41 protein-coding genes (1 of these 41 cut by a window edge) are annotated in these 49,274 nt (G+C 57.1%); 14 read left to right on the forward strand and 27 right to left on the reverse strand.

Going from position 1 to position 49,274, the window contains the following annotated elements:
- Positions 1-871, reverse strand: partial view of an aminofutalosine synthase MqnE gene (gene mqnE / locus BLQ12_RS18460; protein ID WP_092212807.1) — the 5' portion only. It extends 212 nt beyond the left edge of the window; the window shows 871 of its 1,083 coding nt (coding positions 1-871); its start codon is at positions 869-871; its stop codon lies off the left edge, out of view.
- A 292-nt stretch (positions 872-1,163) separates the two neighbouring features.
- On the opposite strand from mqnE, the gene BLQ12_RS18465 reads away from it, so the two are divergent.
- Positions 1,164-1,559 carry a hotdog domain-containing protein gene (locus tag BLQ12_RS18465; RefSeq protein ID WP_092212809.1) on the forward strand — a complete coding sequence of 132 codons (396 nt, stop codon included), beginning with the start codon at positions 1,164-1,166 and terminating at the stop codon, positions 1,557-1,559.
- Positions 1,560-1,681: 122 nt separating this feature from the next.
- Here the strand turns inward: BLQ12_RS18465 and BLQ12_RS18470 are convergent, their stop codons facing one another.
- From BLQ12_RS18470 to BLQ12_RS18480, 3 genes are all read right to left on the reverse strand, one after another.
- Positions 1,682-2,938 carry a DUF1936 domain-containing protein gene (locus tag BLQ12_RS18470; protein WP_092212811.1) on the reverse strand — a complete coding sequence of 419 codons (1,257 nt, stop codon included), beginning with the start codon at positions 2,936-2,938 and terminating at the stop codon, positions 1,682-1,684.
- A 95-nt stretch (positions 2,939-3,033) separates the two neighbouring features.
- Positions 3,034-3,384 carry a hypothetical protein gene (locus BLQ12_RS18475; RefSeq protein WP_092212813.1) on the reverse strand — a complete coding sequence of 117 codons (351 nt, stop codon included), beginning with the start codon at positions 3,382-3,384 and terminating at the stop codon, positions 3,034-3,036.
- 12 nt (positions 3,385-3,396) lie between these two features.
- Positions 3,397-4,134, reverse strand: a complete 738-nt coding sequence (locus BLQ12_RS18480) for a ParA family protein (RefSeq protein WP_092212815.1) — start codon at positions 4,132-4,134, stop codon at positions 3,397-3,399.
- Between the two features lie 766 nt (positions 4,135-4,900).
- Here BLQ12_RS18480 and BLQ12_RS18485 point away from each other — a divergent pair.
- The 4 genes from BLQ12_RS18485 to BLQ12_RS18500 all read left to right on the forward strand — a co-directional run bounded on the left by BLQ12_RS18485 (position 4,901) and on the right by BLQ12_RS18500 (position 10,424).
- The gene (locus BLQ12_RS18485) at positions 4,901-7,027 is read left to right on the forward strand and encodes an SUMF1/EgtB/PvdO family nonheme iron enzyme (RefSeq protein WP_175469924.1); all 2,127 of its coding nucleotides are present in this window, start codon (positions 4,901-4,903) and stop codon (positions 7,025-7,027) included.
- An 84-nt stretch (positions 7,028-7,111) separates the two neighbouring features.
- Entirely contained in the window at positions 7,112-8,227 is a 1,116-nt protein-coding gene (locus BLQ12_RS18490; protein WP_175469925.1) for a M24 family metallopeptidase, read from the forward strand.
- An 88-nt stretch (positions 8,228-8,315) separates the two neighbouring features.
- On the forward strand, positions 8,316-9,215 hold the full coding sequence (gene xerD / locus BLQ12_RS18495) for a site-specific tyrosine recombinase XerD (protein ID WP_092212821.1): 900 nt from the start codon (positions 8,316-8,318) through the stop codon (positions 9,213-9,215).
- Positions 9,216-9,932: 717 nt separating this feature from the next.
- The gene (locus BLQ12_RS18500; protein WP_092212823.1) at positions 9,933-10,424 is read left to right on the forward strand and encodes an SHOCT domain-containing protein; all 492 of its coding nucleotides are present in this window, start codon (positions 9,933-9,935) and stop codon (positions 10,422-10,424) included.
- 87 nt (positions 10,425-10,511) lie between these two features.
- Here the strand turns inward: BLQ12_RS18500 and galE are convergent, their stop codons facing one another.
- Both galE and BLQ12_RS18510 read right to left on the reverse strand, forming a co-directional pair.
- Entirely contained in the window at positions 10,512-11,525 is a 1,014-nt protein-coding gene (gene galE / locus BLQ12_RS18505; protein ID WP_092212825.1) for a UDP-glucose 4-epimerase GalE, read from the reverse strand.
- Between the two features lie 64 nt (positions 11,526-11,589).
- On the reverse strand, positions 11,590-12,339 hold the full coding sequence (locus BLQ12_RS18510) for a tyrosine-protein phosphatase (RefSeq protein WP_139164028.1): 750 nt from the start codon (positions 12,337-12,339) through the stop codon (positions 11,590-11,592).
- Between the two features lie 466 nt (positions 12,340-12,805).
- On the opposite strand from BLQ12_RS18510, the gene BLQ12_RS18520 reads away from it, so the two are divergent.
- The 4 genes from BLQ12_RS18520 to BLQ12_RS18535 all read left to right on the forward strand — a co-directional run bounded on the left by BLQ12_RS18520 (position 12,806) and on the right by BLQ12_RS18535 (position 17,173).
- On the forward strand, positions 12,806-13,585 hold the full coding sequence (locus tag BLQ12_RS18520; RefSeq protein ID WP_092212831.1) for an enoyl-CoA hydratase/isomerase family protein: 780 nt from the start codon (positions 12,806-12,808) through the stop codon (positions 13,583-13,585).
- Positions 13,586-14,042: 457 nt separating this feature from the next.
- Positions 14,043-15,344: a phenylacetate--CoA ligase family protein gene (locus BLQ12_RS18525; RefSeq protein ID WP_092212833.1), complete on the forward strand. Its 1,302-nt coding sequence runs from the start codon at positions 14,043-14,045 to the stop codon at positions 15,342-15,344.
- A 137-nt stretch (positions 15,345-15,481) separates the two neighbouring features.
- Entirely contained in the window at positions 15,482-15,910 is a 429-nt protein-coding gene (locus BLQ12_RS18530; RefSeq protein ID WP_092212835.1) for an ACT domain-containing protein, read from the forward strand.
- 144 nt (positions 15,911-16,054) lie between these two features.
- Entirely contained in the window at positions 16,055-17,173 is a 1,119-nt protein-coding gene (locus BLQ12_RS18535; RefSeq protein ID WP_092212837.1) for a DUF2786 domain-containing protein, read from the forward strand.
- 165 nt (positions 17,174-17,338) lie between these two features.
- On the opposite strand, the gene BLQ12_RS18540 is transcribed toward BLQ12_RS18535, so the two are convergent.
- From BLQ12_RS18540 to argC, 11 genes are all read right to left on the reverse strand, one after another.
- Positions 17,339-17,674, reverse strand: a complete 336-nt coding sequence (locus BLQ12_RS18540; protein WP_092212839.1) for a histidine triad nucleotide-binding protein — start codon at positions 17,672-17,674, stop codon at positions 17,339-17,341.
- A gap of 296 nt (positions 17,675-17,970) precedes the next feature.
- Entirely contained in the window at positions 17,971-18,666 is a 696-nt protein-coding gene (gene aat / locus BLQ12_RS18545; protein WP_092212841.1) for a leucyl/phenylalanyl-tRNA--protein transferase, read from the reverse strand.
- A gap of 11 nt (positions 18,667-18,677) precedes the next feature.
- On the reverse strand, positions 18,678-20,921 hold the full coding sequence (gene clpA / locus BLQ12_RS18550; protein ID WP_092212843.1) for an ATP-dependent Clp protease ATP-binding subunit ClpA: 2,244 nt from the start codon (positions 20,919-20,921) through the stop codon (positions 18,678-18,680).
- The gene (gene clpS / locus BLQ12_RS18555; protein ID WP_175469926.1) at positions 20,918-21,238 is read right to left on the reverse strand and encodes an ATP-dependent Clp protease adapter ClpS; all 321 of its coding nucleotides are present in this window, start codon (positions 21,236-21,238) and stop codon (positions 20,918-20,920) included. The genes clpA and clpS overlap by 4 nt, the downstream gene beginning before the upstream one ends.
- A 174-nt stretch (positions 21,239-21,412) precedes the next feature.
- Positions 21,413-23,938, reverse strand: coding sequence for a preprotein translocase subunit SecA (gene secA / locus BLQ12_RS18560; RefSeq protein WP_092212844.1), 2,526 nt, complete (start codon positions 23,936-23,938; stop codon positions 21,413-21,415).
- A 286-nt stretch (positions 23,939-24,224) separates the two neighbouring features.
- A complete protein-coding gene (locus BLQ12_RS18565) occupies positions 24,225-25,151 on the reverse strand; it encodes a M23 family metallopeptidase (RefSeq protein ID WP_092212846.1) in 927 nt (308 codons plus the stop codon).
- 318 nt (positions 25,152-25,469) lie between these two features.
- A complete protein-coding gene (locus BLQ12_RS18570) occupies positions 25,470-26,756 on the reverse strand; it encodes a TRAP transporter large permease (protein ID WP_092212848.1) in 1,287 nt (428 codons plus the stop codon).
- Positions 26,746-27,258 (reverse strand): TRAP transporter small permease, encoded by a 513-nt coding sequence (locus BLQ12_RS18575; RefSeq protein ID WP_092212850.1) that lies wholly within the window; start codon positions 27,256-27,258, stop codon positions 26,746-26,748. The genes BLQ12_RS18570 and BLQ12_RS18575 overlap by 11 nt, the downstream gene beginning before the upstream one ends.
- Positions 27,259-27,365: 107 nt before the next feature.
- Positions 27,366-28,514, reverse strand: coding sequence for a TRAP transporter substrate-binding protein (locus tag BLQ12_RS18580; RefSeq protein ID WP_254782081.1), 1,149 nt, complete (start codon positions 28,512-28,514; stop codon positions 27,366-27,368).
- Positions 28,515-28,671: 157 nt separating this feature from the next.
- Positions 28,672-29,262 (reverse strand): TetR/AcrR family transcriptional regulator, encoded by a 591-nt coding sequence (locus BLQ12_RS18585; protein WP_092212852.1) that lies wholly within the window; start codon positions 29,260-29,262, stop codon positions 28,672-28,674.
- 157 nt (positions 29,263-29,419) lie between these two features.
- Positions 29,420-30,439: an N-acetyl-gamma-glutamyl-phosphate reductase gene (gene argC, locus BLQ12_RS18590; RefSeq protein WP_092212854.1), complete on the reverse strand. Its 1,020-nt coding sequence runs from the start codon at positions 30,437-30,439 to the stop codon at positions 29,420-29,422.
- Between the two features lie 674 nt (positions 30,440-31,113).
- Here argC and BLQ12_RS18595 point away from each other — a divergent pair.
- The 3 genes from BLQ12_RS18595 (at position 31,114) to BLQ12_RS18605 (ending at position 33,121) form a co-directional block, all read left to right on the forward strand.
- Positions 31,114-31,470, forward strand: coding sequence for a hypothetical protein (locus BLQ12_RS18595; RefSeq protein ID WP_092212856.1), 357 nt, complete (start codon positions 31,114-31,116; stop codon positions 31,468-31,470).
- Positions 31,471-31,705: 235 nt separating this feature from the next.
- Entirely contained in the window at positions 31,706-31,963 is a 258-nt protein-coding gene (locus BLQ12_RS18600; protein WP_139164029.1) for a hypothetical protein, read from the forward strand.
- Between the two features lie 87 nt (positions 31,964-32,050).
- Positions 32,051-33,121, forward strand: a complete 1,071-nt coding sequence (locus BLQ12_RS18605) for a CapA family protein (RefSeq protein ID WP_092212860.1) — start codon at positions 32,051-32,053, stop codon at positions 33,119-33,121.
- Positions 33,122-33,376: 255 nt separating this feature from the next.
- On the opposite strand, the gene BLQ12_RS18610 is transcribed toward BLQ12_RS18605, so the two are convergent.
- From BLQ12_RS18610 to BLQ12_RS18635, 6 genes are all read right to left on the reverse strand, one after another.
- Positions 33,377-33,754, reverse strand: coding sequence for a NifB/NifX family molybdenum-iron cluster-binding protein (locus tag BLQ12_RS18610; protein ID WP_092212862.1), 378 nt, complete (start codon positions 33,752-33,754; stop codon positions 33,377-33,379).
- Between the two features lie 429 nt (positions 33,755-34,183).
- Positions 34,184-38,578 (reverse strand): AAA family ATPase, encoded by a 4,395-nt coding sequence (locus tag BLQ12_RS18615; RefSeq protein WP_139164030.1) that lies wholly within the window; start codon positions 38,576-38,578, stop codon positions 34,184-34,186.
- Positions 38,544-39,143 carry a protein kinase domain-containing protein gene (locus tag BLQ12_RS18620; RefSeq protein WP_092212866.1) on the reverse strand — a complete coding sequence of 200 codons (600 nt, stop codon included), beginning with the start codon at positions 39,141-39,143 and terminating at the stop codon, positions 38,544-38,546. The genes BLQ12_RS18615 and BLQ12_RS18620 overlap by 35 nt, the downstream gene beginning before the upstream one ends.
- A 379-nt stretch (positions 39,144-39,522) precedes the next feature.
- Positions 39,523-40,479, reverse strand: coding sequence for a tRNA dihydrouridine synthase (locus tag BLQ12_RS18625; RefSeq protein ID WP_175469927.1), 957 nt, complete (start codon positions 40,477-40,479; stop codon positions 39,523-39,525).
- A gap of 113 nt (positions 40,480-40,592) precedes the next feature.
- A complete protein-coding gene (locus tag BLQ12_RS18630; RefSeq protein WP_092212870.1) occupies positions 40,593-41,450 on the reverse strand; it encodes a rhomboid family intramembrane serine protease in 858 nt (285 codons plus the stop codon).
- A 261-nt stretch (positions 41,451-41,711) separates the two neighbouring features.
- A complete protein-coding gene (locus tag BLQ12_RS18635) occupies positions 41,712-42,029 on the reverse strand; it encodes a DUF6951 family protein (RefSeq protein WP_092212872.1) in 318 nt (105 codons plus the stop codon).
- Between the two features lie 504 nt (positions 42,030-42,533).
- Between BLQ12_RS18635 and BLQ12_RS18640 the strand changes: the two genes are divergently transcribed.
- Both BLQ12_RS18640 and BLQ12_RS18645 read left to right on the forward strand, forming a co-directional pair.
- Positions 42,534-43,874 carry a sodium-dependent transporter gene (locus tag BLQ12_RS18640; RefSeq protein WP_092212874.1) on the forward strand — a complete coding sequence of 447 codons (1,341 nt, stop codon included), beginning with the start codon at positions 42,534-42,536 and terminating at the stop codon, positions 43,872-43,874.
- A gap of 54 nt (positions 43,875-43,928) precedes the next feature.
- Positions 43,929-45,431, forward strand: coding sequence for a sodium:solute symporter family protein (locus BLQ12_RS18645; protein ID WP_092212876.1), 1,503 nt, complete (start codon positions 43,929-43,931; stop codon positions 45,429-45,431).
- 65 nt (positions 45,432-45,496) lie between these two features.
- Here BLQ12_RS18645 and BLQ12_RS18650 read toward each other — a convergent pair whose 3' ends face one another.
- The 4 genes from BLQ12_RS18650 to nifB all read right to left on the reverse strand — a co-directional run bounded on the left by BLQ12_RS18650 (position 45,497) and on the right by nifB (position 48,900).
- The gene (locus BLQ12_RS18650; protein ID WP_175469928.1) at positions 45,497-46,243 is read right to left on the reverse strand and encodes a flavodoxin family protein; all 747 of its coding nucleotides are present in this window, start codon (positions 46,241-46,243) and stop codon (positions 45,497-45,499) included.
- 187 nt (positions 46,244-46,430) lie between these two features.
- Positions 46,431-46,913, reverse strand: a complete 483-nt coding sequence (locus BLQ12_RS18655) for a GNAT family N-acetyltransferase (RefSeq protein ID WP_092212880.1) — start codon at positions 46,911-46,913, stop codon at positions 46,431-46,433.
- A 4-nt stretch (positions 46,914-46,917) separates the two neighbouring features.
- A complete protein-coding gene (locus BLQ12_RS18660) occupies positions 46,918-47,238 on the reverse strand; it encodes a (2Fe-2S) ferredoxin domain-containing protein (RefSeq protein ID WP_092212882.1) in 321 nt (106 codons plus the stop codon).
- 342 nt (positions 47,239-47,580) lie between these two features.
- Positions 47,581-48,900, reverse strand: a complete 1,320-nt coding sequence (gene nifB, locus BLQ12_RS18665) for a nitrogenase cofactor biosynthesis protein NifB (protein WP_175469929.1) — start codon at positions 48,898-48,900, stop codon at positions 47,581-47,583.
- Positions 48,901-49,274 lie beyond the last annotated feature (374 nt).

A 49,274-nucleotide genomic window follows, 5' to 3' on the forward strand; every position in this document is an offset into this window, starting at 1 on the left:
CCTTGATGTGATCGAAGTTGTCGAGCATCAGGCGCGAAACGGCCACGTTCTTCAGGTCATCCACGCCACCGGTGGGCGGAATGTGAGAGAGCTTGGTGTTCTTGGAGTGAAAGGCCAGGGGAATAAACGAAGAAAACCCGCCGGTGCGGTCCTGGAGGTCCCTCAAGGTAATCAGATGGCTGACGCGTTCCTCAAGGGTCTCGATGTGGCCGTAGAGCATGGTGGCGTTGGTGGGAATGCCTGCGGCGTGCACCGTCTCCATGACCTCCAGCCACCGGTCCCTGCCGATCTTTTTAGGGAACAGCTCATCGTGGACCCGCTCGCTCATGACCTCTGCCCCGCCCCCCGGCATCATGGCAAGGCCCGCGTCTTTCAGCTCAGCCACGGTCTCGGCAAGGGAGAGGCCGGACAGGCGTGAAAGGTAATCGATCTCCACCGCCGTAAAGGCCTTGATGGTGGCCTCAGGCCTTACCTCGGCCATGGCCTTGAGAAGGCCTGTAAAGTAATCGAAGTCCAGGTTCTCGTTTAAGCCCCCCACCATGTGGATCTCGCGCACGGGCTCGTCCATGCGTTCCATGAGCCGCGCCTTGACCTCTTCCACGCTCCAGGTATAGGCGTTGCCCGTCCCCTCGTCCGTTGCAAAGGCGCAGAAGGTGCACCGGTTGGAGCAGACATTGGTGTAGTTCACATGCTGGTTGTATACATAATAGGCGATGTTGCCGTGGCGCTTCCTGCGCACGAAATCCGCCATGCGCCCTACCCCGGACAGATCGGGAGATGCGTATAAAGCCATCCCGTCTTCAAAGGTCAACCTCTGCCCTGCCTTCACCTTGTCCCATACGGACGCCAACGCTGAATCAATAAATTCCATAATCCCCTCTTCCACGAGGTCTCAGAAGGGCCGAGGTGCCACAAGCCCCTGTTTCGGTTTGCATCTTCGGGTATGACCACCCGGTCAGTGACCACGTGGTCATATATACAGGTGTTTTTCCCCCGTGGCAAGAAAGATGCGCCACAGAAACCCGCTGAGCGCGGTTTGTCGCCTTGACCCGCCGGAAAAACCGAACTAAACATGGAGGACTGTCGCCATACTCACCACAGGGCGCGCGATTGCAAATCTGCGTTTTTAATCCCTGTTGCACGCACCAACCAAAGGAGCCACCATGAAATGCAACACCCATCTTAAAATAAACAACGACCTGTGCGGAACCGTCACCACCCTTGAAGAGGGGCGTTGCGTCGTCACCCTCACCACCACCCCCGAGATGGGTGCCGATGCGCAGGAGCTCGTGCATGGAGGGTTTGTCTTTGGCATGGCGGATTATGCGGCCATGTGCGCCGTCAACGATCCCTATGTGGTTTTAGGAGGGGCCGAGACCAGCTTTTTAAAACCGGTCCGTGTTGGAGATAGCCTCACGGCAGAGGCCATGGTGAACGAGACCAAAGGCAGGAAACGCATCGTGCCCGTCACCATCCGCAGGGGTCAGGAGGAGGTGTTTAAAGGGACGTTTACCTGCTTTGTCCTTGAAACGCATGTGCTGGGGGAAAACAAAGGGTAGAAAGGAAGGATGGTTAAAAAACAATGCATGCAGGGAACTAAGCGCCCTGCATGCATAAGTTTCATGGTTGGCATGAACGGTGTGCGAGGGTCATGGCAACCCTGGCACCTGGAGAGGACCCCCTATTTCTTTTTCCGCACCACGCGGCGGACTTTGCGCACGCGACGGGTCCCCGACGGGGCGGCCTTTTTCTCCTGGGGAGGCTCCAGACCCTGCTGCTTGAAGGAACACACGGACCGGGGACACGCAAGGCCGTCGCCCTCGTCGTTTTCCACGAGAAACGGGTTTTTGCAGATGGGACAGGCAAAGGGATAAGGCCGCTTCCAGGTCACGAAACCGCAGGAGCGGTTGTCGCACCGGTAAAAGGTCTTGCCGTGGTCCGTTGAGCGGGTCTCCAGTTTCCCGACATTGCAGACCGGGCACCCAAGGGACAGGTTTTCTTCAAACCTGGCAATGGCAGCGGCGATATCATCCTCACTGTCGCCATGGGTCAGGCGCTCGGCCGTTTCTTTCTCAGGGTGTCCGTCCCCGGGATCAGCCGATCCTTTTCGACTGCGTTCTTCTTCAAGGCGTTTTTTCTCAAGAAGAAGCTCGTTCTTCTGGCGCTCCAGCTCCATCTTTTCCCGCTGGATGGCCAAAAATGCTTCCCGCTGGATCTCTTCCTGGGAGGGTTTTGGGGCCGCAGGCTCGGGCTTGGGTACCTCCGGGGCGTCTTCTGGGCCCTCCTGACGGTCAGCGTGATCATCCGGTGAGACCACAAGGGTCCTCAGGGCCCCTTTGGTGGCCAGGGGAGTCACCTCCTGAACATTGAGGGCCTGCCCTCTCTCTTCGGTCAGACGTTTTCGAATGGAGGCGATTCGCTTCAGGAACCGCTCACGCCGGGCTTCGGCTTCGGCAGGATCTTCCCTGTGCGGCGAATCATCGTCATCGGCTCCACGGTCCATAAGGGTCTGGTCCACCTGATTCAAGGCCTTATCAAGGTCGTTGCGTCCATCCAGAAGTTCCTGGAGGATCTGCACAAGAAAGGCAGGCAGAACAATCCCGGGCATCTTCGGATAGGCGGCATCCAGCCCGGCCATCAGGCACCGGGCCATCTCTCCCACTTCCGGGGCGTCCTCGGAACCTGCAAGGAGCCCTTCCTGGCGCAGCAACCCCACCACTTCGGAGGTCCGACCTTCGGTTACAAGGCCAAGCTCCACCGCCTCTTCCACCACATCCTGAAGGGAAAACCCGGAGCCCTCTTCCGCATGGACCAGCACAAGAAGCGCAAAGGCATCGATGCTGGGGCCGATGCGCTGCCACACCGGGGTGTACCCCTCCACGCCCGTCAACCGTGTCTGGACATGGAATTCAAAGGTATCTTTTAAACCGACATTCATCAATCACACTCACTGTCTTAGCTGACGGCATCATGGACGGCGGCCTCCCTGCGGTTGAAAAGGGATCAGCCTCTGCGCCACGTGCCTGTTGCGGTTTATTCGGTATCCGGGGAGGCATCGTCCGGGGAGACCACTCCGGCCACCACATCCACACAGCGGCCATCCCGACCGATCATCAGAGATAGGGTAATGCGAGCCTGAAAATCCATCTGGTAGGCGATACGGTCTTCTTTAACCGTGAGGTGACCCTCCTTGAACTCAATGTCATCCTGAAGCGAGAGCCCGTACTTCTCTTCCAGCAGCTTTTCGATAACGTCCCAGTCAAGGCTGCCGGTGACAATGTCCATCAGATCCCGTTCGCCCTTTTGAAAGGCGTCATCGGGAACCAGTTTGTTCTCTTTTTCTTCTTCGGCCATGGTCTTGCCATCCAAATCGGCCTGATACATCGCATTTCTCCATCATGGGACTGTCGCCGCCTCCGTCATCTCCCGTGCCAGATCCAAACATGCTTGGGCCCCGGGGGACATCACATCCACCAGGGCAGCGGGAGTTTCGGTTGCCATCCCTTTCCGAACGGCGTCGCAATCAGGCAGTCGACCGACGAATTGCATGCCGGCTTCATCCGGGACCGGATCTGAAGGCCCCAGTGTCACAAACCCTATCCCTTTCAGGTCCGGGTTCAAATACTTTAATACTTCATCGACACAATGCCCGGCCTCCTTGAGCTGAGAGTTGCGATCCCAGCCCGGATGAAGGGGGACCAGGGCCATGTCCGATGCCGCAAGGGCACTTTTCACAAAAAAACCGTTCCCTGAAGGGGTATCAATGATTACGCGACCATACCCTTCTCCGGGTTTGCGAAGACTCAAGCCCAGGACCTTCTCTTTTTCAGGATTGAAGGCCAAAAATTTTTCCGCCTCTTTTTCACCCGAGAGTGCCGGTATCACGTCAAGGTACGGGGTACACCCGGGGACAATGGCCCCCCTCAGCCCCACAAACCCACTGAGGACATCGGCAACACCCCAGGCAGGTTTTTTGTGTTTTCCCATCAGTATGCGCGACCCCGCACCGGATGAGGTACAGTCCACATAAAGGGTTCGAATTTCAAGGAGAGCAAAGGAAAAGGCCAGGTTCACGGCCAGGGTCGTCTTGCCGGAATCGCCCAGTGGATTCAGGAGTGCGATGGTGTGATGCATGGCACAGGCCTCTTCATTTTAGATGCGGGGGCACAAAAAAATAAATAATTAACAGGCATTACCCACGTAGACATAGCACACCCGGGCGGCAATGTGAACCGGCATCGCTACCAGGGTGAACGCATTTGTTTTTAGCCTCCGGCGGCCCTGCCGGGGGCTAAACTTTTAAAAAGTTTAATAAACAGGCTTTAAAAAACAGATTCAGACCAATCAAAATCAATAGCGAATGTGATTTTTCCTGAGGAACGAAGGGGAAAGCGCATTCGCAACCTGCTTTCGAGGTTGCACACCTTGCCGCCGGAATTATTCCGGTTAAAGTCAAGCGAACCCCAAACGCCCTTCATCGTGTTTCCAGAATGATGAAATGGTCCTCTCCTGCGAAAACAGTTGCCACATGTCACACATCACGCGAATGCCCCGAGAGCGCTTGCAGAATGGATGCCTCCATGCATTCGCCATAGGGTTTCAAGGTGCCCCCACCTTGCCGCCGGAGGCATTGCTTTTGTTTTTCCTGAGCCCTCTTGGCCCTGTGGTTCATCCGACATTAAACATAGAAGGCACCGCCCTTGGATATTACCCTCAATGCGTTCGCCCTGGCATCGCTACCATCCCCAAGGATTCCAAACGTCATAAAACCATGAAGTCCCCCTCTGCACGCCGCGGCCTCCCCGGTATTGTGACCCATGCCCGATTGGGTTATGGTGCGTTTCAGGGAACCATTTGCGGGCACAGGACACAAACCGGGAGCATTGCCGAGACGCGCCACATGAATTCAGACTCTTTTCACAACGCCACATTCACCCCCGAAGCCATGGACGAGGTCATCGAACACCTCGGCTACTCCAGGCACTCCCGAAACATGGCGTACCTCAAGGCCCTCCTCGCCCATGCCGGCACAGAGGAAGGGTACGGCTCCCAGCCCATGGACTCAGACCGCCTTGTCCAAGCCATCTGGAATACCGAAGATCCCGGGCAGCTTCGGTCCAGGCGCAAGAACCTCAGCACCATCCGCTCCTCCGTAAACAGGGATTTATCCCGCCTTTATAAAGACGGAAACAACCCGGAAGGCGTCACCATTTCACCGGAACACGCCCTGGTTGTATCCCAGGAGGCCAAGGAAGCCCTGTACGCGCCCTTTGCAAACCACTTTACCAACGCAAACAGCCCGGAAATCGAAAAGGCCAGCGCCCTGCTGGACGCCCTGGCCGAGATGGCCGAAAAGGGCGGCCCCCTGCTCGACAGCACGGAAGGCCTCGCGGAAAAGCTGAAACGTGCGGTAAAAGCCTTGGAAAAAGGCGGCGCGTTACCCGAGCTTGAAGAAAAAGAGGCCCCTGAAGAGGTCTCCGATGAGGAGATCGAAGAAGTTGAGGAAGCCGAGGACGAGGAGACCGAGATCCTCGATGAAGAGGATGAGCTTGAAGAACTCCCCGAAGAAGAGTTTGAAGAGGTCGAGGAGGATGAAGGCGAAGAACTCGACATCCTCGATGAAGAAGATGAGCTGGAGGAGATCCCCGACGAGGAGTTCGAAGAGGTCGAGGAGGACGAAGACGAAGAACTCGACATCCTCGATGAAGAAGATGAGCTTGAGGAGATCCCTGACGAGGAGTTCGAAGAGGTCGAGGAGGACGAAGATAAAGAGCTCGACATCCTGGATGAAGGGGATGAACTTGAGGAGATCCCTGACGAGGAGTTCGAAGAGGTCGAGGAGGACGAAGATGAAGAGCTTGACATCCTGGATGAAGAGGATGACCTCGAAGAGATCCCCGAAGACGACATCGAAGAAATGGAGGAAGCAGAAGATGACGAGCTCGACATCGTAGATGAAGACGAGGACCTCGAAGAGATCCCCGAAGACGACATCGAAGAGGTGGAGGAAGCCGAGGATGATGAGCTCGACATCGTAGATGAAGACGAGGACCTCGAAGAGATCCCCGAAGACGACATCGAAGAGGTGGAGGAGGCAGAAGACGACGAGCTCGACATCATAGATGATGACGAGGACCTTGAAGAAATCTCCGACGATGACATCGAAGAGGTGGAGGACGTGGAGGATGAGGACCTCGAAGACACCTCACCATGGGCCGCCGATGAAGATCCCGACGCCATGCAGGAACGCGCCGACCGGTTTGATGCGCTGCTCAACGAATCCGAACGGTATTACAACCGCTATATCCACATCCCCACCGGGCGCTACCCCGCCTTGGACCCGGTAACCGGCGAAGAGACCCTTGCTGACTTAGAGGAGTTCCTTGCGGGTAAATACCCTGTCACCAACGCCCTTTTTGAAGTGTTCATCGGTCGCACCGGCTACAAGACAACTGCGGAAGAGCGGGGCTTCGGCGCGGTGTACGAACCGCGCCTGACCCGGCAGTCCCGAGGCAAGGGCATCAGCCTCTCCACAAGCAAAGGGCTGCGCCTCATTCGCGGGGCCAACTGGTACAAGCCCTCCGGGGCACGGTCATCGGTACACACCAGCGCCCACCACCCGGTGGTCCAGGTGAGCTACGAAGACGCCATGGCCTTTGCGTCGTGGTCCGGCAAACGGCTCCCGACCCTGGCTCAGTGGCTTGCCACAGGGGGACGCACAGCCACCCCCTACCCCTGGGGAGATGCCTGGGGCAGTCACCTCTGCAACACCGAAGAGGTGGGGGCCGGCGGCACCCTTCCCGTGGACACCTTCCCCAAGGGCGCCAGCCCCTTCGACGTCTACGACCTCATGGGCAACACCATGGAGTGGGTCAGCGACCTGCTCCCTGAAAAAGGGGGAGAGCCTGTCAAGACGGCCGTGGGAGGCAGCTTCCTGTCCGACCGAACCTTGACGCGCCAGCAGTTACAGATCTTAGACACCCGGTTTTCATCCAATGTCCTGGGCTTTCGCTGTGTCGGATGGTAGATCTCGACACAGGGCTTCCGGCAATGGTATGGTTACACGAACTATATCAGCGACACCTAAGTGAATGATGCGAAGGAGACACCTGTGAACGACATCTATCGGAAACGACTCGATACACTTCAAGACACTTTGAGCCGCAACGGCTTTGACGCCTGCCTCATCATGCAGGAAGAAAATAGAAGGTACTTAAGCGGCTTCACCGGAGAGGACAACAGCGTGGACGAATCCGCCGGTGCCCTTCTCATCGGGCCCAAGGGGCTCATCCTGGCCACCGACTCCCGCTTTGAACTCCATGCCATCCATGAGGCTCCTCTTTTTGACGTCCATGTGTACAAAACCGGCCTGGACAAAGACCTCCCCGAGCTCCTTGACCGTGTGGGTGCCAGCCGTGTCGCCTTTGAAGAGACCCGGGTCTCCGTGGGTCGGTTCAACGCCTTTGCCGCCGCCCTGAAAAAAAGCGGGTCCACAGCAGAGCTGGTGGCCCACGAAGACATGACCGCTCCCATGCGTGCCATAAAAAGCGCCGATGAAATACAGACCATGCGGGAGGCCCTGGCCATCGCAGAGGCCGCGTTTTCGGCCGTAAAAGCCAACCTGACCCCGGGCCTTACTGAAAAAGCCATCGCCTGGGAGATGGAAAAAGAGATGAGAAGCCGCGGTGCCGATGGCCTTTCGTTTCCAACCATTGTCGCCTCAGGCCCCAACGCCGCCCTTCCCCACGCCGTCCCCGGAGATCGGAAGGTGGCCCCTGGAGAACCCCTGCTCATCGATTGGGGATCCCGGTACAACGGATACTGCAGCGACTCCACCCGCACGGTTGTCCTGGGGAGCCCCTGCGATACCTTTAAACGCGTCTTCGATACCCTCTTTGAGGCCCAGGCCCGAGCCATCGACGCCATCTGCGACGGTGCCAGCGGCAAAACCGTGGACGCCGTGGCCCGAGGGTTCATTGAACAGACCTTCCCCGACGGCTTCGGCCATGGCCTGGGACACGGCGTTGGCCTTGAGATCCATGAGGCACCCCGCCTGAGCTATCTCAAGGATCACACCCTCAAAGCAGGGATGGTGGTCACCGTGGAACCCGGCATCTACCTCCCCGAATGGGGGGGCATCCGCCTGGAAAACATGGTCCTTGTTACGGAAAACGGAGCCGAGGTCCTCAACACCCTGGACTACCGAGACCACATCGTAGCGATTTAAAATCAGGCCTGCCGGGGCCAGGAGATCATCCTCCCCTGCCCCGGCACCCATCACCTATAACCTGACGTCCCTATTATCTGATTTTTCCATGCCCCCTCTCCTCAACCAACACATCGACCAATTCATCACCCACCTTCGTGTGGAGCGAGGCCTGGCGGACCTGAGTGTCGAGGCCTATGCATCGGACCTGTCCCGATACGCAGATTTCCTGGAAGAAAACGGCATGCAGGAGGCCACCGAGGACGACACCTACGCCATCTTAAAACACATGATCGGCTTACGGGGTGAGGGCCTGGGCGCCCGTTCCAGGGCGCGGCACCTAGTGTCCATCCGCTCCTTTTATCGGTTCCTTGCCGAGGAGAAGGTCCTTGCCAGCGATCCGTCGAGCCTCATCGAGTTTCCCAAAACAGGCCTCAAACTGCCCGACACCCTCTCGATCCCGGAGGTTGAAAAGCTCCTGGACGCCCCGGAGACCACAACGGCCCGCGGCATGCGGGACGCCGCCATGATCGAGCTGCTCTACGCGGCAGGGCTCAGGGTCTCGGAGCTCATTCATCTCACCCTCAACGACATCAACCTGGAGGCCGGTTTTGTGCGCGTCTTCGGCAAAGGGGCCAAAGAACGCGTTGTGCCCATGGGGCAATACGCCATGGACAAACTGCGGACCTATCTCACGACGGCCCGCCCCCTGCTTTTGAAACACCACACAAGCAGCACCCTGTTCGTGGCCCGTGCCGGCAAGCCCATGACCCGTCAGGGATTCTGGAAGCTGCTGAACAAGTACACCGCACTGGCAGGCCTGACGGGCCGCATCAGCCCACACACCCTGCGCCACTCCTTTGCGACACACCTTCTTATGGGGGGCGCCGACCTGCGCGTGGTGCAGGTCATGCTCGGGCACACAGACATCTCCACCACGCAAATTTACACCCATATCACCGGAGACCACCTCCGGACCATGCACCGAACCTGTCACCCGAGAGGGTAAGCAACTGTTCAGCTTTAAAATACAGCCTCCGGCGGCAAGGTGGGGGCACCTTGAAGCCCTATGGCGAATACATGGAGTCAGTCGTTTCACATACGCTTTCAGGGCATTCGCGTGATGTGTGACATCTGGCACCCGTTTTTGCTGGAGAGGCCCATTCCATACTTCAGGAAACACGATAGCAGGTATTTGGAATTCGTTTGACTTTAACCGGAATAACTCCGGCGGCAAGGTGTGCCACCTCCTTGAAAGCTGGTTCCAAATGCGCTTTCCCCTTCGTTCCTCAGAAAAAATCACATCCGCCTTTAAAGTAGAATTCATTCAAAAAGATTTTTTAAAACCTGTTTGTTAAACTTTTTAAAAGTTTAGCCCCCGGCAGGGCCGCCGGAGGCATAAGCTGAATAGTTACGAGGGTAAAAACCTTTACAGACGGTGACCGCGCCTTTATGATTAAAACATGGTTTTGTTGATCAGGGTCAACACCATCGCAGCTGCAACGTCCCTGCCTTGCTTTTCCTGCGATACCTTCACCCCGGGGTGTCCCCGCATCTGGCCCGACGCAAGCCCTTGTACCCGGGATGTTTTCACACAATCCCCCCGGCAACTTTTTTATCAATGGGTCCGGGTGATTCGCCCGAAGGTCCCCCGCGTTGTTGATGCGCAATCAAACAGGACGGCGGACAAGGCACGAATCGTTCGGCAAGCAATAGATGTGATCGCATGAAAAGCAATAAACGCACCGACTCGCCAGGGGTCATGAAAAGCCTCTTTATGGTCTACCTGATTCTGGGCGGCCACATTCTCCTCATCGTAGCCCTCTGCTTTTTTGTCCTCTTCTTCCGAGGCCTCGTCAATTACCTGCCCTGGATTTTCCTGGGAGGGGTCAGCCTCATCGGGCTGACGGCCTATTTCATTTACAAGCGCATGAAGACCGAAGGCAAAGCGCTCCGGGAGATCCTCGCCCTGCCCATGCTCCAAGGCAAGACCGTGGAGATCAGTGTGCTCGGAGGGCTCGCATCCGTTCGGGTTGAGGACCCGAATGCTCAGCAGCCCCTGTCCATCGACGCGGGTCCCCGTGCCCAGGCGCCCCCCATCCATGCCCTTCCCCCGTCCAGCCATGTGACCGAGCTTCTGGAGCTGGCCCACCTGCTGGACAACAACCTCATCACCCTGGATGAGTACAACAAGGCCAAAAAGAAAATCATCAACTGAGCCTCTCCTTTTCACGCAAAATAAAACCCCGACCCACACGGTGTGTGAATCGGGGTTTTTTATGGTCTTTTGCGTACTATGACGTCCTTATCCAGGGTACCCGTCGGGGTTTTCCGACTGCCATTTCCAGGCATCCCGGCACATGGCCTCCACCCCTTTTTCAGCGCGCCAGCCAATCTCATTCCAGGCTTTGTCCGGAGAGGCGTAACAGACCGCGATATCCCCCGGGCGCCTTGGGGCCACCACGTAAGGCACCGGCCGCCCAGAGGCTTCTTCAAAGGCACCCACCATATCCAGCACGCTGTACCCCTGACCTGTGCCCAGGTTGTACACATGGAGCCCCGGGGCCTCGTCGGTATGTTTCAAGGCACACAAATGCCCTTTGGCCAGGTCCACCACATGGATAAAATCCCTGACCCCGGTGCCGTCATGGGTGGGGTAATCGCTGCCGAAGACGCTCAGGCGTTCCAGTTTCCCCACGGCAACCTGGGCGATATACGGCATCAGGTTGTTTGGGATGCCGTTGGGGTCTTCGCCGATACGGCCGCTCTCATGGGCCCCCACGGGATTGAAGTATCGAAGGAGCACCACGCGCCAGGAGCTGTCCGCCACCAGCAGGTCTTCCAGCATTTCTTCAACGATCAGTTTGGACCGGCCATACGGGTTGGTGGCGCTTCGGGGGAAACTCTCGTCCATAGGGACGGTTTCCGGCTCTCCGTACACCGTCGCAGAAGAAGAAAAAATAATGTTTTTTACCCCGGCCCGATCCATGGCGTGGAGCAGGTTCAGTGTGCCGGTGAGATTGTTCTGGTAATAAGCCAGGGGCATCTCTACCGATTCCCCCACGGCCTTGAGCCCGGCAAAGTGAATCACGGCATCAAATCGGTGGGAGGCAAACAGCGAGTCCAGCACGGCTTCGTCCAGCAGGTCCCCCTTGACAAAGGCCAGGGATTTACCCGTCAGGGCTTCAACCCGCCTCAAGGACTCTTCGGAGCTGTTCGACAAGTTGTCCACCACCGTGACCTGGTGGCCGGATTCAAGGAGTTCGAGACAGGTATGGCTGCCGATGTACCCGGCACCGCCTGTGATCAGTACATGCATAATCCATCCTCAAGGCCCCTTGCAACAACCCGGGGCAATTCTATAAGATTTGTAAAGGCCAGCCCTAAAATGCCTGGGCATCGACAGGTGCTCGGGTTTCCCAGGGACAGTCCGTGACCACGGCCAGGGGATTTTCCCTCACCAGCCTCAAGGCGTTCTCGCGGCCGATTATTTTCGACGCTGCTTTAACCCCGGCTTCCATGCCCGGGGTCCGGTAGTCATGGTCATGGGCATCCGATGCCATGATATCCACCGCCCTTTTTTTAAGGAGGTAACGGGCGCAGGAGGCGATCTCCCGGCCAAAGGTTCCGGCGACACTGTCTGCGGTCACCTGCACCAGGGAGCCGGTCTCTTCCACCATCTCAAACAGGCGGTTCGGATCCCTGATAATGCTCGGGTTCCGCTCGGGATGGGCAATGATGGGATGAAATCCCCGGTCCCTGTAGGCCCTTAAAATGGGAACCGCCACCCGCGGCAGGTGGCTGCTGGGAAATTCCACCAGAAGGTACCTGGACCCGTTGATGGCAAAATCCGCCAGATTGTCCGGCATGAAGCCAGCCACCACCTCTGCGCCGGGGACCAGGGTAACACCGATGCCTTTTTCTTGAAACCTTCGGTTCAGATCGTCAATGAGCGGGCGGTAGAGGCGGGCGTCCAGAAGGTCAACGCCTGCATGGAAGGTGGCGGCGATGCAGGAGGTCCCCTCTTTTTCCGCCTGGGCGGCCATGATCATGGTTTCGTCCATATCATCGGAGCCGTCATCCACTCCGGGTAGTATATGGCAATGTATATCCGTCCAACGGGTATGCTGCATAAGTAAAAATCCTCGTGTTTCAATATGTCACCGGGTGGCATCAGGGCTTTGGGATCCGGGTGCGTTCAGAATAATCCACCGCTGAAAAGCGGTTTACAAGGCATATGCGGTGCGATCAGGCATTGCGGTCAAGGGGCGCTGTCGTTTTTCAAGGCAGGCCGTTGTTCTCCGGTGCGGAATCTGTCATGTTTTCAGTTTAACCACAACTCATGATTACGGCAATATATTTTCTCCATGGTGCAGGCCTTTCGCGGATATGAGCAATGCTCCGGACGCCTTTTCCACCGGTGGTATCGCAATATTTCTCTTTTCATACCTGAGAGTTTCCCTTATAGTCATACGTTGTTCAGGGTAAAGAATAGATGTCATGCCCACCGGATGCGTCCTGATTAAAAACACTGTATCCTTACCGGCGCGTGACTGAAACATAGTGATGCTAATCATTCTATATCTTCGGAGGTTCTTCATGTCTTACGAAACCATTCTTGTGAATGCTGAAAAAAATGTCGCCACCATCACCTTCAACCGGCCCAAGGCCCTGAATGCCCTGAACGACAAGCTCCTCACCGAACTCTCCGCCGCCCTCGACGAAATCGCAGCCCAGAAAGACATCCATGTGCTTGTCCTGACCGGTTCCGGAAACAAAGCCTTTGTGGCAGGTGCCGACATCACCGAGCTCGCCACCCTTGACGCCGCCCAGGGCAAAGCCTGCTCTGAAAAAGGCCACAAGGCCATCGGAAAACTCCAGGAGCTGGAGATTCCCGTCATCGCCGCCGTCAACGGATTTGCCCTGGGCGGGGGCAGTGAAATGGCCCTGGCCTCCGACTTCATCTACGCCTCGGAAGCGGCCAAGTTCGGCCTTCCGGAGATCACCCTCGGCCTTATCCCCGGCTACGGTGGTACCCAGAGACTTCCCCGTGCGGTGGGTGCCAACATCGCCAAGGAGATGATCCTCACCGGCAAAATGATCTCCGCAGCCGAAGCCAAGGAGATCGGCATGGTCAACAAGGTGGTGGCCCCCGACGCCCTTATGGACGAGGTCATGAAGACCGCCGAAGCCATTGCCGCCAAGGGCAGGGTCCCTGTCCGTGCCGCCAAGAAAGCTGTCAACGAAGGCTTGAACGTGGATCTCCCTTCCGGCTGCGCCATCGAGATAGACGCCTTCGCCGCCTGTGTATCGGGAAGCGATGCCAAAGAGGGCACCAGCGCCTTCCTTGAAAAGAGAAAGCCTGTATTCAACGCGTAGTTTCGCAGCCATGCGGGGCACGCAAACCCCGACGTTGAACCGTGTTCCTGCACCACGCACGCCCGGCGGCTGAATTCAAGACCGCCGGGCATCCATTTGAATCCCTTCGTTTTTTCCGCCCCTTCAGCCTTCCCCATGCAGCGGAGAACATCTGCTGCCTTTTGCCTCCGGCCATTCCACCCGTCCTTTAAGAAATACCCTCCAGACCGTTGTATGTATTCATATTTCGGCCATTTGATTTTACATTTGGAAAGTTTTTTTAAGTGACATTTGCAGGTGAATCATTTATGACCTGTTAACTGTAATGACATGATTGACACACACGACCGTGACCCCACGGAACCCCACCCCCGCACCAGGGCCCGCAAGGGTATTCTTAAAGGCCCTGTGATGTGATCCGGTTTTCGGAAGCCACGGTTACCACCCATACACCCCCCGTCTGGAGAGGACAGTTCGCATGATTTACGATATTGATTTTGAAACGATGCCGAGGGAAGCCTTGGAAGCGATTCAGCTCAGGCGACTTCAAACCACCCTTGAGAATGTCTACGCAAAGGTTCCCTTTTACCAGAAGCTATTTAAAGAGGCGGGCATCATCCCCGCGGACATCCGCTCCCTCAAAGATCTTTCCAAGCTTCCGTTTACCACCAAGCAGGACCTCCGGGACAACTATCCCTACGGGATGTTTGCCGTTCCCATGGAGAGCGTGGTGCGTATCCACGCCTCCTCCGGCACCACCGGCGCCCCCACCGTGGTGGGCTACACCCGACGGGACATCGACAACTGGTCCGATCTTATGGCCCGCGCCCTCTGCGCAGGCGGTGCCACCCGCGGCGACATCATCCACAACGCATACGGATACGGTCTTTTCACCGGCGGGTTGGGTGTCCACTACGGCGCGGAAAAACTGGGGGCCTCCGTCATCCCCGTCTCCGGCGGCAACACCAAGCGCCAGATCGTCATCATGAAGGACTTCGGCCCCACCATCCTCACGGCCACCCCCTCCTACACCCTGCACCTGGCCGAAGTGGCCAAAGAGATGGGCTTCTCCTTTTCCGACCTCAACTTCAAGTTCGGCATCTTCGGTGCCGAGCCCTGGAGTGAAAACATGAGACAGGAGCTGGAAGAGACCCTTGGTATCGATGCCGTGGATATTTACGGACTCAGTGAAGTCATGGGACCCGGGGTTGCCATCGAGTGCCACGAGGCGAAAAACGGCCTCCATATTTTCGAGGACCACTTCATCCCGGAGATCATCGATCCGGTCACCGAAGAACCCCTGCCCTACGGCGAAACAGGGGAGCTGGTCTTCACCTCCATCACCAAGGAGGCCTTCCCCATCATCCGCTACCGCACCCGGGACATCACCTCCCTCCATCCCGAGCCCTGCGTCTGCGGCCGAACCCACATCCGCATGAAGCGCGTCAGCGGTCGAACCGACGACATGCTCATCATCCGAGGGGTCAACGTCTTCCCCTCACAGATCGAGAGCGTCCTCATGAAGAGTTCCGATACCACCCCCCACTATCAGCTGGTGGTGGATCGCGAGAACACCCTCGACACCCTCACGGTCAAAGTGGAGGTCAGCGAAAACCTCTTTGCCGACGAGATCAGGATGCTCCAGACCACCGAGAAAAAAATCGCCAAAGATATCAAAGAATATCTCGGCGTCTCTGCCAAAGTGATGCTGGTGGAACCGAAATCCATTGCCAGAAGTGAAGGAAAAGCGGTAAGAGTTATTGACAACCGGAAGCGATAGGCCGAGACTGACAGAGATACCCAGAGGCCAACAGGGTCTGTGGCTCGGGTCTATAAGTCTATCCCGAACGTAAACGGTTGATCAACGAAGCCATCACGTATTTAATTCATCACGATGCTCATGAAAGGAGGCCTTTGATGCGCGTTGAACAAATATCCATTTTCTTAGAGAACACAGGCGGGCGTATTGCCGAAGTGACCACGATTCTTTCTGCCGCCGCTGTGAATATCCGCGCACTGTCCCTTGCGGATACCACAGATTTCGGTGTACTCAGGCTGATTGTCGACGACAACGAGACCGCAGAAAAAGTCCTGAAAGAGAACGGGTTTTCCGTTGGAAAAACCAGTGTGGCGGCCGTGGCTGTCGAAGACAAGCCCGGAGGCCTCAACCGAATCCTGATTCTCCTTGCCGACGCCGACATCAACGTGGAATACATGTACGCCCTGCAGCAGAGCGGAGACCACGCCGTCATGATTTTCCGTTTCGACAACATTGACGAAGCCGTCAAGGTTCTTGAAAAAGAGGGGATCCGCGTCTACAAAGCAAGTGAAGTCGCGTCGTTGTAAGAAAAATAAGATGCGGCCCGGCCTTTGAGTGTCAACGCCAGACGCCGCACCGGTTGCTTTAAGGCAACCATAGATATGATGCATTAAAAAAAGCGGAACCCTCCAACGGGTTCCGCTTTTTCTCTTTTTGGAGCCCCTGCCCCCATGGCCGAAACACATACCGCCACCCTCTCTGCAGAACTCGAACACAGACTGCTCCACGGTCTCCACCTGGAGTGGAACTCCGCCAGGGATGGCAACCCGGACCCGCGCATCCGCAGCCTCACCCCACCGATGTTTGCCGTAAACGACGCAAAGGGGACCCTTGCCCACTGGAACGAAAAGCGGAGGGAAATCTCCTTCAGCCGCCATTTTCTTTCCCACCACCCCTGGGATGCTGTCCGGGAAGTGCTGCTGCATGAAATGGCTCACCAGGTGGCCCATGAGGTTCTGAAGGCCCACGGGGAGCCTCCCCACGGGCCAGCCTTCAGAAGCGCCTGCGATCTCCTCGGAGCCAACCCCAAAGCCTCCGGCAGTTACCCGAGTTTAAGGGACAGGCTGGCCACGGGCAGCACCTCCCCGCAAGATGCCCTGACCCAACGCATCCATAAGCTCTTTGCCCTGGCCCAAAGCAGCAACCCCCACGAGTCCGAGGCAGCCCTTGCCAAGGCCCAGGGGCTCATGGAGAAATACCGCATCGATACCCTTGAAACCGGCGACCCCCAGGATGAGTACACCACCCTCTTTTTAGGCCGCCCCGCCCTGCGTCACCACCGGGAGTTTTACGCCCTGGCCAACCTCTTGACCGAACACTACTTCGTCCGCTGCGTCTGGGCCATGGCCTGCGTGGTGGACAAAGGAAAAATGGGACGGGCCTTGGAAGTCAGCGGGGCACGCTCCCATGTCCTCACCGCAGAGTATGCCTATCGTTTTATTTTGGATTTCATCGATCGGTCCTGGGCAGACCTTCAAAAAGAGCGGGGACAAAAACTCGGGCGGTCGCGAAAAAGCGATTACGCGGAAGGGGTTGTGGCGGGATTTTCACAGAAATTGCAGGGAGAAAAAAAGAAACGCCCTACCTCTCTCCTCCCCGAGGTGGTCAAAGACCCGGTGCTTGACGCCTATATCGGAAGGCGCTACCCGAGGCTTGCCACCCGGACCCGGCGCGTCCGGAACATCGACGCCGAGCTTATCAGCAAAGGCAAGAAAGCAGGCCGGCGCATGTCCATCCAGCCGGGGGTCGACGAAAAAAGGGCACCCAAAGGCGCCCTTCCTAGCGAATAAACAACAGCTGTTCAGTTCCTGAAAAAAAAGCCTGCCTTTGATCCAAGGCTGGACTGAAACTGTTATTTTAAAATCTGTTTGTTAAACCCGTCTTTCATAAGATCAGGCAAAAGTTTAGCCCCCGGCAGGGCTGCCGGAGGCATAAGCTGAAGAGGTAACGGAAGATCAGGAGCGGTCAAACCCTCCGACGAGGTGCAGGTGGAGGTGAAACACCTCCTGGCCGCCGCCCTTTTCCACGTTAAAAAAGACCCGGTAGCCGGACTGATCGGTGCCCTCTTTTGCGGCCAGCCCCTTGGCAACGGTCATCATCCGCCCCAGAAGCGCCTCGTCGCACGCCTCGATATCGTTGATGCTCCGGATGTGCTTGCGGGGAATGATGAGAAGATGCACCGGGGCTTTGGGGTTGATGTCCCGAATGGCGATCATGTCCTCGTCTTCGTAGATAAACTCAGAGGGGATCTCTTTGCCGATAATTTTACAGAAAATACAGTCAGCAGCCACAGCCACTCCTTTCGTTTTCTAAGTCATCTGTATCGCAGAAATAATAAAAAAAACAGCAACTATTCAGCTCAAACAAGCCTCCGGCGGCCCTGCCGGGGGCCAAACGTTTAAAAAGTTTGACAAACAGGTCTTCAGCAAGCCTTTCCAGGCTCCGCCGAAATAATTTCCACTTTTTCACATTCGAAACGTTTTTTGCGAAGCTTTTTTTCAAAAAAGCGACCCGCCGGAGGCAAGCTGAATAGTTACAAAAAACGGAGCCACGACACCTCTTGCGCCGCCGGCTCCGCTGTCGCGTCTCATCGCTCGTGAAATATCTCGGCCCAGGACCCGGAAAGATCCTCAGCTGTCAGGGCCTCGTCCAGCTCCGTTAAAAACCGGTCCCTGGAGATCTCTTCGGCCCCGAACCGCAGGAGATGGTCGGTGGTCACCTGGCAGTCAATGAACCGAAAGCCCTCCGCCTGCAAAAATTGTACGAGCCTGACAAAGCAGACCTTGGAGGCGTCTGATTTCCGGGAGAACATGGACTCCCCGAAAAAACCGCGCCCCAGGGAGACCCCGTAGAGCCCCCCCACCAAGTCATCTCCGTCCCACGCCTCCACGGAGTGGGCGTACCCCTCTTTGTGAAGGGCCAGGTAGGCCTCCTTCATCTCGGGAACGATCCAGGTGCCCTCCTCTTCCCCCCGGGGCACCGTGGCACAGTTTGAGATCACCTCGGCAAAGGCCCGGTCCATGGTGACCCGGTACGCCCCCCGCTTCAAGGTCTTGCGCAGGGAGCGGTTCACCACCAGCTTTTCAGGGTAAAGGACCAGCCTGGGATCGGGGGACCACCAGAGGATGGGTTCGCCGGGGCTGTACCAGGGAAAGATTCCCATGGAGTAGGCAAGGATCAGACGGGGCACCGTAAGGTCCCCGTCCAGGGCCAGCAGTCCGTCCTCACGGGAAAATTCGGGAGGGGGAAAGGTCAACTGCTCAGACAATTGGAACAACGGCATGAATCATCACCTCAGGAGTAACTGAACGTGAGCTCATCACGCCGGAACCCGATGGTCACGGTGCCGCCCTTGGAGAGTTTTCCAAAGAGGAGCTCGTCGGCCAGCTGGTCCTTGATGACGGTCTGGATGAGACGTCCCAGGGGCCTTGCACCATAATCGGGGTCGTAGCCTTTCACGGCCAGCCAGTTTCGCGCCTTGGGTGTCAGCTTGAGCTGCACTTTGCGTTCGGCAAGCTGCCCTTTCATCTCGGTCATGAACTTATCCACGATCATCTCCATCACCTTTTCAGAGAGTGCATTGAAGGTGATGATGGCATCCAGGCGGTTACGGAATTCCGGGCTGAAAATCCGCTCGATGGCCGAACGCCCCTTGCCTTCGACCTCGCTCTTCGGGCTCCCGAAGCCGATGGTTTTGGTGCTCATCTCCCGGGCCCCTGCGTTGGAGCTCATGAGGATGATCACGTTCCGGAAGTCGGCTTTTTTACCGTTGTTATCCGTCAGGGTGCCGTGGTCCATGACCTGAAGCAGGATATTGATCAGGTCGGGGTGTGCCTTTTCGATCTCGTCCATGAGCAGGACGCAGTGGGGGGTCTTGCGGATGCGCTCGGTGAGGAGGCCGCCCTGTTCAAACCCCACATACCCCGGAGGCGCCCCGATGAGGCGTGCCACGGCATGCTTTTCCATGTACTCACTCATGTCAAAGCGCAGGAACTCCACCCCGAGGTTGAGGGCAAGCTGCTTGGCCACCTCGGTTTTTCCAACCCCGGTGGGCCCGGAAAAGAGGAAGGAGCCGATGGGCTTGTCCGGAATGGAGAGCCCGGCACGGGACCGCTTGATGGCGGTAATGAGCCCGGTCAGGGCATCGTCCTGGCCGAAGATGGCGTGTTTCATACGCTTGTCGAGGGTCTTGAGGCGATCCCGATCGGACTTGGAGACGCTCCGTGCCGGGATCTTTGCGATGATGGCCACCACCTTCTCCATATCGGAGACACGCACTTTGTGGGTAGTATCCGCCTCGTCAAGGCGCTTGATAACCCCCGCCTCATCAATGACGTCAATGGCCTTGTCCGGCAGGTGGCGGTCGTTGATGTGCTTGAAGGAGAGATCAGCCGCCGCTTCAATGGCCGCAGGCGTATACACCACCTCGTGGTGGGACTCGAAACGGTCCTTGAGCCCGTTTAAGATCTCCACGGTTTCGGCCACGCTGGGTTCGCTGATATCGATCTTTTCAAAACGCCGGGACAACGCCCGGTCTTTTTCGAAATTGTTCTTGTACTCCTCGTAGGTGGTGGAGCCCATGCACCGCAGCTCCCCGTTGCCAAGAACGGGCTTGAGCATGTTGGAAGCGTCGATGGAGCCGCTGCTCGTGGCCCCTGCCCCCACGACGGTATGGATCTCATCGATGTAGAGGATCACGTTGGGAATGGCCTTCAGGGCTTCGATGACGCCCTTCATGCGTTTTTCAAAATCCCCGCGAAATTTGGTACCGGCAAGGACCGCAGGCAGGTCCAGGGAGTAGATCCGTGTCCCTTTGAGAGGCTCGGGAACCACGCCGGCCGCCACCATCTGGCCGAGGCCTTCGGCAAGGGCTGTTTTCCCCACACCGGGGTCTCCCACAAAGATGGGGTTGTTTTTGCGACGGCGAAGCAGGACCTGGATGATGCGCTGCATCTCCCGGGTTCGACCGATGAGGGGATCCAGGCGTCCGTCAAGGGCTCGCTCCACCAGATCAACGGTATAGAGCTTCAGGGGGTCAGTCTCTTCCTTGTCGTCTCGGGACTCCCCGCCTTCGGAGCCGGGCTGGCCGTCGCCGGCCGGGGTCTGTTTCTGCTCCTGTTCATGGGAGATGTACCGAAGGACAGAGAGCCGGGTCACCCCTTCGGTTTCCAGGAAATAGCTGGCATGGGAATCCCGCTCCTGGAAAATGGAGGCAATGACATCGCCCACCTCCACCTCTTTTTTCTCAGCAGAGCGCACATGGGAGACGGCCCGCTGAATCACGCGCTGGAACCCCAGGGTCTGCTGAAGCACATAGTCTTCGGACCCTGCAAGTTTTTCGATCTTCTCCTGAAGAAAGGTATCCACCTTGCTCTTGAGTTCAATGGTGTCGCCGCCACAGCTCTCAATGATATCAATGCCTGTGGGATCATGGAGGATGGCAAACAGCACATGCTCTATGCAGACATATTCATGGCGTCGTTTTTTGGCTTCTCGAACGGCAAAGCCCAAGGTTGCGCTGAGTTCTCTGCTTATCATAGGTCGTTATTCTCCATAACACTTCGCAAGGGGTAGCCGTTTTCCTCGGCCAGTTCGTGGACGGTATCCACTTTGGTTTCCGCCACCTCGTACGTGTACACACCGCACAATCCCTTACCCTGGTGATGAACATGAAGCATGATCTCCGTCGCGTTTTCCTGCGATTTCCGAAAAACCGTCATCAGGATATCCACCACAAAATCCATGGGAGTATAGTCATCATTCACGAGATAGACCCGGTACATGGGTGGCTCATTGAGCCTGGTTTCCCTGTCGACATCTAACTCTTCCTGCAGATCGGGATGATTCTCGGCCATTGGTCACTCATTCCCCCTGAAATCCTATGGTTAAAATTATAACACAGAACAAGGCAAAAAAGCATCGACGATCGCGAGGGCCAGGGGATCGGATGAGGGATAAAAATGCCCGCATGCCTTTGCCCTTTAAGGGAATCATCGATGCTTCAGGTGATAAAAAAACGGCCCGATGGATCAGGACTGGCCGCAACATTTTTTATATTTTTTGCCACTTCCGCAGGGACACGGATCGTTTCGACCCACTTTGCTGTCCGCGCTTCGCGAAGGCTGCTTGGCGGCCCCGCTCTCTGAATGGGAATACGAAAGATTGGACTGAGTCCGCTCGGGGTTCACCTCTTCCACCTGCTCGGGTTCGGCAATCTGGATGCGGAACAAGATGGCCACCACCTCTTCCTGAATCCTGTCGATCATGGCCTGGAACATTTCAAATCCCTCTTTCTTGTACACGATGAGAGGGTTCTGCTGGGCGTAGCCTCGAAGGCCCACGCCTTCCTTGAGGTGGTCCATGGACAGGAGGTGGTCCTTCCAGTGGTTGTCCACGGTCTGAAGGATCACATAGCGTTCCAGCTGACGGAACTGATCCGTGCCGATGAGGGCCTCTTTGCCGTTCATGATCCCCATGACATGCTCAAGGACCTCAGCGGCCAGCTTGTCCCGGGTGAGGCTGTTGCCGGAGGCATCCACGGTGAGGGTGGTGTTGAAATGGCTTCCCATGAGCTGGGCAAAGGTATCCCAGTCCCAGGTTTCGGGCAGGGCCTTGTCCACGGCGACGGCTGTGGCGATATCCCAGGCGATGCCTTCCACCATGCGAAGCACCTCCTCGTGGAGGTCCCCGCCCCGGAGTGCTTCGCGGCGCTGGCGATAGATCACCTCACGCTGCTTGTTCATCACATCGTCGTATTCGAGGATATGCTTTCGAATGTCGAAGTTGTGGCCTTCCACTTTGCGCTGGGCGTTTTCAATGGCCCGGGAGATGAGCCGGTGTTCGATGGGCTCCCCGTCTTCAAGGCCCAGGCGCTCCATGATGGCGGTGATGCGTTCCCCGCCGAAAATACGCAGCAGGTCATCCTCCAGGGAGAGGAAATACCGGGAGAGGCCGGGATCGCCCTGGCGGCCGGAACGGCCCCTGAGCTGGTTGTCGATACGGCGGCTGTCATGACGTTCGGTGCCCAGGATATAAAGTCCGCCCAGGTCCGTCACGCCCTCGCCCAAGACAATGTCGGTGCCTCGACCGGCCATGTTGGTGGAGAGGGTCACCGCCCCTTTTTGACCGGCCATGGCAACGATCTCGGCTTCTTTGCCGTGGTGCTTGGCGTTAAGCACCTCGTGCTTGACGCCCTTCTTGCTCAGTTTTTTACTCAGCTGCTCGGACATGTCGATGGAGATGGTTCCCACAAGCACGGGCTGGCCTGTTTTGTGGACACTGATGATCTCCTCGGCCACCGCATCGAACTTCTCTTTGCGGGTCTTGTAGATCACGTCCGGCATGTCCTTTCTCAGCATGGGCTTGTTGGTGGGAACCACCAGGCACTCCAGGCTGTAGATCTTCATGAACTCTTCGGCTTCGGTCATGGCCGTACCGGTCATGCCGCAGAGGGTGTCGTACATGCGGAAGTAGTTCTGAAAGGTGATGGACGCCAGGGTCTGGTTCTCGTTTTCGATGCGAACCTTCTCTTTGGCTTCCAGGGCCTGGTGAAGCCCCTCGCTGTAACGACGGCCTTCCATGAGGCGACCGGTAAACTCATCGACGATAACCACCTTGCCGTTTTTCACGATGTAATCGGTGTCGCGCTTGAAGGCGACGTGGGCTTTCAAGGCCTGGTTCACGTGATGGAGGATCTCAATGTTGGAGGGGTCAAACAGGTTCTCCACGTTGAGTTTCTCTTCGGCTTTCTGAACCCCTTCTTCGGTGAGGGTCACGCTGCGGGACTTTTCGTCCAGGGTGTAATCCACCTCCTCCTTGAACAGGGGCATGATGCTGTCCACAAGGCCGTAGAGCTGGGTGGACTGCTCCGCAGGACCGGAGATAATCAAAGGCGTCCTGGCTTCGTCGATGAGGATACTGTCCACCTCATCCACGATGGCGAAGTTCAGGTCCCGCTGGACAAGCTGTTCTCTGGTAAACTTCATGTTGTCCCGGAGGTAATCAAAGCCGAACTCGTTGTTGGTCCCGTAGGTGATATCGGAGTTGTACGCTGCCTTTCTCTGGGCATCGTCCAGGCCGTGGACAATATTTCCCACGGTGAGCCCCATGAACGTGTAGAGCCGCCCCATCCATTCGGCGTCGCGGGAGGCAAGGTAATCGTTGACAGTCACCACGTGAACGCCTTTACCTGTCAAGGCATTCAAATAGGCCGGGAGGGTGGCCACCAGGGTTTTGCCCTCCCCTGTTTTCATCTCGGCGATCATGCCGTTGTGAAGGGCCATCCCGCCAACGAGCTGGCAATCGTAATGCCGCATCTCAAGGACCCTGCAGGACGCCTCCCTGACGGCGGCAAAGGCCTCGGGCAAAAGGTCGTCCAGGGTCTCCCCTTGAGCGTAGCGCTCCTTGAAAGCCGGGGTCAACGCCTTGAGGGCTTCGTCATCCAGGGATTTGTATGTCGCCTCCAGGGCGTTGATCTGCTCAACGACCAGGGCGAGGCGCTTGACCACACGGTCATTTTTCGTTCCAAACAGACGGGTCAGTAACTTTATCAGCATCGGCTGCATTCCTCTCTCAGCGGGAAACCGTTTTCAATTTCACGATCATCAGTATGATGGCCTTTCCGCACGGACTGTTGCCAAGCGTGGGGCCTGGGGACGCCATGGATGGGACCATGACGATGGGGGGACCTTCGGTGGCGGCTCACGATGACCCTGTCAGCACGAGGGAAGCCCATGGACAGCCGGGATTCGGCATCCGCCACATAGTTGTACAAAACGGGGATAAAATCAAGGGAAAGGCGTGGAAGAAAGCGGCAAAAAAAGGCATCACGGCGGATATCGATCAATCCAGGATATATTTCTCAGGATCCACCGGCATGCCGTTGAGGTGCACCTCGTAATGCAGGTGGGGACCGGTGCTTCGCCCGGTGTTCCCCATAAGGGCGATCTTGTCTCCTCGTTTCACATGCTCACCCTTCTTCTTCAGGGTTTTCGACAGGTGACCGTAGCGTGTCAACATCCCGTGCCCATGATCCAGGGAGACCATGACGCCCATGGAACCGCGGGGCCCTGCATAGGTCACCACCCCATCGGCCGGTGCGAAAATGGGTGTCCCCACATGGTTGGCAATGTCGTAGCCCTTGTGAAATCTCTTTTTGCCGGAAAAGGGAGAGACCCGGGGACCGAACCGGGAAGAGATCCAGCCCGTGGTGGGACAGATGGCCGGTGTGGACTCCAGAATCGTACGTTTTTCATCAAGGATGTCGTACAGGGAGGTGAAACGGCCCAGCTCCTCTTCGGCTGCCATGCTCGTTTCATGAATCTGTTCGGCCATTTCACGAACCAGGGCTTCCCCCTGCTCGTGGATCACCAGGTTGGTGTCGATGTCCCTGGGGGTCGCACCGCCCACGCCAAACAGGCTGTCCCCTTTGGAGGGGCTGCCCAGGTTGGCGATAACGCGGATTTTTTTCTCAAAATCGTAGAGGGCCATGAGGTTCCCCTTGAGACCGTTGATCTCACGGGCAAGGACAACCAGCTGTGCCTCCCGGGCTTTCAGCTCGGCATCTTTGCGCTCCAGGGAAAGGGAGAAGGCGTCGGTGGATTTCTGATGGCGAAAAGATGCCCACTGGGCATAAAGGGTCACGGAAAGTGTCGAGGTGAGAGCCACGAGAAGCACCAGAAAGACAAGGGCACCCCGCCCGGTCAAGGCAAGCTGCCGGAAGGAGTTCTTCCCGGATCCGACTATATAAAAGGTGTACCTGCGTTTCATAGGCTCCACGGTGTAACGACCAGGAGCGAAGTGAAAACGCCCTGGAATGGGGGGATTCTCAGGCGGGCCGAGGAACTCGTTGCGCCCGAAGCGATCGGTGCACACAGCGGATGCACACCTCTGTTTTCAGGATATTTTGCTACCATGGAGACGCCTAACTGTCAAGCGCCAGGCAGGACAAACCCGTGCCGGTGCCCCCTGTCACCCAGGCGGTCCGACCCGAGCGCCTGATGCCCGCACCGTACCGCCATCCCACAATAAACTGTAATTTCGATATGTTTCACCGATCCACCCCCACAGCCGGAGTGGAAATCTTTTTTACCGGCTCAAACCGGGAAGCCACATGACAAGTTCCGGCACAAAGGTAATGACAAGCAGCACAGCCAGCTGGATGAGAAGAAAGGGCATCACCGCTCGGGACACAAACAGCAGGCCCCGCCCCGCAATGGACCCGGTAATAAAGAGACTCACCCCCATGGGGGGCGTGCAGTAGCCGATGGCAAGGTTCACGGTGAGGATCAATCCGAAATGTATGGGGTCCACCCCGAAATGCGGAAGCATGGGAATCAGCACCGGCCCCAGGATCAGGGTGGCGGAGATGATATCCATGAACATCCCTGTCACCAGAAGTAGCAGGTTCATCAGGAGAAGGAACCCCCACCCCGATGAGACGCTCATCATCACGGCCTCGGTGATGCGGCCCGGAATGTTTTCAAAGGTGAGGTAACGACCGAAGCAGGTGGCACCGGCAACGATGATAAGCAGCGTGGCCGAAGTCACCGCCGAACTCACGGTGATCTGTTTCAGTTCGGCAAGGTTCATGGAACGATGGATAAAAAGCTCTACAACAAAGGCATAGACGCAGGCCACCACCGCTGCTTCGTTGGCGGTGAACATACCGGAAAAAATCCCCCCGAATATAATCACAGGGAGCATCAGCGCCCAGAAGCCCTCTTTAAGGGCCCCTGTGATCTCTCCGGCCGAGGGGGTCGACCGACGCTCCACCCGCCCTCCCCGGCGATAGAGAATCCCGGTATAGAGACAGATCCCCAACACAATGAGCACCCCCGGCACAAACCCCGTAAGAAACAAGGCCTCCAGGGAGACATTGCTGATCATGCTGTACAGGATCATCCCGATACTCGGGGGAATGATCACCCCCAGGTTGGGGGACGTGGCCATGAGTCCCACCGTATACGACTCATCATACCCATGTTCCATAAGGGCCGGGACCATAAAACCGCCGATGGCCACCACCGTTGCCACCGTGGACCCCGAGATGGCACCGAAAAGCCCGCAGGCCACCACCCCTGCCATGCCGAGCCCCCCGGGAAGCCACCCCACCAGCACATCAGCCACCCGGATCAATTTTGACACGATGCTGCCGGCGGTCATGATGTTTCCGCAGAGGATAAAAAAAAGAACCACCACCAGGGCGAAGTTGTCCAGGCTCTTAAAAAGGGTCTGGACGAGCAGAAGCACCGGCAGGTCGGCAAACAGAAGAAAACCCGCGGCTGCAGTAAAAAAAAGGGACATGGCCACCGGGATGTAAGCGGCCATGCACCCAAGGAGAATGGACAGGATGATCAGTTCGCTACTTCCCATGTGACTGCCCGCCTCCCTCATCGCCGGTTTTGCCCAACAGGCCAGCGGCCTGAACAAGGGCGCGGAACCCCATAAGCCCCCCTGAAAGGGGAAGGATCCCATAGAGCCAGGCCATGGGAATCTGCATGATAATGGTCTTCTGCCCTGTTCGCATCTGAAGCATCACCATGCTGATACCAAAGACAATGAGGATCCCTGAAAACAGAAGGATCGCCCCGTAGGAGAAGAGCAGCAACGGCCCTTTGAGCCGGGGAAAAAACTGGACAAGGGCATCAATGCGCACCATGGCCCCGTTTTTAACGGCTCGGCTGCACCCCACAAAGGTGGTGTAGACAATGACCAGTCGAACCAACTCCTCTGACCAGGCCAGGGAGTGGTTGAAGCCGTACCGCAATACCACGCTGGCAAAAAGAGCCGTCAGGGCCGCCATAACGGTCAGGAACAGGGTCCACTCCTCAAAGGAGGTGACCACACGATCGATTTTATTACACAAGGCTGTCATACATGTCCGATAAAAAGGGCTAAGGGCTAAGGGCTAAGGGCTAAGGGCTAAGGGCTAAGGGCTAAGGGCTAAGGGAAAGGACCAAAGCCCTAAAGCCGCGTCAAGGGTTATCTGGCGGTGTAGCCCAGGTGGTTGCTGACCTCGGAGAGGTAATCCTCGGGACGGTACGTGTCGTCCTTGTACAGGCGGTTGATCTCAGCCTTCCAGTTTCCATGGACCACATTGCCCTTCTCTTTGAGCAGGGCCGTATCGGCATCAGGGAGAGCGTAAAAAGAAACACCTCCGGCCCTGGCATCGGCAATCTGCGCCTCCTCCTGGGCCCGGGTCTCCTCCCGGATCTCGGCACAGACCTCGTGGACCACCTCGATAAAGGTGGCGCGGAGGTCCTCGGGCAGGCTCTCCAGCCAGGCGGTATTGAAGACCCAGATAAACAGACCCTGGGCATAGTTGACCTGGGTGTAGTGCTTGGCAACCTCGAATTTTTTCGTGATGTTGCACACCATGGGCGTGTGGTCAAGGCCGGTGATTACACCCTGCTTCAAGGAGACAGGCACGTCCGGCCAGGGCATCACCACCGGGCTCAGGCCCCAGGCGTCATACAGGGATTTGTTGACGCTGGCCTCGGCAATGCGAAACTTCACCGTTCCCGCCTCGGCAAGCTCGGTAACCGGGGTGGTGGTGGCCCATCCGTAGCTTCCGTACCCGGTGATATCAAGGCCCGTGATTCCCTGATGGGCCATGGCCCGCATAAAATGATCAAAAAGAGGCCCGCTCCGGGTAAACCTGTCCAGCTTATCGAAGGTGTTCACCAGGAAAGGCAGGTTGACCAGCCCGAACCTCGGCCCGAGGTTGGTGGCAGCCACCGAACTCACGGCCATCCCCTGGATAGCACCCATCTGAAGCTGTCCAAGGACCTCCACCTCGCCCCCCAGAACCGAAAGGGGCTTGTAGTCAAAATAGATCTTTCCGCCGGTGCGCTTCCACAGCTCGTCGCGGATGGCAAACCCGGCGTACACCCCCTTCATGACGGGGTGGGAAACATTGGACACAATGCATCGATAGGTTGCGGTGGACGGGTCAAAGTCAGGCTTCCATCGATCCAGGGGTGAGGTGGCCTGCGAGGCGGCAGACCCCTTGGGCTTCACCTCCTCCTTGACCTCCTGGTCCCTGCTGCACCCCCCGAAAACCAGCAGCCCGAGAAGGGCTGCCCCCACCATCATCATTCGTCGACCCATTGCCGTTTTTACCTTCGTCACTCTCGTTCTCCTTGCCTTCAAGTCGTATCAAAAACCGGTTGCGCCCCACCTGACCGTCGCCCATTTTATGACCGACGGTCACTTGCGGTTACAAAAAAAAGACGAACCGCTGGGTGGGCAGAAGGAAAACCTCTTGCCCACCTGCCCTGTTCGCCTGTCAAGGATTGTCGATGTGCAGCACCAGTGTACGGATGGCCGTGCGTAAATCCTCTTTGTCGATGCTGTTGGCCCCCAACAGGATCTGGATCAGGAAGCCTTCGAAAAGGGCAGTAACAATACCGCCCAGTTTCTTCGACGGATAGACAGGATCCCTGCGATGGGGAGCCACGATGTCTGCAAACAGATCGCTGGAGAGCCGGTAGAAACTCTTGTTGAGTTCCTTTCTCACGTCGTCATTGCCCGAGGCATGGATGGTAAACTCAAGGAAAACCCGGGCCCATTTGCCGTCGTCAAGGATCTGTTCCAGAAAATCGATGATCACCCCGATGACGTCGTCCATGCTGGAAGCCTGGTTCAGGGAATCCACGCGCCGGGCACGATAAAGCCGGTACTTCTCCTCCATGATGCTCAGAAACAGGTCGTCTTTGCTTTTCCAGTACCTGTAAAAGTTCCCCTTGGCATAACCGGCATGCTCGGTAATTTCAGAAATCGTGGTCGTATTGAACCCCTTCTCTCCGAAAAAATGAACCGCCGAGGCCCTGAGTTCATCATGGGTCTCCATGGATTTTTCCTGCTGTCGTCGCGCCATCTCACCACCTGTCTGTTCTCTTTAAAACCGGCAAAGCAAATATGTTCATTTTTTGACCGCCGGTCACATTTCGCTGATTATGGAAGACACCTCCCCGCCTGTCAACGAAAAAGAGGACAAATCAACGCGTCGTCCCTGACCCCCTTGATTGCCCATGCTAATACAGCCCGGCCTTTTCATCCAGGCCGGCCATGATGTTCATGTTCTGAACGGCCTGGCCGGAAGCCCCCTTCAGGAGGTTATCAATGGCGGACATGACCACCAGACGACCGCTGCGGGGATCCGATGCGAGGCCGATGTCGCAGAAATTCGTGTGCTGCACATGGAGAATATCCGGCACCGCTCCCTTCTCACGCAGCCGAACGAAATGGCTTGAGTCGTAGGTTTCGGCAAGGGCTTTTCTGGCGTCCTCTTCGGTTTTTCCGTCTGCAAGGGTGCAGTAGATAGTGGAGAGCATCCCCCGGGTGGCGGGGATCAGGTGCGGAATGAAGGTGATCTCCACATCGGCCCCGTGGGCGGCGGACAGCACCTCTTCGATCTCGGGCCTGTGACGGTGCCCATCCACTTTGTAGGCTTTAAACGACTCGTTGGCTTCACAGAAATGGGAGCCGAGAGAGAGGCCGCGTCCCGCACCGCTGACCCCGGACTTGGAGTCGGAAATGATCCCGTCTGCTTTGATAATCCCTGCTTTCAACAGCGGCACAAGGGCCAGCAGGATCGTGGTGGGATAGCACCCGGGGTTCCCCACCACCCGAGCCGTCCGGATCTCGTCCCGGTTGAGCTCGCACAGACCGTACACAGCTTGCTCTGAAATCTCAGGGGCGGTGTGGGGCTGGTACCAGTCTTCGTATTGCCCCACGTTGCGAAACCTGAAATCGGCCGAAAGGTCCACCACGCGAACCCCGCCCTCCAGGAGCCCGGGCACGATGTCCATGGGAATTTTATGGGGAAGCGCGGTAAAGGCGATGTCCACCCGGTCGCAAAACGTCTTGGTATCAAATGCTTCACAAACCAGCTCGCACCGCTCGGAAAGGGCCGGGTACACGTCGCTGATGGGGGTACCTTCGTATTGCCGTGAGGTAATAACGGTAAGTTCCACGTCAGGATGAACCGAAAGCATACGTACCAACTCGGCTCCGGTGTATCCCGTGGCACCGATAATTCCTGCCTTTATCATAAAATCGCCTCCAACTGTCGGTAATGGGTATTTCTTATATTTTTCGTGTCCCTTATACCCCCTGCCCCGCTTTTTTTCAACAGACCGTTTACCCTTGGCCCATGACACAAAAAAACAAAAACCCGGTGCCCTGCTCTAAAAAAAACATCCTCCCGGCCCGGCCAAAGGTGTGCCCCGCCACCCGTGATCCAGCGCGGGCAATTCTTTCATACCATGTTGACAATACATTATTTTGCCTATATTATTTGTCACTAAAGCGTGACACTGCACATGCTCTCCGCAAGCCGATGTTCCTTCGACGTACTCCGATCCCGTGTTCATATTTTTTCCGTTTCAGCTCAACGTGAAATGTCTCTGATGGCAATGCTTTTTCACCGGTACGACACGGTATGTTATTTTCAAGGTCCTTAAAATTGATGGCCTCGCAAAAAGTCGTGCACAAACCAAGAAAGTATCCCTTGGTGCGATTCGCCTTACCGCAATACCGTGGGTCTTCTCCACAGGCGCTTTCGACGATGGCTTTTTACGACAACATCATCGTTGCGTGTTTCCAAACTCCCTGCTTGTGCCTGATCACCTCATCGGAACCGGCCATCAATCGCCGGACCACCCTGGTATCAGGTGCGTAACAACCCATTCACATCAACGCATGCTCCGCCCTCAAGGAGGAACCCATGAACCAGGCTTTTACCGACATGATGAAAGGCTTTGACGTATGGAAGAGTTGGGATATGTCAAAGAACATGGAGATGTTCAACACATCCGATGCCGCACGCATGGGGGTCCGATTTATTGACTTCCAGAAAAGTGCCTTCAACACAACCTTTGACACCATGCTCAAGATGCAGGAACAGTCTCAGAAAGTGACCACTGCGTTCATGGCCGGCAACAAAGGAATCCCGGATTCCGGTCGTGCCTTTCTCGATGAGTGGCAGGCACAGCTCACCAGCAACCAGAACGAATTCCGGAAGTACATAACCGATCACTACGATCGGCTCATCGACATGCTGGAGCCCAAAGACAAGAAGTAGCAGTCTGATGTCGTATTTCAACATGCTCAAAGGCGCTTCCGAATCATGGCAGCGCCTTTTGTGTGTTTAAGCCTTTGATTTTTAAATGACCGCTCAGCCCCAATGGTGTGCTATGACAAAGAAAGCCCTTGTTATGGCTGCCCAGCGGTGGATAAGCCGCTCCGATTTCCAAATCTGTTTTGCAACAAAAATCACCGGTAAAAAAACGGCAACCCCACAACCCAAGGACCCCCACATGAACCCGCTGAACCTGATGCAACAGATTATCCAGTTCCAGAAAACATTCACCGACAACAGTTTCAGATCCATGGACCTTCTTCTGGAACACGGTGAAAGACTCCAGTATGCCTGGCTCGACAGGTTCTCCATCCTCCAGGGACCTACCCGGGAAACAGCGGCCCTCTGGCTTGATGCGAACAAAACCTCACGGGCGTACTGGCATTCCGCGGTCAACGCGGTCTTTGCACCCTTTGATCCGTGGGACAGGTCATGAGGTCAACCTCTCTTTTCCTTTGCGTTTTCCACCCGACACGGGTACACTCGCCGAAAAAAAACGACCCAAACGATTCACGAGGCCACCATGAAATGCCGTCCACACGTTGCCGCCCCTCTTCTCCTGCTGATCTGCGTCTTGTCCCTTGCTTCGCCGACCTTTGCCGATTCAGGAGCCCAGCGCCCTTCAGGCCTTACAGTCACAGCTGTGGGTGACATCATGCCGTCGAGCTCTTTTCCGAGCCGAACCTATCTGTCGTCCATACCGGATGAGACCTTGAGCCGTACCCTTGGTCCGATCCTGGAAAATGCAGACATCCGCTTTGGAAACCTTGAAGGCACCATGGCCGGCGACGCTACCTGCCTCAAGGCCTGCCGCGATTCAAAGACATGCTATGCCTTCAACATCCCCTTCGGGTATGCTGACACCCTGAAACGTGCCGGTTTTAACCTGTTCAGCCTGGCCAACAACCACATCAGCGATTTTGGGACACCGGGACGGGAACGCACGGTCCGCCACCTCGGGGAAAGCGGCATCGCCTGCGCCGGGACCCTTGAGAAACCCTGGGACATCCTCTACGCCAACGGGTTGTATGTCGGCTTCGCTGCCTTTGCCCCCCACAAGGGAGTGGCAGACCTTCTCGACCGGGATGCCGCAGTCAGACGTGTCCGCACCCTCAGCACCTTCTGCGATATCGTGATTGTCTCCATGCATGGAGGGGCCGAAGGAAGCGATGCAGGGCATGTGCCCCGACAGGATGAAATCTACCTGGGTGAAAACCGTGGGGACCTGTACGCGTTTTCCCATGCCGTGGTGGACGCAGGGGCCGACCTGGTCATCGGGCACGGTCCCCATGTGGTTCGGGGGATGGAACTGTACAAGGGACGACTCATCGCCTACAGCCTCGGCAATTTCTTCACCTGGGCCCGGTTCAATCTGGAAGGCCCCAAAGGACTGGCCCCGGCCCTCACCGTGAACTTAGGGCAAGACGGACGGTTCCTGAACGGAAGCATCCGTTCCCTTCGCCAACCTTACAGAAGCCTGCCCGTAGCAGACCCCTCCCACACCGCCGCAAAAGAGACGGCCCGCCTTTCCCGGGAAGATTTTCCGGAAAGCCCCCTTCGCATCTCCGATGAGGGTGAACTGTCGGTGCGTTAACCCGGATATTGCAAAAGAAAACCAAAAAAGATGCCTCCGGCGGCAAGGTGAGTCACCTTGAAAGCTGGTTACCGTTGCGCTTTAACCCTCGTTCCTCGGGTTAAATCACAACGGCATTCATGCGTGACGTGTATATTTATTTTTTTGTCTTAGCCCTTACCATAAAAAAACGGCAGCCCCTTTTAAGATAAGGACTGCCGTCGCTGGCTCTGCTGTCATGCCCTGCACCATACCTGAGGACACGGCACACCATGTTTAATGATGATCGCAGGCATCTCCGTGGCCGCCGCACACATCAATGGGCATAAACTCTTTGAGCTCACCATTCTCAAGCTTGGCAAGGTTGTCCCGCACCGTGCCCTCCACGGCTTTGTAGACGGGCACGTCTTTGTGCTTCAACTTTCCGAGGGCGCTTCCGCCGATCCCCCCCACCACCACAGCATCCACACTGCGACCGCCCAGGGCTTTCAAAGGCTGGCACTTGCCATGCTGATGATCCAGGTCCTGGTTCAACACCTTTTCACACACATTGGTCTCCGTATCGACAATCACAAAAAAATTGGCAGACCCAAAATGATTGTATACTGGACTCTCGAGTTCATCGAATTTTTCTGTCGGGAAGGCTATCTTCATGGGGAACGACTCTCCTTTAATGTCTGTGATCGGATTCATCATGCGATGATGCAGCGTCAACCGCTGCCTGAAAAACGGCGGTAAGGTGCCCAGGTGAACATGGCGACCCCACCATGAAACAATGAAAAAATATAGGGATTGAATCCGGGGTTGTCAACGGCGAGGGAACAATTGAGAAAAGGAGGGATCGGGCTCCCTACGCCGCGGAGAGCAGCGTTAATGCCAGGGAGCCCGAGGGTGAAAATAGTCTCTTGATCATGTAAGGTCTGACATTGGGAATCTTGATCTCATTGAGGTGGGATAAGGTTCTTGGATCAACCTTGTCAGAGGAGGCGTCCGAACCGAAGGTAACACAATCCTTAGCAGATTCATCGGGAATGTGTTAACCGTAAAAACACGGTAAAAATACGGTACCCCATACCGCGGCGCCTACATCTGCATCAGGTAGACCCTTAGATTTACCCCACTTTTCTTTAAGCCCAATTTTTCCCGAATACTGTCCCTGTAGGCATCGATGGTCCGGGGAGACAGGTTTAGAAGCTCTGCAATCTCCTTGGTGGTCTTCCCGCTGCGTACCAGCTGAGCCGTTTGAATCTCCGCCGGGGTCAGCCGGAAAAAACCGGCATTGACGTTCCGCGCGAAGGGAGACAGGATGTCATCGATGTTCTTTTCCAGCATCTCCACAAGATTCCCCTGGACAGGCGTCAACTGTGTCCCTTTCAGTCGATCGATGTAAGGCAAAATGAGGTCATCCACATTTCTCATCATATTTTCCCGGACCTCGGTCATGTTCTCATCGCTCTTGCTCAACATCTGCTTCAAGGAAATATTGGCCTCTGAGAGCTTCTCTCCGGACTCCTTGAGTTCCCGCTCCTTCTCCATAAGGGCGGTCTCTTTTGCCCTGCGGTCCGTCACCTCATTTTTCAGCACACGGTTGACCATCTGGAGCTTTTCCGCCTGGTCTTTCAGACTCTCGTACAGCCGGGTGTTCTCCATGGCGCCTGCCATCTGGGAGGAGAGTGTTTTCAACACACTCAGGCGCCGCCCCTCAAAGAGGTGATCCAGGGTGCGGTTTTCAAGGTAAAGGATACCGCACTGCCGGGACTGAACCATGGACGGGATGCAGATGGCACTGCCACACCCGAAATCATCAAAGTAAGGATCATAGACCACCGGAGGCTCGCCGTGGTTGTACTGAAGCAGGGTGCCTGTCCGGGCCACGTAATGCATCATCACTACCGGCAACCGGGTCTCCTCGGAAAGGGCCGAGGACCCGCAGAGCTCGATCTTATCCGTTCCGACCCCTTTCCAGGCCTCCAGCCGCACCTGGCCGTCATCCAGGCGGCAGACCGCCCCGGCTTCCGCCCCGCCGTACTCAAGGGCCGTGTGAACCAGTTTTTCAACGAGGCGATCGTAGTTCCGCTCCGTTGAAAGGGCCTCAAAGGCCCCGGACAACCCCTCCAGGTCGAGGATTCCCTCTCCTGAGCAACATGATGCCCCGCCATGATGGCTTCCGGCGACAAGGTCACCCGTGCCGGCCGCCCCCATGGACGGAAGTCGCCAGAGCACCTCTTCGTAATCCGTTTCAAGCTGGCGGGCCTTGGCCTCGGCCCCCCAGAACCGCCAAAGATTCACCGCATCGGTAAGGCACACCCTGGCCAGGCGCTTTCTGCCCATTTTCAAATAACAGAAGCCTGCCCTTTCGGATGCATAGGCTTCATGGAAGGTAAAATTGTTTTTCTTGGCCTTTTCCGCTGCCTGTTCAAAACACACCACCGCCTTCTGGACCTGCTTCCGGGCCAGCAGCAGCTCTCCCCGGACCATCTCATGGAGATGAGCAAAGTTGCACGGCGCGTCCACGGCCGCCTTGCCCAGGGTTTTTTCGATCTCCCTGGCCTGTTTCAACCACCCGTTCTGCTTCAACGGAAGCCCCTTCCCGCCATGCCTGGCACACACGGCCGCTGCAAAGGCCGAAAAAACCGGGATGGTATATGTGCTGGTAAAGGCATCAAGCATGGAGGCATACCGGCCCACATGGTGAAGGGCCAGGTCGTCGTCGCCGAAGAGAAAAGCGAGAAACCCCTTGGTAATATGATAGTTCAGCGCAGCGGTATGGTCGTTGGGCATGTCGCCCCCCCGGGGGCGCTCGTCGTCGGTAAAAAAGGGTCCGGAAAACTGCACGGGCTGAGCATGGGCGTCGGTGAGGTTGGCCACGGCCTGCTGAAGATTGCGCACGGTACCGGTAAAGGGCAGCCTGAGCCGTTCCATCTCCTCCCCGTACGTCACCATGTCCCGAGCCAGCTGATGCAGATCGTCGGAACCAAAAAACCGGGTATAAAACCACGCGGAGACAGCACCGCCTGCATATTCCGAATCCCCTTCGGCCAGGGACTGCTCGTAAGCACGCAGATAGAGCGGGAAAAGATCCTGGATGGGCTCCTTCCAGTGCTGGACCAGGCAGACCGTCAGGGACAGGGTCTTGCCCCGGACACCGGACCGCTGCTCTTTTTCGAGGAGCGCCAGGGCATTGTAGGCATGGGCCGTGCCCTTCTCCATCTTGGAGTCGACCCGAAGGCAGATGAACCCGTAGGCCGCAAGGAGAAAAGGGGTGTATTTGGACCGACCGTGCTTCAAGCTGTAGCGCAGGGCGGTGAAGATCATCAACGGAGAGAGGTCGCTTCCAGCCAGATAAGCCGCCATGGTGGCCGAGAAGAAAAGTTCCATGATGGAAAGATGCCCGGCATCCGTCATGACGGGAACCTGCTCAAACCCCTTTCGCCCCAATCTTGCAAAAGAACTTCGAATACGCAGGAGCCCTGCCAGCTGATGCATCCGCGTCACCTTCACGGGCAGGCGGAACCCGAACCGGCCGAGGGACTCCCGCGCAAAGGCGAGGGCCCCGGTCAGGTCGTTGGCGGCGATGGCTCCGCGTATTCTCATACGCCAGACATTCACGCAGTCCCAGTCGTTTCTCGCCTCCTTTTCCACGGTGACCACAAAGGCCTCCATGACCGCGTACTCCCCCAGAGCATACGCCGCTTCGGCGGCGGCAGAGGTCATCTCAAGGCACAAGACATACTCGCGTTGCCATCCCTCTTCACCGAGGAACCTTAATCCGCAGCGGAAGCACTCCAGGGCCTGACCGAAGGAGGAGGTCTCCATGGCCTGTTTACCGGCGTCAAGGTTCAGGAGGACAAGCTCCTTGCGATAGCTCTCTCGGATGGGCACCGAACCCGAGGCGTTGAACTGATAGACAACGTCAAACAGGTAAGGGCCGGGCCGATGCTTGAGCCCTTCGTAGATGTGCATCCCGGCGCTGAAATGGGCCATCTCCCGCTGGCCCTGGGTCATGCGCTCATAGGCGGCCTTCTGCACCAAGTCGTGGGTAAAACTGTAGCCCTCCCGGGTGCGCACGAAAATTTTCTTTTCACAAAGCGTCTCAAGGCCTTTTTTCACAATCTCTTCCGAGCGCTGGACCACCATGGCGAGGAGCTCGGGCACCACCTTGTGCCCAAGAAGGGAAGCGGCCTCCACGAGGCGCCGCATCTGCATGTCCAGGCTGTCCACCCGTTCCGACACCCAATGGGCGGCAGAGGTGCACATGGGAAGAGCCTCCAGCTTCTGCTGATTCCAGTGCCACCCCTCGCCATGGGGGCCATGGGCCCTGACCAGCTCCCCACCGGAGAGGATCCTTTCGAGAAAGGCGTTGACGTGATAGGGGATCCCCCCGGTCTTGGCATAGACCAGCTCCGCCAGGGGGGCAATCTTCTTTCTGTCCTCGCCCAGGGACATGGCAAGGAAGGTCTCCACGGCGAGGCTGTCCAACCCCTGGATGGGCATCACATCCACGATGCCGTCTTTCTTCATGGTTCCCGCCTGAAAGAAAGAATCCACCAGGGCGCTTTGGCTCTCACTGGTCCGAAACGCAGCCAGCAACCCCACCTTCTCCCCGGAGATGCCCGTCAAAAGATTCAAAAAAAGGCGGGAGTCCTCATCGGCCCACTGGATATCATCGATGAAGAGAATGAGCGGGCGGCCCATCTGCTTAAAGACACGGAAAAAATTCACCATGGCCATGTGGGTGACATTGGCCTTGGCCGACGACTCAAGTTCCATGGGAACATCGTCCGGCGGTGTGTCCAGAAGCAGGGAGAAGTCAGGCACCATGGACGAAAGGACAAAGGCCCCGTCCCCCATGAGGCGCTTGACCACCTTTCGCCACTCCCGAAGCCTGTTTTCGGGCTCCCCGAGGAGGGTGCGTACCACCTGCTGTAACGCAACAACAAAGGCGGAACCGGGTCTCTCCACGCTCTGGTCAAATTTGCCCGTGGCCACGATGACCTCAGGGTAGTGCTGGCGAGCGTATCGACAAAGCCACTCCGCAAGGACCGTTTTGCCGCAGCCGGAGGCCCCGGAAAGGACCATGACCCCCGGTCTTTCAAAGGGAACGGCGCCGGCCTCCACGATCCCCTTGAGCCATTGCACCAGCTCCCGTTTTTCATCTTCCCGGCCGCAGAGCACCCCCTCGCCATGGAGCATGGGGGGCCGGATGCTCAGGCAATCCACCGACTCACCGGTGCGCATACCCGCTTCAAGCCCCTCGATAAGAGCCTCGGCAGAGGGAATCCGCCCCTCCGGGTTGCGGTTCATGAGGCTCATGATGATCTCGTCGAGCCAACGGGGGATTTCCAGGCAGAGGGTACACGGACGGGCGGGTGTCAGGGCCACCCTGGAGTGGATCATGCCGCCCACGGTGTCCATGTCAAAGGGAAGGCGCCCGGTGAAGGCCTCATACATCACGACCCCCCAGAGAATAGAGGTCACTGCGGTGCTCAGGCTCCCCTTCCCTGGCCACGGACAGCTCCGGTGCGCTGTAGGCCAGGGCCGTGAGCAGGTGATCCACGCCGTGAAAATCGTCGTCCCGGATCACCCCCGGCTCATGGTTGAAACCCTCCAGCTGTACCCGGCCTGTGTCTGAATCGATAATGATGTGCGATGGGGTGATGTGACCGTGGACCACACCGGACTGGTGACAATAGGAGAGCGTGCGGGAAAGATCGAGGAACCAGGCGATAAGGGTCTCACGGCTGGGGGTACCTGTCTCCATAAGCCTCGACAGGGGTTCGCCGCCGGTATCTTCAAGGATGAGGGTGAGCCCCAGGGAGGTCTGCTTCAGCCCGAAGGTTTTGACGATGCCGGGATGGGACAACTCCCGGAGCGTGATGTGTTCATGTTTGTACATCTCCACTTCGGATTCGCCGGGCCGCTCATTTTTGAGCACCTTTAAAATCACGTTGTGGCTGTACGCCGTGCTCCATGCCCTGTAATACGCGGATATCCGATCCTGAAAAACCAACTCCGGCTGAACAAACTCGTCAATAACAGCCATGCGCGCCCCCTTCCATCTCCGTGGCAGCCTGAGAACCCGCCAACGGACGCGCACCAACCCACCCTTCTCGTCTTCCCCCGGGGCCTTTTCCAACAGTAAAAACCGACAATCAGGCTGCAGGGCGCAGGATATCCCGAGCACCTTCGCCCCTGCCGTCAAACCAATTCTCTTCGACGATTGAATGTGTTATCCACCGGGGTCATCGTCGGTTCTACCCATCACGTCGCAGGAAGTCAATACAGATCACATCTGTAACTATTCAGCTTGCCTCCGGCGGATCGCTTTTTTGAAAAAAAGCGCCGCAAAACGTTCCCAATGGCAGGAAGGGAAAAAAGGGACGGCTTTTCCGCTGGACCTGCCACAAGGAATCAGCCCCTCATCACCCCGCCACCGGAGGCCGCCCGGCAAAGAGCTGCTCCACGGCCGCTTCGTAGACCGCGGGATCGGTGATACGGCGAAGGGGCTTGAAGAGGCGATCGCCGTTATCAAAGGCGTCTTTGAAGTAGACCCAGAAGGCTTTCATCACGCTGGTCACGTGCCCGGGGCCGTCAAGCCTTGCCACCTGCCGCTCGTAGATGGCGTCGTGAAATCGCTTTAAAAGCTGCAATTTCGTCTCTTCATCAAACCGTTCGCCCTTGATCTCAGCCGGGAGAAACGGGTTGGAGATCACCCACCGCCCGATCATCCAGTCCGAAATGGAGGGAAATCGCTCCGACAGCTCCCTGAAGCGAGACAGGGACCAGAGGTCTCCGTTGTAGATCACCCGATGCGTGATCTCAGGGAGCATGGCCTCAAAAAAATCGAGGTCCGGCCCCCCCTTGTACATCTGAACCCCGGTACGCGGATGCACCGTCAGGTCTTCAAGGGGATAGCGGTTGTAAATGGGAACAAGGGTGTGGAACTCTTCCCGGGTATGACGCCCCAGGCGCGTCTTGATGGAGAGGCGCCCTTTCATCCCGCCCACCAGGCGCTCCAGGAGGGCATCCAGCTCATCGGGAAAACAAAGGATCCCCGACCCCTTCTTTTTTTTCGCCACCATTTTATAAGGGCACCCGAGGTTCAGGTTCACCACGGGGTGGCCCAGGTCGTAGAGCCGGTTGGCAAGGAGCACGAGATCATCGGCCACATTGCCCATCATCTGGGGAATCACGGGCATCTTCGTGTTGAGGTCCGGCAGGACATCGTTCCACTCCCGCTCCTTGGACCGCCCTTCGGGGAGCGCAGAGATAAACGGGGAGACGGCAACGTCCATGCCGGAGAAAATCTCCGCATAAACGTCCCGGAAAAGCAATTCGGTGTAGCCCTGCATGGGGGCAAGCCAAAGTCGATGTGTCATGGTCTCACCATAAAAAAGTGACCGTCGCTGCATGGAGCGCGGTCACGGAATGTGCATGCTGCTGCGGGCAAGGGGTGCCCGCAGCCAGACGCTGAATAAAATCTGATTTTTTCTTACCTGATATGAATCGTGGTGGCTGCTGTAAAAACCGCCAGGAGCAGGCTTGCTGCTGTCACCACACCGCACAGGAGGGCCAGGAACTTGTCTCTCTGGGATTCCCGCTTGCGCTCAAGGTAGCCAAGGGCCCAGGCCAGGCCCGCCCCGGCGATGATGCCACCGCCGTGGGCCCAGTTGTTGATCCCCGGCACGACGAACCCGAACAGGGCGATGCTCACCACCCAGCCGCTCACCTGACGGTAGACGGCGTTGCCGTAAGCCCCTCCCCGGCTCTTGCCGAAGTAAAGGGCCGCCCCCACCAGGGCACATACCGCCCCTGAAGCGCCGATGGTAAAGGTGACACCGGCAAGGAACGACACCAGATAACTCGCCACGCCGCCCAGAATAAAGATAATCACCAGGCGATAGGTGCCGAACTCGCGCATGACAAAGGGCGCAAGGTTTCGAAAGGCGAGCATGTTGAATACAATGTGCAGGACACTCCCATGGAGCCAGTTGGCAGCCACCAATGACCACCAGTGCCCCGCCACCTTGATGGGATACACCCCGGAGGCCCCCAGAAACAGCATGGCCTCATTGGACGGAGAAAACAGGCTCAAGGGGTTGCCGGTGATGCCGATGCCCTCCCCCCTCACCATACTGACCGCAAGGGACACGATATACATCACGACATTGACACCGATGATCACCTTAAAAATAAGGTCGGGATCGGACATCCCGCGGACCATGGCGTTGTTCTTAAGCCCGGAACCGGGTTTGCGGATCCCGCAGTAAGGGCACAAGGGCTCGTCGTTGCTGATAAGACGCCTGCAGTTGGGGCAAAGCAGGGACGTTCGGGAAGGTTTTCTGGTCATGACGCCTCGTTGGGTGAATGAATACAGGGCTAAACGACGGGACACCGGTGGCGATATCCTGACAGTGAGGAGAGAACACAGCCGACCCAGGTCCCGGCCACAGGCCTGCATCCTTCCCCGTGGGGTTGCACGGAATCCATCATAGAAGATCCGTGCCACGGCTTCAATAAAAATGGTCAGGGGAGCAATTCGAAACCGCCTGGTAGAGGTAGCCGTACGGGCAGGCAGGCCTTCACGGCACCAGGCGGTTTTACAGGCAGGTCACTTTTTAAAGGTAAGAACGGGATCCGCAGGGAGAGCAAGGCCGACACTGACCTCAAGGGTTTTTAAAATGGCTGCGGGCACAGGGCAGGAGACATGGGGAAGATGGGCCGTACACAGGGTGATCACCTTGGACTGCCCCTTGGCAAACAGTTCATTCATGACATCCAGGGGCTCATCCCCCAGGGCTTCACCCACCTTTTTCAGGTTCGGACACGCCGTTTCAAGGGTGCACACCGCCTTGTACCGCTCCGTCGGGTCGGCCTTGATCACCGTCTTGAACCCACACACACCTGCAAACACTTCCATTTCCGTCATGTGACATCCTTTCACCCGGGCGGCCTTCCCACATGGAGACACCCCGTAATGCGTATAAAATAAGGCAAAAAATCACAGAGACCCCACACCGGTCATCCCCTTCGTCAAGGCAGGGCACCTTACCGAAAGGAACGTGACCCGGCCGGGCCCCGTATCAAACGGCAAGAGTATAGGACGATTCACAATCAAACACAAATCAGTAAAATAAAACGCAACGATTCAGCGCAGCATAACCTCTAAATTAAGGACGTAAACTTTTTCCAAAGTACGATCCGCCCACGGCATGAGCCCATGTGCCTGCCCGTGCTTTCACGGCACCTTACATTGACACGCGGAAGAGCGTTACTGTATAAACGATTTTTGCCATGCGCCGCCCTGCCGGGTCCGCTGGCCAATGCAATCTGTTCCACCGCACATATGGGGCCGGGTACCCGATGTTCCGAGGTATCCGGCCTCTTTTTTTGGGCTTTTTCGCCCACAATGAAGATTGGAGAATGCGAAGGTATGCAACAGAAAGGAAAGAGGGACCAGTTCGGAAGCCGGCTGGGATTTATTCTGGCGTCCGCAGGGTCCGCCGTAGGGCTTGGAAACATTTGGCGATTCCCGTATGTCACAGGTGAAAATGGAGGGGCTGCCTTTGTTTTTATCTATCTTCTGATGGTTTTTTCCTTGGGGTTTACCGTCATGCTGGCGGAATTTACCCTGGGGCGCAACACCCAGCGGAACAACGTGGGAGCGCTTATGCGCTTGGGAGGCAAAGCCTGGTCCATGGTGGGGTGGCTGGGAATTGTGGCCTCCATCATTATTCTTTCATTTTACGGCGTCATCGGCGGCTGGACCATCAAGTACGTTGTCTCGGTGTTCCAGGGACTGCCCACAGGTGCCGATGCAGCGGCCCAGGCAGGCCAGGCCTTTGAAGGGTTCATCACCCACTCTCCGTCCGTCATTTTCTACCAGGCCCTGTTCATGGTAGCCACCATCTGGGTCGTCTCCAAAGGAATCGGCCAGGGCATCGAACGGTTCTGCAAAGTCCTCATGCCCGCCCTGTTTTTGATCATGGTGGTTCTTGTGGTGCGTTCCCTGACCCTGGACGGAGCCATGGCGGGCATTTCCTTTTATCTCAAGCCCGATTTTTCCAAGGTAACCGGCGGCATGTGCCTGGCCGCCATGGGGCAGGCGTTCTTCTCCCTGAGCCTCGGCAACGGGGGCATGCTCACCTACGGAAGTTACCTGAAAAAAGAGGAGCCCCTGCCTTCTTCGGCATTCCAGATCTGTATCCTGGACAGCCTGGTGGCCTTCCTTTCCGGCCTCATCATCTTTCCTGCGGTTTTTGCCTTCGGATTTGAACCGGCTTCCGGGGCGGGCCTCTCCTTTGTGACCCTGCCGGCGGTCTTTTCACAGATGTTCGGCGGCGTCTTCTGGGCGGGTCTCTTTTTCCTCCTGCTGGTCATCGCCTCTCTGACCTCGTCCGTCAATATGCTTGAGGTGGTCTGTGCCCACTTTATCGATGAAAAAGGGTGGTCCCGACGCAAGGCACCCTGGGCCATCGGCTTCGGCATTTTTCTCCTGGGCGTTCCGTCGGCCATCTCCCTTGCCGGAGGCCTCAAGGTGTACGGAAAGAGTTTTTTAGACACCATGGATTTCATCGCATCCAACCTCATGATGCCCTTGGGCGGCCTGTTCATCCTTCTTTTCACCGGCTGGGTCATCGCGGACATCGCCAAACGTGAGGTCACAAACGAAGGCAACGTCTCCTTTGCCCTGCTGCCCGTATGGCAGGTGGCCTGCAAGGTGGTTGCCCCCCTTGCCGTCGGCTACATCTTCTTCCAGGGGCTGGCCTGGTAACAGACGAACACAAAACCCCCGGCCCCATTGCCGGACACGCAACACGAGGTGATCATGAGCGACTACTCCATTTTTATCGGGCTGCTGGCCCTCTACATCGGCAGCCTCGTCGGCATCGGCCTGTATTACAACAAAAAACAGAAAACCAGCGTGGACTTCTTTCTGGCGGGCCGGGAACTCAACGCCCTGTCCATCGGGTTTTCCGCCGCGGCGTCCTGGCTGACGGCAGGAGCCCTCTTGGCTGTCACCGGCTTTTTTATGCTCCTTGGCATGGGGTCTGTCTGGGGCTTTGTGGCTCCCAACATCATCGCCCTTCTCGTCATTGCCCTTTTGGTCAAAAAGCTTAAGCGCCTGCCGGCCATCACCCAGCCGGAGCTCCTTGAGATGCGCTACGGAGGATCCCTCAGGGGACCCGTGGCCATCATCATCACCATCGTCATGATCCTTTTTGCCGTCTCGGACATCAAAGGGTTTTCCATGGTGCTTGAAATCTTTTACGGCCTGGACTCCCTCTACTCCGTGCTTATCGTGGGGGCCGCCGTGGCCCTTTATGTAAACCTCGGAGGGTTTTCCGCCGTGGTCTTTACCGACCGCATCCAGTTTACGTTCCTCTTCCTCTTTGTCATGGCCATGGCCGCCATGACCACGGGAGCGGCAACAGATGCTGACGCCGCCTTGAGTTTTTCCAGAATGATGGGCGAAGTCCCGGCCACATGGTACAACCCCTTCTCCGTCGGGCTGCCCATGGTGCTGATCTTTACCCTCTCCATCGTCCCCGGCTGGATTACCGAACAGGACCCCTGGCAAAAGGTGTGGGCGGCAAAAGATGACAAGGCCGCGCAAACCGGGATGATCATCGGCGCCGTCCTGGTGACCCTTGTCTTTGCAGGCTGCGCCGTCATTGCCGTTGCCCTCAACCGGATTTACCCGGACATCGCCGCTGCGGGCTTTCCCGCAGGCATGGCCAAGGCGGAACCGGCCCTGCTGGTCTTCATCAAGGCAAGCGGTTTCTCCAAGTTCGGCTTGGCCCTGTGTGCCATCGGCCTTGCCACCGCCGCCATGTCCTGCGCCGACACCTTTGCAACCTCCGGTGCCTCGTGTATCTCCCGGGACATCTACCAGCGATACATCAACCCCGATGCCGATGAAAAAAGCATCATGCGCATCAACCGCCTCTCCGTGCTGTTCATCATCGGCGCGGCCACGGCCTGTTCCTATTTCATCCACAACATCATCGAGGCGATCCACATCGCCACTTTCATCGCCAGTGCCTCCTACTTCTTCCCCCTCATGGGCGGCCTCTTCTGGAAGCGGGCCACCCGCAAAGGCGCCGTGGCGGGCCTTGTCTGCGGTGCCGGGGTCCAGATCACCCTTGTCATCATCGACCTGGTGAAAACCCCGCCCATGGCCCCCGGGTATCTGGAGTCCCTGTCTCCCCTGCTCTCCGGCCACGGCGTCATCGCCGGCATGCTCATCAGCGGCATTGCCTTCGTGGCGGGCTCTTATGCCGACAAGCCCGTTGACGAAAAGCAGCTCGATCTTTTCTTCACCAGCTAAAAAAATAGGGACGCTCTTGGTCCAAGAGCGTCCCTAACCCAGATATTTCATGAGAAAACGAAAAATCAGGCTGGCAGGTCCCGATGGTGAAAAAGGAACTTGCCCTGCTTCCTGCACTCCGCCCAGAACATGTTGGAGCCGTCAAGGGCGGGCTCTTTGGGGATGGGCTGGGCCACGGCCCCTGCCATGGTGGCCTCGCTGATCTTTCCATCCGTCACAAACTCCCTGCCGGCCTGGCGAACAGCCTCATGGATGGCGGCCACCTCTTTGGGAAGAAGGTCTTCCATGGCCAGGATATAGGAGTTGGGCCGCAGGAGCTCCCCTGCGTAGTCGGCCTGAAAGTTCTTGCAGATACGTTTCACATGATCCACAAGCCCGTCAAAGTTGTCCATCTCCCAGAATCCGCAGACGCTCATAAGAAAAAGGCTCGGAATTTTTGAGATGCGGGACTTGTGACGGTAATGGCCGTCCACCATTTCAAACTCGGGCTCCACAAGGGGGATGATCCGATCGGTGAAGGTCTTCATCTGGGCCGTCATCCCGTCCACATACAGGGGCGTGGCAAGAATGAGCACATCGGAGGCCGCCACCTGCTCCAGGATTTCCGGCATATCGTCCTTGTGGATGCACTCCCCGGGGGTGCGCACCCAGCAGTTGAAGCACCCGTCGCAATACCTGATCTTTTTATCGGCCACATTGAACTGTTCCACCTCAGCTCCCGCTTCAGCAGCCCCTTCAAGGAACAGGTTCAACAGCAAATGAGTCATTCCCTTTTTCTTTGTCGGGCTTCCGTTTACAGCCAGAATCTTCATGCTCTCTCTCCTTATCAAAGCAATGGGATAAGATACTGTCATTCCCGGACGCATCACCGACCAGGCCACAATCAACGGGAAAGACAGGTTTTATGAGTGTCAGGCTGCCACAAACCCCGTCAAATAGCAAAGACGTACCCCATAAAAAAGCGCGATCCACGCAATAAGGAAAAGAGCATATCACAGCTCATGCCGGCAGCCCGCGTTCCACCCCGCCCATGGTTTTCCTCCTGCAAACCATGCGGGTCTCTCTCCAGCCCATCCGGTTGTAAAATCCCAGGGCCTCAAGGTTGGTTTGATCGGCGAGGAGCTGAAGCCTCAGGGCGCCATGACTCTCAGCCCAGATCTCCACAGAGGAGAGAAGCATGGCACCCAGGCCTTTGCCCCTGTGATCCTCGGCAACCACAAGGTCCTCTACCAGGGCCGAGAGCCCCCCTTCGGCTGTGGACACAAGGCACTGGGCGCTGCACATCCCGACGATACGGCCCCCGGATTCCACACACTGGATCACCGAACCCTCCAGGCCCATGAGCATGCGCAGCCCCCGGCCCTGGATTTCCGGATCAATGGTAAAATCCTGTTCCAGGGCGAACAGAACCCCAAGGAGGGACACCAGCTGCCCGATGTCCCCTTCCCGTGCCTGCCTCAGCCGATACCGGCGATCTCTCATCGCCTCAGGCCTCAACGGCCGTCAAGAGATACGCATCCGCCACCGTGCCCTCTTCAATGGCGTCGAGAACCGCGTCGATGGCCTCTTCGGAGTCGATGCCCCCATACCAGTGATTTTCAGGATAAACCACCAGGATAGGCCCCCGCTCACACTGCTTGAGGCACCCGGTACTCGACAGAAGCACATCGCCCATGCCGCGGTCCAGGATCTCCTCTTCAATGTACTGAAGAAGGGACACCGAGCCTTTTTTGTGGCAGAGCCCCTGGGGTTCCCCTGAGACTCGGTAACTTGCACACACAAAAATATGATGTTTCGGACATTCCATGGTCTGCTCCTTTATTCTATGAGTGTAATGGTTCAACTGTGGCTTCTATGGTTAAAGTGCATAAAAGAAAGCCTCCGGCGGCCCTGCCGGGGGCCAAACTTTTAAAAAGTTTGACAAACAGGTCTTAAGCAAGCCTTTCCAGGCTCCGCCGAAATAATCTCCACTTTTTCACATTAGAAACGTTTTTTTGCGGAGCTTTTTTTCAAAAAAGCGACCCGCCGGAGACAAGCTGAATAGTTACATGTAGTTCACGATTTTCTGCTCGATTTTCTCACCCTTCGGGAGAGAGCATTCACCGATGGCGTAGCCGGTAGACAAAGATGCCGCGACTACGGGGTTCCATCACCCGCACCCCATGCCCATACCGGAACACGCCTCTCCTCGCCGCCTCGGGGTACGTTTCACCATGCCGTCAAGGCTCCTGCCATCAAACACCGCTGCCAGGGCCTCATCGATGAGACCTTCAATGACATGCACATCCACGCCGCTTTCCGTCATGGCTTTGCGGGGCGCGTCCCCGATGCCGCTGACAAGGAGGGTGGAGCAGTCGGCAAGGCGCCCTGCGAGTTCACGCCACCGTTCGGCACCGGTGCCAGCCCCCGGGGTGTCCCGGGTCTCCAGATAAACGAACTTTCCCTTTTTTTTGCCGAACACCCTCAGCTCCACGGCCTCGCCCAGATGCTGATTCACCAGCAACCCTTCCATGGAGGCCACAGCCACAAAGGGCCGGTCACTGTGGGTGGTCCGGCAACTCTCTTCCGGAGACTCCCACACGGAGTCGGGCACCTCGGGCATGAGCTCACACGCCTTGAGTTTTTCCATGAGCCCGGTGTCCTGAACGTCACCCAGACACCCCACGGCGTCGGCACGACACCGGGCGCAATGGGTCATCTGCCGGATATGGGCCCCGGCCTTTTTCCTGACGGCGGCAACATCCTCAGTGGAGGGCTCCCTGATGTGGGCAAAGGCCGAGCCTTTGTTTTCATGGAAGGGCAGGCAGTTGAAGATATCTACCCCGAGCCCTGCCACTGTCTTTGCGATCTCCACGATGTGATGGTCATTGATCCCCGGGATCATGATGGCGTTGACCTTCACCATGATCCCTGCCTTTTTCAGGGCCTTGATGGCACCAAGCTGACGCTCCATGAGCAGGGCAGCGCCCGCCTGGGAACCGATGACCCGCTTGCCATCCCGCACCCAGGCATAGACTTCCGCCCCCACGGCCGGGTCCACGGCGTTGACCGTGACGGTCACATGGCCGGTGTCCAGTGCGACCAGATCATCGATGAAGGGCGCAATGCCCAGCCCGTTGGTGGCCAGGCAGAGGATCACCTCCGGGTAGGCCTGCCGAACCAGGCGCAGGGTCTCCATGGTCTGGGAAGGGTTGGCAAAAGGGTCCCCGGGCCCGGCGATGCCCACCACCGAGATGTTCTTCTTTGCCTCGAACACATGCTCCAGGTACACCAGGGCCTGATACGGTGAGAGCACCCCGCTGGTAACCCCGGGGCGGCTCTCATTGACGCAGTCGAATTTCCGGTCGCAGAACCGGCACTGGATGTTGCACCGGGGGGCCACCGGCAGGTGGACCCGCCCGAAACGCTTGCGGGCATTGACGTTAAAACAGGGATGATTGACGCTGTTGATATCCTTATCTGGTTTCATGGCTCTCTCCTGTAATCTCTGTAAACATCCCGCCTGGAGCAAGATGATCCGCCGTGGACAAATGCGCGAATGACGAGGCATTCGCACATCTTTTATTGTCACTATTCAGCCTATATCTCCGGTTGCTGAACGTTTGCCTGATAGTATAAAGATGGGTTTTACAAACAGGCATTAATGGCTCTTCTTGAATGAAGTTTGGGCCTTGGTTATCGTTTGGCCACGCCCTTCGAATAAACCGAGAAAAATCCACCGAACCGGAACGTCGCACTCCGGTACGGCTTTTAGTCCGTCGTTACCCGAGCCGCACCGGAGTGCGCGCTCCAGGGGACACGGGTGTTCGGGGGGGGGGGGGGGGGGGGGGATGTAAACAGGCC

This window comes from Desulfoluna spongiiphila (assembly GCF_900101345.1).
In the GTDB taxonomy this organism is placed as follows: Bacteria; Desulfobacterota; Desulfobacteria; order Desulfobacterales; family Desulfolunaceae; genus Desulfoluna; species Desulfoluna spongiiphila.

Excerpts from the sequence above, each read along its gene's own strand:
- BLQ12_RS18465 (WP_092212809.1), top strand. The coding sequence starts at position 1,164 with ATGAAATGCAACACCCATCTTAAAATAAACAACGACCTGTGCGGAACC.
- BLQ12_RS18470 (WP_092212811.1), bottom strand. The coding sequence starts at position 2,938 with ATGAATGTCGGTTTAAAAGATACCTTTGAATTCCATGTCCAGACACGG.
- BLQ12_RS18475 (WP_092212813.1), bottom strand. The coding sequence starts at position 3,384 with ATGTATCAGGCCGATTTGGATGGCAAGACCATGGCCGAAGAAGAAAAA.
- BLQ12_RS18480 (WP_092212815.1), bottom strand. The coding sequence starts at position 4,134 with ATGCATCACACCATCGCACTCCTGAATCCACTGGGCGATTCCGGCAAG.
- BLQ12_RS18485 (WP_175469924.1), top strand. The coding sequence starts at position 4,901 with ATGAATTCAGACTCTTTTCACAACGCCACATTCACCCCCGAAGCCATG.
- xerD (WP_092212821.1), top strand. The coding sequence starts at position 8,316 with ATGCCCCCTCTCCTCAACCAACACATCGACCAATTCATCACCCACCTT.
- BLQ12_RS18500 (WP_092212823.1), top strand. The coding sequence starts at position 9,933 with ATGAAAAGCAATAAACGCACCGACTCGCCAGGGGTCATGAAAAGCCTC.
- galE (WP_092212825.1), bottom strand. The coding sequence starts at position 11,525 with ATGCATGTACTGATCACAGGCGGTGCCGGGTACATCGGCAGCCATACC.
- BLQ12_RS18510 (WP_139164028.1), bottom strand. The coding sequence starts at position 12,339 with ATGCAGCATACCCGTTGGACGGATATACATTGCCATATACTACCCGGA.
- BLQ12_RS18520 (WP_092212831.1), top strand. The coding sequence starts at position 12,806 with ATGTCTTACGAAACCATTCTTGTGAATGCTGAAAAAAATGTCGCCACC.
- BLQ12_RS18525 (WP_092212833.1), top strand. The coding sequence starts at position 14,043 with ATGATTTACGATATTGATTTTGAAACGATGCCGAGGGAAGCCTTGGAA.
- BLQ12_RS18530 (WP_092212835.1), top strand. The coding sequence starts at position 15,482 with ATGCGCGTTGAACAAATATCCATTTTCTTAGAGAACACAGGCGGGCGT.
- BLQ12_RS18535 (WP_092212837.1), top strand. The coding sequence starts at position 16,055 with ATGGCCGAAACACATACCGCCACCCTCTCTGCAGAACTCGAACACAGA.
- aat (WP_092212841.1), bottom strand. The coding sequence starts at position 18,666 with ATGCCGTTGTTCCAATTGTCTGAGCAGTTGACCTTTCCCCCTCCCGAA.
- clpA (WP_092212843.1), bottom strand. The coding sequence starts at position 20,921 with ATGATAAGCAGAGAACTCAGCGCAACCTTGGGCTTTGCCGTTCGAGAA.
- clpS (WP_175469926.1), bottom strand. The coding sequence starts at position 21,238 with ATGGCCGAGAATCATCCCGATCTGCAGGAAGAGTTAGATGTCGACAGG.
- secA (WP_092212844.1), bottom strand. The coding sequence starts at position 23,938 with ATGCTGATAAAGTTACTGACCCGTCTGTTTGGAACGAAAAATGACCGT.
- BLQ12_RS18565 (WP_092212846.1), bottom strand. The coding sequence starts at position 25,151 with ATGAAACGCAGGTACACCTTTTATATAGTCGGATCCGGGAAGAACTCC.
- BLQ12_RS18570 (WP_092212848.1), bottom strand. The coding sequence starts at position 26,756 with ATGGGAAGTAGCGAACTGATCATCCTGTCCATTCTCCTTGGGTGCATG.
- BLQ12_RS18575 (WP_092212850.1), bottom strand. The coding sequence starts at position 27,258 with ATGACAGCCTTGTGTAATAAAATCGATCGTGTGGTCACCTCCTTTGAG.
- BLQ12_RS18585 (WP_092212852.1), bottom strand. The coding sequence starts at position 29,262 with ATGGCGCGACGACAGCAGGAAAAATCCATGGAGACCCATGATGAACTC.
- argC (WP_092212854.1), bottom strand. The coding sequence starts at position 30,439 with ATGATAAAGGCAGGAATTATCGGTGCCACGGGATACACCGGAGCCGAG.
- BLQ12_RS18595 (WP_092212856.1), top strand. The coding sequence starts at position 31,114 with ATGAACCAGGCTTTTACCGACATGATGAAAGGCTTTGACGTATGGAAG.
- BLQ12_RS18600 (WP_139164029.1), top strand. The coding sequence starts at position 31,706 with ATGAACCCGCTGAACCTGATGCAACAGATTATCCAGTTCCAGAAAACA.
- BLQ12_RS18605 (WP_092212860.1), top strand. The coding sequence starts at position 32,051 with ATGAAATGCCGTCCACACGTTGCCGCCCCTCTTCTCCTGCTGATCTGC.
- BLQ12_RS18610 (WP_092212862.1), bottom strand. The coding sequence starts at position 33,754 with ATGAAGATAGCCTTCCCGACAGAAAAATTCGATGAACTCGAGAGTCCA.
- BLQ12_RS18620 (WP_092212866.1), bottom strand. The coding sequence starts at position 39,143 with ATGGCTGTTATTGACGAGTTTGTTCAGCCGGAGTTGGTTTTTCAGGAT.
- BLQ12_RS18625 (WP_175469927.1), bottom strand. The coding sequence starts at position 40,479 with ATGACACATCGACTTTGGCTTGCCCCCATGCAGGGCTACACCGAATTG.
- BLQ12_RS18630 (WP_092212870.1), bottom strand. The coding sequence starts at position 41,450 with ATGACCAGAAAACCTTCCCGAACGTCCCTGCTTTGCCCCAACTGCAGG.
- BLQ12_RS18635 (WP_092212872.1), bottom strand. The coding sequence starts at position 42,029 with ATGACGGAAATGGAAGTGTTTGCAGGTGTGTGTGGGTTCAAGACGGTG.
- BLQ12_RS18640 (WP_092212874.1), top strand. The coding sequence starts at position 42,534 with ATGCAACAGAAAGGAAAGAGGGACCAGTTCGGAAGCCGGCTGGGATTT.
- BLQ12_RS18645 (WP_092212876.1), top strand. The coding sequence starts at position 43,929 with ATGAGCGACTACTCCATTTTTATCGGGCTGCTGGCCCTCTACATCGGC.
- BLQ12_RS18650 (WP_175469928.1), bottom strand. The coding sequence starts at position 46,243 with ATGAAGATTCTGGCTGTAAACGGAAGCCCGACAAAGAAAAAGGGAATG.
- BLQ12_RS18655 (WP_092212880.1), bottom strand. The coding sequence starts at position 46,913 with ATGAGAGATCGCCGGTATCGGCTGAGGCAGGCACGGGAAGGGGACATC.
- BLQ12_RS18660 (WP_092212882.1), bottom strand. The coding sequence starts at position 47,238 with ATGGAATGTCCGAAACATCATATTTTTGTGTGTGCAAGTTACCGAGTC.
- nifB (WP_175469929.1), bottom strand. The coding sequence starts at position 48,900 with ATGAAACCAGATAAGGATATCAACAGCGTCAATCATCCCTGTTTTAAC.